Genomic DNA, 47731 nt, shown 5'->3' with positions numbered 1-47731 from the left:
ACCGCAGTGAAGCAGGAAGGAGAGAGCGGCACGGCCGAGCTGCAAAAGTCCCTGCAAGAGGAGCGCGAAAAGGCCGGCCGGCTGGAGCAGGATCTCGCGGCGGCGCGGCGGGAGGTTGAGACGCAGACCGTGTTGGTCGTGAAGGTGCGCGCCGAAGCAGCCGAAGCAAAGCAGGAACAGAGCGGCACGGCCGAGCTGCAAAAGTCCCTGCAGGAGGAGCGCGAAAAGGCCGGCCGGCTGGAGCAGGATCTCGCGGCGGCGCGGCGGGAGGTCGAGACGAAGGCCGCGTTGGCGGCGAAGGCGTACGCCCAAGCCACCGCAGTAAAGCAGGAAGGAGAGAGCGGCACCGCGGAATTGCAAAAATCGGTGCAGGAGGAGCGCGAAAAGGCCGGCCGGCTGGAGCAGGATCTTGCGACGGCGCGGCGGGAGGTTGAGACGCAGACCGCGTTGGTCGTGAAGGTGCGCGCCGAAGCAGCCGAAGTAAAGCAGGCGGGAGAGCGCGGCACGGCGGAACTGCAAAAATCCCTGCAGAAGGAGAGCGAGAGGGCCGGGCGGCTGGAGCAGGAACTCGCCCTCGCGCGGAGCACGAAGGACACGCCTGTCGCCGGTCAGGTTGCACAGGCCAGGCGGGTCGAGGCAGAGGCGGCAAAGCCGGTCGCGGCAGAAACGGTGGCAGTCGCCAACGCGCGCAGAGAATTTCCGGCAAATCCAGACGACGCCCAGGACCTGGCAAGGTTGGTGGCGCGCGCGAGGATATTGCTTGGGCAGGGTGATATCGGCTCGGCGCGGATCGTGCTCGAGCGCGCCGCTGAGACTGGCAATGCCCAGGCGAGTTTCATGCTCGCCGAAACCTACGATCCGCTGATTCTGCCCCAATGGGGGACTTATGGGACGCGCGGCGATGCAACGAAGGCGCGCGCGCTCTACGCGAAGGCCGAGGCCGGTGGAGTCAAGGAGGCGAAACAGCGATTCGACGCGCTGCGCCAATAGGCAAAGGAGCTGATCGATGAACAGGTGTCCTGGAATGCATCCGCTGCTCTTGCTTGCGGCATTGGCTTCGCTCCATTTCATTCAGCCGTCCTCGGTGGATGCGCAAACGAAGAACGTCCCGATACATGCCACGCGGGCGGTGCGGCAGGAGCCGCCGAACCCGAGAGCGGCGATCAACGCCTGGACGGTCGGTCTGGCCGGAGGTCTCATCGAGGGCGCGCCCATACGTCTTGCCGCAGAGATGGCCCGCGTGGTTGATGACGGTGACAACTTGCATGTTCTGCCGGTCGTGACGCGTGGCCCCACGGAGAACCTCAACGCGCTGCTCTATCTGCACGGCATCGACGTGGCGATTATCAATGCCGACGCGCTCGACGAGTACAAGAGCCAGGTCCCCGATATCCAGCGCAGGCTTGCCTACGTGCTCAACCTGTTCCCCTCCGAATTGCATGTGTTCGTTCGGCCGGAGATTGCCAGCCTGAAAGACCTCGTCGGCAAGAAGGTGAACTTCAATACCCTGGGCACCACCGCAGCCTATTCGGGGCCGCTCATCTTCAGTCGTCTCGGTCTCGACGTCGAAAAGACGTTCATCCCGCATCAGCTCGCGCTGGAGCAGATGCGCAAAGGCGACATCGCGGCGGTCGTGTTCGTGACCTCGAAGCCGGTCGATGCCTTCTTGCGGGGTCGCTGGGATGCTGGTTTCAAGTTTCTGCCGGTCCCTTATGAAAGCAAGCTGGAAGACTACTATCTTCCAGCGGCTCTGGATGCGAACGATTATCCAAACCTGATCAAGCAGGGTGAACGCGTGGCGACGATCGCCTTGCCGACAGCGCTAGTGGCCTTCAATTGGCGGGCCCGTTCGAACCGGTTTGATCGGGTCGCGCGCTTTGTCGATCATCTGTTCTCACGGATCGACCGGCTGCAGGCGCCCGGTTTCGATCCGAAATGGAAATCGATCAACCTCGCCGCGACCGTTCCCGGGCTTACGCGCTTCCCTGCCGCGCAGGCATGGCTCGATGGCCACGCCCGCGCCCAGGCAGCGCAATAACAGAGGAATGATCGTGATTGTCATTCCGATCCCAATCGCACTCACGGTCGCAAGTGGGATAGTGCTGGCACAGGGAACGAACGATCTGATGGAGCAGCTTCGTGCCTGCTCCGCTCTGGAGCGCGCGGACCGCCTGGAATGTCTCGATCGGCTGTCCCATGCCGTCGCGCCTCCGGCGAATTCTGCGCCGGCGGAGGGCGGCTGGATTGTCAGCCAGACGACGTCTCCCGTGGACTACACGCCGATTGCGACCGCCACGATTTCATCGCGCGAAGCTGCAGCCGGCTCGGCTATGCAGCTCTCGATCCGATGCCGCGGCGGACGGACCGAACTGGCGGTCGCGGGACATGCCCTGCCTGGCCGCGGCGACGGCTATGTCGTTTCTTACCGCGTGAACGGCGGCCATCCGGTGCAACTCGCAGGCAATGCGGCGGCATTCGGTGACGGCGTCGCGTTCGCCGGTGATGTGGTCGGGTTGTTGCGATCGCTTCCGGGTGAGGGAGAACTCGACATCCGCCTCCAGCCCCGGCTGGGAGCGGCCAGAGAGGCAACGTTCTCCCTGACCGGGCTGGAGAAAGTACGGGCGAAGATAGAGGCCGCGTGCAAATGGCCACATGCCCTAGCAAGGCCCAACGACCGCTAAAAAGGCGTACAGCAGGTCGAAGCCAAGGGTCGGGACCACGAACAGGTCCATGGCGGCAACATCTGGCACATGGTTACGCAAGAAGGCGCGCCATCCCTGGCTGGGCGGCCCGCGCCGCTTGACCATGTATTTGGCGACACTTGATTGCGCGACCTCAAACCCGAGCTTGAGTAGCTCGCCTTGAATGCGCGGCGCGCCCCATAGCGGATTTTCGAGGCTCATCCGCCGGATCAACACGCGCAGCTCCGCTTCGATTTGTGGCCGCCCTCCCATGCGGCGCGACTTCCAACGCCAATAGCGGTGAAAGCCCGCCCTGTGCCACCGCACCAGCAGCGTCTCGGGCCGGATGATTGTGAGAACCTGCAGGATTGAGGGAAACCAGCTAGAGCGTCTCCAGCAGGGCCGACCGCCTGGCGAGGCTCGCGCGCTTGAACAAGCTTACCGAGTTGTCGTCTGCAGCCCTGTGGGCAGTCTCCAGCAGCTGGCTGACATCGTCGACCGAGAAGATGGTAGGCAGCTTGACCCGCCGGCGCATCGTAGCCATCCGGTCTGTCGGATCGTCCTTTCTGATGCCCTCAAGGACCAGGAAGCGGTGCAAACCACGGATGACGGCTCGCCGGCCGACGATCCGAGCTTAGGTGGGCCAGGTAATCCAGAGCTCGCCCAATCGTCGGTTCCTGTCCATTGGCCCGCCCGAGAGATCCGATTGATGATCATAAGGCAATCTCTGAGGAAGCCAGCGTGAACAGGTCGGTCTAGACTCCGATGGAACAGGAGAGACTCAGGTCGAACGAGAAACGACACCTGACCTGCACACTCATATCTGTAATTCGCATAAGGTATATTATGGAATATATTTATCTGAAATTAGATCAGATATTTAGGCCGAACTTCTCCCACGGCGCCTTCGCTCAGGGTCCGTTCTCGGCTTGGCGCTTGACCATCGCCTCAGCTCTTGACGGCTACTGTGCATGGGGTTGTTTTTCAGTTTTTGAAACCGGTCCATGTGCCGAAAGCCGATATTGCCGTGACGTTGTCCGGCTGCAATAAGCGAAGCTCGCGAGATCGCCTTCTGACCCGACGTCCGTATAGGTTTGCATCTCACAACAAGAACAATCCTTCTGAGGAAGCAGACCCATGAGCTTTTCCCGACGCACGCTTCTCAAGGCCTCTGCCGCGACCGCTATCTTTGGCGGCGTCAGCGCGCCTTATGTGGCGCGTGCCCAGGCCGCCGAGTTCTCCTACAAGTTCGCCAACAACCTGCCGGAGTCGCATCCGTTCGTGGCCCGGGCCCGTGAGATGGCGGCTGCGATCAAGACCGAGACCAACGGCCGGTTCGACTTGCAAGTCTTCCCGAACAGCCAGCTCGGCTCCGACACCGACATGCTGAGCCAGGTGCGCTCCGGCGGCGTCGAGTTCTTCACGCTGTCCGGCCTGATCCTGGCCACCCTGGTACCGGCAGCCTCGATCAACGGCATCGGCTTTGCGTTCCCGGACTATCCCACGGTCTGGAAGGCCATGGACGGCGAGCTCGGCGCCTATGTCCGCGGCGAGATCAACAAGGCCGGCCTGGAGGTCATGGAGAAGATCTGGGACAACGGCTTCCGCCAGACCACGTCGTCGACCAAGCCGATCAACGGCCCGGACGACTTCAAGGGCTTCAAGATCCGCGTGCCGGTGTCGCCGCTGTGGACCTCGATGTTCAAGGCGTTCGATGCCTCGCCCGCCTCGATCAATTTCAGCGAGGTCTATTCGGCGCTCCAGACCAAGATCGTCGAGGGCCAGGAGAACCCGCTGGCGCTGATCTCGGCGGCGAAGCTCTACGAGGTCCAGAAGTACTGCTCGCTGACCAACCATATGTGGGACGGCTTCTGGTTCCTGATGAACCGCCGCGCCTGGCAGGCGCTGCCGGACGATATCAAGACGATCGTCGCCAAGAACGTCAACGCGGCCGCCGTCAAGGAGCGCGAGGACACCGAGAAGCTCAATGCGACCGTCAAACAGGAGCTGACCGGCAAGGGCCTGGTGTTCAATCAGCCCGAGGTCGGGCCGTTCCGCGACAAGCTGCGTGCGGCCGGATTCTACGCCGAGTGGAAGGGCAAGTACGGCGAGAAGGCCTGGGATCTGCTCGAAAAGTCCGTCGGCAAGCTGTCGTAACGCGTAAGCAATAGGGGCCTTGCCATGGCTCATGTCGACATGACGCCAGCCGTGGCCGGCGAGGTGGCCGAGCCCCCTCGCCGCCGGCCTGTGCTTGGTTCCATCGAGCTTGCTCTCAAATGGCTAGTCGAGATCCCGGCGGCGATCCTGGTCGTCGCCGAGGTCGTGATCCTGTTTGCCGGCGTGGTGTCGCGCTATGTGCTGCATGCCCCGCTGGTGTGGTCGGACGAGCTGGCCTCGATGCTGTTCCTGTGGCTGGCGATGCTGGGCTCGGCGGTCGCGTTTCGCCGCAACGAGCACATGCGGATGACGGCGCTGGTCGCCAGTGCCGGCCCGCGACTCTGGGCCTATCTCGACGTGGTCGCGACCTGTGCCGCGCTGGCCTTCCTGTTGCTGATCGTGCGCCCGGCCTATGAATACGCCTACGAGGAAAGCTTCATCACCACGCCGGCGCTGCAGATCTCCAACACCTGGCGCGCCGCGGCGCTGCCTGTGGGCATCTGTCTGATGGTGCTGTTCGCGCTGCTGCGGCTGCTCCGCGTCGGGGACCTCAAGACCTTGCTGGCGGCTGCGGCGACCGTCGTCGTCCTGATCGCCCTGTTCTGGTTCGCGCAGCCGCTGCTCAAGCCGCTCGGCAACATCAACCTGATCATCTTCTTCGTCGGCGTGGTCGGCTTCTGCGTGTTCGCGGGCGTGCCGATCGCGTTCGCGTTTGGACTTGCGATCTTCGGCTATCTCGCGCTGACCACCCGGACGCCGCTGATGGTGCTGGTCGGGCGCATGGACGAGGGCATGAGCCATCTGATCCTGCTCTCGGTGCCGCTGTTCGTGTTCCTCGGGCTGCTGATCGAGATGACCGGCATGGCGAAGGCCATGGTGGCGTTCCTGGCGAGCCTGCTCGGCCATGTCCGGGGCGGCCTGCATTACGTGCTGGTCGGCGCCATGTACCTGGTCTCCGGTATTTCCGGCGCCAAGGCGGCCGACATGGCGGCGGTCGCGCCGGTGCTGTTTCCGGAGATGAAGCAGCGCGGCGCCCGTCCCGGCGATCTCGTTGCGCTCCTGGCGGCCACCGGCGCCCAGACCGAGACCATACCGCCAAGCCTCGTGCTGATCACCATCGGCTCGGTGACCGGCGTTTCGATTTCGGCATTGTTCACCGGCGGTCTGCTGCCCGGCTTCGTGCTGGCGCTGACTCTGTCGGGGCTGGTGTGGTGGCGCTACCGCGGCGAGGACCTCAGCCACGTCCAGCGCGCGACCTCGCGCGAGATTGCGCGGACATTCCTGGTCGCAGTCCCTGCCCTGGCCCTGCCGTTCGTGATTCGCTACGCCGTCGTCGAAGGCATCGCCACGGCGACGGAAGTGTCGACCATCGGCATCGTCTATGCGCTCCTGATCGGGCTCCTGATCTACCGGCAGTTCGACTGGCGGCGGCTGCTGCCGATGCTGATCGAAACCGCCTGCCTGTCCGGCGCCATCCTGCTCATCATCGGCACGGCGACCGGCATGGCGTGGGGCCTGACCCAATCCGGCTTCTCTCGTGCGCTCGCGGCCTCCATGACCGGCCTGCCCGGCGGCTCGGCGACCTTCATCGCCGTCTCGATCCTGGCCTTCGTGATCCTCGGCAGCGTGCTGGAGGGCATTCCGGCAATCGTGCTGTTCGGGCCGCTGCTGTTTCCGATCGCGCGCCTTGTCGGGGTGCACGAGGTGCACTACGCCATGATCATCATTCTGGCGATGGGTATCGGGCTATTCGCCCCGCCGTTCGGCGTCGGCTATTATGCCGCCTGCGCCATCGGACGCGTCGATCCGGCCGAAGGCATCAGACCGATCTGGGGCTATCTGCTGGCGCTGCTTGTGGGATTAATCATCGTCGCGGGCTTCCCGTGGATTTCGATCGGATTCCTGTAAGCCTGCGCGTGAAGGAGGGTGTCCATGAGTGAGCTGCAGAACCAGTACAATATCGGTCTCGACAAGACGCCCGCCAACTACGTGCCGCTGAGCCCGCTGAGCTTCCTGGCGCGCAGCGCTGCGGTCTATCCCGATCACGTCAGTGCGGTCTATGAGGGGCGCCGTTTCACCTGGCGTCAGACGCATGAGCGCTGCAGGCGCTTTGCGTCCTGGCTTGCCGGCAAGGGCATCGGCACCGGCGACACCGTCGCGGCGATGCTGCCGAACATTCCGGCGATGAACGAAGCGCATTTCGCAGTGCCGATGACGGGTGCCGTGCTCAACGCGCTCAACATACGCCTTGACGCGCCGTCGATTGCGTTCCAGCTCGAGCATGGCGGGGCCAAGATCCTCCTGGTCGATCCGGAATTTTCGGCCGTCATCAGCGACGCGCTCGCACAAATGAATGGGCCGAAGCCGTTCGTGGTCGACGTCGATGACGCCTCCTTCAAGGGCGGCAAGCGCATCGGCGAGATCGAGTACGAGGCGGCCGTTGCGCAGGGTGACCCGAATTTCGTGGCGATCCCGCCGAAAGACGAATGGGACGCGATTGCGCTGAGCTACACCTCGGGCACGACAGGCAATCCCAAGGGCGTCGTCACGCATCACCGCGGCGCCTATCTCAACGCGGTCAGCAACATCCTCGCCGGCAATCTCGGCCAGCATCCGGTTTATCTCTGGACCCTGCCGATGTTTCACTGCAACGGCTGGTGCTTTCCCTGGACCATTGCGGCCGCCGCCGGCATCAATGTCTGCCTGCGCAAGGTCGAGCCGACGAAAATCTTCGAGCTGATCAAGACGCACGGCGTCACCCACATGTGCGGCGCGCCGATCGTCTACAACGTGCTGATCAACGCGCCCGATGCGCCGAAAGGCAATGCGGCGCACCGCGTCGTCGGGTTGATCGCAGGTGCTGCGCCACCGGTCGCGGTGCTGGAAGGCGCTGAAAGCATCGGCATCAAGCTGACGCATGTCTACGGTTTGACCGAGGTCTACGGCCCTGCCTCCGTCTGCGCCGAGCAGCCCGGCTGGGACGAGCTTCCCGCCGCCGATCGCGCGCGCATGAAGCGCCGGCAGGGCGTGCCCTACCCGCTCGAGGAAGGCGTCACCGTGATCAATCCGCAGACCATGCAGGAAGTGCCGCGCGACGGCGAGACCATCGGCGAGGTCATGTTCCGCGGCAACATCGTGATGAAGGGCTATCTCAAGAACGAGAAGGCCACGAAGGAAGCCTTCGAAGGCGGCTGGTTTCACACCGGCGATCTCGGCGTGCTCGACGCGCATGGCTACGTCATCATCAAGGACCGCTCCAAGGACATCATCATCTCCGGCGGCGAGAACATCTCCTCCGTCGAGGTCGAGGACATCCTCTACAAGCACCCGGCCGTGCTGTTCGCGGCCGTGGTCGCAAAGCCCGATCCGAAATGGGGCGAGGTGCCCTGCGCCTTCGTCGAACTGAAGGACGGCGCGAGTGCAACCGAGGCCGACATCATCGCGTTCTGCCGGTCGCATATGAGCGGCTTCAAGACGCCGAAGGCCGTCGTGTTCGGACCGATCCCGAAGACCTCGACCGGCAAGATCCAGAAATTCCTGCTGCGCAACGAGGTGGGATCCTCGAAGGCGATCTCGGCCTGAGCCCGTTCCGGCCTCAGACACACTAGCGAATTGTCGAGCCTGGTGCGCGCTCCTATACCGGCAAGGCCGTACTGCGCTGCGCTTGGCAGGCGTACTCAGTGCGTCTCCAGCCGCAGCCCGTCATAGGCCGGGATCACGCCAGATGGCAGCGATTGCCGGATCACCTCGTAATCGACATCGGCCGTCATGTTGGTGATGACGGCACGCTTCGGCTTGAAGCGCTCGATCCAGGACAGCGCGTCGTTGATGCTGAAATGGCTGGAGTGGCTGGCGTAGCGCAATCCATCGACGATCCAGAGATCGAGATTTTCCAATGCACCCCAGCTCTCGCGCGGGATGTCGTTGAGGTCGGGTGTGTAGGCGGCATTGCCGATGCGATAGCCGAGCGCGGGGATCTGGCCGTGCTGCACCAGGAAGGCCCGCAGCGTCACCGCGCCCCCCTTCCCCAAAATCGTCTGGCTCTCGCCCGCCTCGATTCCATGCCGGGTCAGGATCGGCGGATAGTCGCTGCCCTCGGGCGAAATGAAGCAATAGGAGAACCGCGCCATGATGTCTTTGGCGGTCGACTGGTTGAAATAGGTCGGAATCCGTCGGCGCATGTGCAGCACGACCGAGCGCAGATCGTCCATGCCGTGTGTCTGGTCGGCATGCTCGTGGGTGAGAAACACCGCGTCAATGTGATCGACATTGGCGTCGATGAGTTGTTCGCGCAGATCGGGCGAGGTGTCGATGACTATGCGCGTCGTGCCGTGCTCGGCGGTGTGCTCGACCAAGAGCGAGCAACGGCGGCGACGGTTCTTTGGATTGCTGGGATCGCAGGCGCCCCAGCCGAGTGCCGGGCGCGGCACGCCGGCGGAGGAGCCGCAGCCCAGGATCGTCAGCGTCAGCGTCATGCAGCTCTCAGTCCTAAGCTTTCACCTTGGAGAACAGGCGGAAGAAATTTTCGGTGGTCTGGCGGGAGATATCATCGAGCGACGCGCCGCGCGTTTCGGCGAGCACTTTTGCGACCTCGACCACATAGGCCGGCTCGTTGCGTTTGCCCCGGAACTTGCCCGGCGCAAGATAGGGTGAGTCTGTTTCAACCAGAATACGGTCAGACGGCAATTCGGCCGCCAGCGCACGCAAGGCATCCGACTTCTTGAAGGTCAGGATGCCCGTGAAGCCGATATAGAGCCCAAGCGATACCGCCTTCAGCGCCAGCTCGCGCCCGCCGGTGTAACAATGCAGCACGGCGCGAAACGATCCCTTTGCCGCCTCCTCTTCCAGGATGCGGGCGCAATCCTCATCCGCCTCACGGGTGTGGATCACCAACGGCAATCCGGTCGCCCGCGCGGCCGCGATGTGGGCGCGAAAGCCCCTCGCCTGCGCTTCCGGCGAGCCGTTGTCATAGAAATAATCGAGCCCGGTCTCGCCGAGTGCGACGACCTTCGGATGCTCCGTCAGTGCTATCAGCTCGTCCGGCGAAATGCCGTCCTCCTCATCCGCGTTGTGCGGATGAGTGCCTACCGAGCAATAGACGTCGTCGTAGCGCTCGGCAATCGCGAGCAGGTCTTTCAGACGCCGCACCCGCGTCGAGATCGTGACCATGCGGCCGATGCCGGCCGCACGTGCACGCGAGACGATCCCGTCGAGATCTTCTGCAAAGTCAGGAAAATCCAGGTGGCAGTGACTGTCGACCAGCATCGTGCGAACGCCTCAGGCCGCCGGCTCGATGTAGCGCGGGAACGCCGGCGTCGGCGCCGGCAGCGTCGAGCCGGGCGCGATCCGCCTGGCTCCGCCGAGCATGGCGAAGTCGCGTTCATCATCGGGAACGCCGAGGCTGTCGAGCAGCAATCCCGAGGCGGTCGGCATCGCCGGCTGGGCCAGGATCGCGATCTGGCGCACGACTTCAGCGGTGACATAGAGCACCGTCCTCTGCCGTGCAGGGTCGGTCTTGGCGAGCGCCCACGGCGCCTCGCCCGCGAAATAGCGGTTGGCTTCCGCGACCACAGCCCACACGGCATTGAGCCAGTGATGGATCTGCTGCGTCGCCATCGCTTCGCGGCTGGCCGCGACCATACCGTCGGCCATCGCCAAGATCGCCTTGTCGTTGTCGCTGAACTCGCCTGGCTCCGGCAGCACGCCGCCGAGCTGTTTTGCGATCATCGACAGCGAGCGCTGCGCGAGGTTGCCGAGATCATTGGCGAGATCGGCATTGATGCGCGCGACGATGGCTTCATGATTGTAGTTGCCGTCCTGTCCGAACGGCACCTCGCGCAGGAAGAAATAGCGCATCTGGTCGACGCCGTACTGATCGGCGAGATTGAAGGGGTCGACGACGTTGCCGACCGACTTCGACATCTTCTCGCCCCTGTTGAACAGGAAGCCGTGGGCATAGACCCGCTTCTGCACAGGGATTCCAGCCGACATCAGGAACGCGGGCCAATAGACCGCGTGGAAGCGGATGATGTCCTTGCCGATGATGTGCACATCAGCCGGCCAGTAGCGCCACTTCTCGTCGCTTTCATCGGGGAAGCCGACGCCGGTGATGTAGTTGGTGAGCGCATCGACCCACACATACATCACGTGCTCTTCGTCGCCGGGGACCTTGACGCCCCAGTCGAAGGTGGTGCGCGAGATCGAGAGATCGCGCAGGCCGCTCTTGACGAAGCTCACCACCTCGTTCTTGCGGGAGTCCGGACCGATGAAATCGGGATTGTCCGTGTAGAGCTTGAGCAACTTGTCCTGATAAGCCGACAGGCGGAAGAAATAGCTCTTCTCCTCGACCCATTCGACCGGCGTGCCCTGCGGACCAAGGCGCACGCCGTCATCGTTCAGGCGCGTCTCGTCCTCGGCGTAATAGGCTTCGTCGCGAACGGAGTACCAGCCGGAATAGGTGTCGGCATAGATATCGCCGTTCGCTTCCATGCGCCGCCAGATCTCCTGGCTGGAACGATGGTGCTGTTCTTCAGTGGTGCGGATGAAGCGGTCGAACGAGACATTCAGACGCTCATCCATCTCCTTGAAGCGGCCGGCGTTACGGGTCGCGAGCGCGGACGGGGTAAGGCCCTCGTTCTGCGCGGTCTGGATCATCTTCAGACCGTGCTCGTCGGTGCCGGTCAGGAAGAACACGTCCTTGCCGTCGAGCCGCGCAAAGCGCGCCAGCACGTCGGTCGCGATCGCCTCATAGGCGTGGCCGATATGCGGGCTGCCATTGGGATAGGCGATCGCGGTCGTGATGTAGAAAACGTTGTCGCGTGCGGGTGCTGCAACGGCCGCTGCAGCCTGCGGCGGAGCGACAGCCTTCGGGGCGCGCGGCGCCTTCGGCTTGGGAGCCTTCGGAGCGGCGGCAGCGGCCGGTACGACGGCGACGGGAGGAGCAGTCACCCTCGCCTTCTTGGCCACCTTCTTCGCTGGAGCCTTGCTCGCCGAAGTCTTGGCTGGCTTCGCGGTGGCTTTTTTCTTCGAGACTGTCTTGGCAACGGCCTGCTTCTTCGCGGTCTTCTTGCCGGCCTTCTTTGCCGTCTTCGCTGCGCTCTTCTTCACGCGCGTCTTGGCGGCAGCCTTCTTGCGCTTCTCGACCTTCTTGGCAACCTTGCGCGCGCGCGCCTTCGTCGCCTTCTTGGTGGCTTTTTTCGCAACCTTGTTCTTGCTGCTCTTGCCCTTAACGGTCTTCTTAGCTCGCGTTGCCACCACGAATTCCTTTACCGGCTTCTCGAAATTTGGAAACGAACCTGCGCCTAGCGCGTTGCGTCCGCCAGCCAGCCGAACACCGAGAAAACCAAGGGCTTTCGCTCCAGATTGTAGGTTTCGGTGTCGCGCGCGGCGCGGACGATCTTTTCCCATACCTCCGCAAGGCGCGCAAGGCGCGGCAGGTTCTGGTTGGCATTGGCTTCGTCGGAATGCAGGCGCTCCGCAATCCAGCGGTCGATGCCGTCGATGAAGGCTGCAAGCGCGACGCGGTCGCTGGTGCCGAGCGAATCGCCGAGCGTGTGCAATTCGCGCGGATCGACCTGCGGCAAACGTGCCAGGAGCGCGGCCGTGCGCTGCTGGAGTTTCAGCGCGTCACCGCCGAGCAGCGTCAGCGCCCGCGCGACACTGCCCTCCGAGGCCTCGGCCACCTCGCGCAGCGCCGGATCGTTCGGATCGAGATCGGCGGCGCTCGCCGCGGCGCCAATTACATCGTCGGTTGCGAGCGGACGCAGGCGCAGCTTGCGGCAGCGCGACTGGATCGTGGCGAGCACGCGTGCCGGTGCGTGGCTCACCAGCAGGAACAGCGATTGCTGCGGCGGCTCTTCGAGAATTTTCAGCAGCGCGTTGGCCGCATTCGGATTGAGTTCGTCGACGGTGTCGACGATGCAGACGCGCCAGCCTTCCGCCGTCGCCGTCGAGCCGAAGAAGCCGATCGTCTCACGCGTCTCGTCCACGGTGATGACGGTGCGCATCACGCCGCGGTCATTGGCCGTGCGCTCGAGTGTCAACAAGCCGCCGTGCGAGCTCGCCGCAACCTGCCGCGCCACGGAGTCGTCCGGATCGATCGCGAGGCTTTCGGCGCGTTGCACGGATGGCGCCAGCGGCTGGCCGTGGGCGAGCACGAAGCGCGCCATGCGATAGGCCAGCGTCGCCTTGCCGATCCCCTGCGGCCCGCCGATCAGCCAGGCATGCGGAATGCGTCCGCTGCGATAGGCCGTCAGCAGCGCCGTCTCGGCCTCGCGGTGGCCGAACAGAAGGCTTGTCTCGCGCGGATGCGAAATGGCGGTTTCGCGCTCGGCCTGACGCGGGCTCATGCTGAAACCACCGAGGCAGGCGTCGGAAGGAGGCGCTCGCGCAGCGCAGTCCAGACCCGCCCGGCGACCGTGTCGGGGTCCGAATCGGCGTCGATCAGCACGCAGCGCGCGGGATCTTCCGCGGCGATCTTGCGATAGGCTTCGCGCAGGGCCTGATGGAAGCTGAGCTTCTCGCTCTCGAACCTGTCAGGCGTGCCGCTGCCACGGCGCGCCGCGGCGCGCTGCAGGCCGATCTCAACCGGCAGGTCGAGAATGACGGTGAGGTCCGGCTTGAGATCGCCGATCGTGACCCGCTGCATCGCGTTGATGAGCCCGGCCGAAACCCTGCCGAGGCTGCCCTGATAGGCCCGTGTCGAGTCGGCGAAACGGTCGCACAGGACCCAGGTGCCCTGGGTAAGCGCGGGCTCGATCACGGTGCGGACATGGTCATCGCGGGCGGCGGCAAACAGCAGCGTCTCGGCTTCGGGGCCGAGCAGCTTGCCCATCCCGGACAGCACCAGATGCCGCATGATCTCGGCGCCCGGCGAGCCGCCCGGCTCGCGCGTGACGAGAGTACGGAGCCTGGCCGCATTGAGTCGGTCGGCGAGCTTCTTGATCTGGGTCGACTTGCCCGTCCCCTCGCCGCCTTCAAAGGTGATGAAGCGTCCGCGCCCGGACGGCCGCTGTGTCGCGCTTTCACTCATGATCAGAGCTTCTCGGCGCCTGCGCGGAACATGCCGATCACGAGCTCGCTGGCCCCGTCGATCGCACGCCGCACGGTCGAGCCGGTGCCGATCGCCTCGCCGGCATAGACCGGCGTCTCCACCGCGATGTTGCCGCCGCGCCAGACCCTGACCACGCCGACCTGCTGACCCTCCTGGATCGGCGCGCGCACCGGACCGGTATAGACCACGCGCGCGATCAACTTGTCGCCGCCACTCTTGTGCACCATCACCTTCACAGGCTCTTTGGCAACGAGCTTCACCGAGCGGCTCTCGCCGCCGAACACCTTGGCGTAGCCAACCGGCTGGTCAGCCGCGATCAGCGTGCGGGTCTCGAAATTGCGAAAGCCCCATTCCAGCATCTTCTTGGCTTCCGTGGCGCGATCCTCAGGGTCTTCCAGCCCGTTGACGACGACGATCAGCCGCGTGTCGTTCTGCACGGCCGAACCGACCATGCCGTACCCGCCCTCCTTGGTGTAGCCGGTCTTCAGGCCATCGGCGCCTTCCATCGAGTTGAGCAGCGGATTGCGGTTGGGCTGGCGGATCTTGTTCCAGGTGAACTCCTTCTCGCCGAACAGTTTGTAGAATTCGGGGAAGTCCAGGATGATGTGCCGGGCGAGGATGCCGAGCTCGCGCACCGTCATCTTGTTGCCGGGGTCGGGCAAACCGTTGGAGTTGCCGAAGGTCGACTTCATCATGCCGAGTTCGCGGGCGCGCTTGGTCATGAAGTCAGCGGCAAAGATCTTCTCGTTGCCGGCGATGCCTTCGGCCAGTGCAATGCAGGCGTCATTACCGCTCTGGATGATCGCGCCGTGCAGGAGATCGTCAACCGAGACCTTGCTGTTGATGGCGGCGAACATGGTCGAGCCGCCTGAGGGCGCCCCGCCTCTGCGCCAGGCGTTCTCGCTGATCCGGTACTCGTCGGTGAGCTTGATGTCGCCCTTCTTGACCGCATTGAAGACCACTTCCGCCGTCATCAGCTTCATCATGCTGGAGGGCGCGCGCATCTCATCGGCGTTCTTCTCGAACAGCACGCTGCCGCTGGAGGCCTCGATCAGGATCGCGGTCGGGGCGTCGCCGTCGAAGCCGGCATCCTCCGTCTTCTTGGCGCCTTGGACGCTCTGGTTGGCGGCATAGAGCGACCCGCCCCAGCCGATCCCCGCCACCAGGACCGCAGCGATCAGCCCGCGCGCCAGCGCTCCGGCGGTGAGCCGGCTGCAACGAAGCAAAGAAGGACGAAATGCCATGGCCAAGCCCTGAGAACGGCGTTCTAACAGTAGGAACCGGCGCAAACAACACGAGGCTGGCCGCCGGAACCCGAGATTGCACGATTCTCGTTGCGCCCCTATCGTGGCATCTCATATCTGTCGACCAAACCCCTGAAACAAGGCGGAAAAGCGATGTCGTCCACCCGCGTGATCAAGGCCAACGGCATCGATCTGTTCATCCGCGAAGCCGGTCGGGGTCCGCTGGTGGTGCTCTGCCACGGCTGGCCGGAACTTTCCTATTCGTGGCGCCACCAGATCCCGGCGCTGGCGGACGCAGGCTTCCGCGTCGTCGCCCCCGACATGCGCGGTTATGGGCAGAGCGCGGCGCCAGCGGACGTCGCCGCCTATTCGATCTTCGACACGGTCGGCGACGTCGTCGGCCTGGTGCAGGCGCTCGGCGAGACCAAAGCGATGGTGGTCGGCCACGACTGGGGCGCGCCGGTCGCCTGGCACGCTGCGCTGTTCCGGCCTGACATCTTCACGGCGGTCGCGGGCCTGAGCGTTCCACCGCCGTTCCGCGGCCGCGGCAAGCCGCTCGACCTGTTGCGCCAGAACGGCGTTACCAATTTCTACTGGCAATATTTCCAGACATCAGGCGTCGCCGAGGCCGAGCTCGAGCATGACGTCGCCCGCACCATGCGGATCGTGCTCGGCGGCCGCGGCCTCGCCGACCCCAGCGCCGCCATGTTCGTGCAGGACGGCAAGGGATTCCTCGGCCACGCGACCACCGAAGAACCGCTGCCGGCCTGGCTGAGTGAGGCTGACCTTGCCTATTTCACCGAGAGCTTCCGGAAGTCTGGCTTCCGCGGCGGGCTGAACTGGTATCGCAACCTCGACCGCAATTGGGAGCTGACGGCGCCCTGGCAGGATGCGCAGATCCACCAGCCCTCGCTGTTCATTGCCGGATCGAGAGACGCCGTCATCACCGGCCTGATCGGGGCCAAGCGCATCAACGAGCTCGAGCGCGTGCTGCCCAATCTCAAGCGCAAGCTCATGATCGAGGGCGCCGGCCATTGGGTGCAGCAAGAGCGGCCCGACGAGGTCAACGCTGCGCTCGTAGGCTTCTTGCGCGAGGCAGCGTCGCGCTAGGCGAAAGCCTTTCTCATCGCAACGTGCGCGTCGCCCGCTTGTCCGATCTCGGCAAATCCTCGCCGCAGGTAGAACCGGCGCGCGCCGAGATTGCTGGCGAGCACCGACAGCGTCAGCGCCCCAACACCCTGCCGCCGCGCGCTCGCTTGGAGAGCTTCCATGATCTTGGTCCCGGCACCGCGACCGCAAGCGGCCGGTAGCAGCGCGATGTCGATGATGTGCCAATGCTCGCTTGTGCAATGGAGCAGGAGCCGACCGATCGCGGTCTCGCCTTGTGTCACGATGAGCGAGATCGCACGCGGAAATTGCGCGGCATAGCCGGCCGCTTGGCTCTGGAACTGCTGCGCGACGATCTGGCTGACGACCGATCCCGACAAGCCCGTAGCAGTGAATTGCACTGTTCGCACCTCCTCGAAGAGGCGCCGAATGAACGGCTCGTCGATCGGCCCTGCAGGCCTAAGCCGCGGAGCCGGATCGTCCGGCACGATGTCGAGCGATAGGGCGTCAAACATGCTGTCGCGCGCGCGGCGCCAGATCGTTCAGGAGCTGCTGAAGGACGGAAAGATTCCCGCATAGGCGATACACCACACGATAGCCTGGGTGGGCTGCATGTTATCGTGGGGCTGGCCCTGCCCGGTGAACGTGACGGCGTTGGCCGCCAAGGTGAGATTGCCGGGCGGAGCGATGAAGCCGTTGAATTGGGGATTGATCGCCACCATGTTCGAGGCCGTCCCGGGACCCGGCGAGGCGTTCTCGGCGTTGCCAGCGCCGAGTTGCAGGGCGTGCGTGTGCCTGGCCATCTGGTCCGAAGTCAGGTTGACCGTCGGACTGCCGACGACATCGCCGATGACGCGGTTCTGTAATCCCGGACCCTGGCCCTGGCTGATCGCGACCGAACCGTTCAGGTTCGGCAACGCGAAATTGGTCGTGCCATTGCCGCCGTAATAGGTGCCGATCAGCGAAAATAACGGAGAGTAACGCTGAATCGGCAGGAGCTGGCCCAAGCAGGGCAGCCAGGCACTGTTGAAGCCGCCCGTCGCGAAGGGAAACGGAAAAGCCTGAATTTCTCCGACGTACGGATCCGACATGGTGGCGCTCCTTGAGACTGAATGGCAGACGCGCGGGCGAGCAGATTAGCCGGCTGTGGGAAAGATGCCGTCGTTGCAGATGCAGTAATTGGCAACGAGCGTGGGCATCATGTTGTTGTGCCCGACGCTGGTGCCCGCTGTGGTGACGCAGGCGGCCATCGTCGCATAGGTCCCGGCGTTAGCGGCCGGCGCATAGAGATTGCCCGCCGAGGCGGTGGCAAGATGGACGGTCTGTGCGGGCGTGGGCGTCGTTCCCGTTGCCGTCGAGGACATCAGCGCATGACTATGGGCCGGCATTTCGGCTTCGATCAACGTATGGGTTTCCTCTCCCCCATTCTGACCCAGCAAATAGTTCGGAAAGCCTGCCCCCTGTCCCTGTCCCACCGCAACGCGGCCGCGAAGATCAGGAAGGTTGAAGGTGTTGACGCCATCCCCACCATAGGTGGTGCCGATCAAGGCAAAAAGCGTTTGATATTGCGCAATCGCCAGCGACTGTCCGTTGCACGCGAACCAACCATCCGGCACGCGCGGAAAGCCAAACAACCGAATCTCGCCGACAAATGGATCTGCCATCGGAAATGATCCCTTGCTTATGCGCCCCGTTCCGATCCGATCGGTGAATGCGCAAATATTCGAAATTGATGTGGACGGATTTCGTTTGCGAACATGCCGCTACGCGGCCGATCAGTTTCTTGACGGATAAACCCCCTGCGTCGCGATCAGATAGCTGATCGCGAGGTAGGGCTGCATGTTGTTGTGTGCCTGCCCGCTGCCTTCGTTCACCAGATTGGTCCCGGACGCCAATGGCGTGTCGGCGCTTCCGGCTGTCCCAAATATCTTCGTCGGGTTATCGGTCGGCAGCGTGTTCGTGCCAAAAATATTGTTGGCAGGCGGAGCACCACGTCCGCTTCCGCTCGTCGCAACCGCCTGGATCAGATGATTGTGGCTCGGTAGCTGAGGCACGGTGAGAGTGACCGACATCGATCCGCTGGTCATGCCCACCGGATACTGGCCGCCGTTGCCAGTCGAGCCGAGGATGGCACGGCCGCGAAGATCCGGGAGCCCAAAGGTTCGGACACCGTCACCGCCGTAATAGGTACCGATCAACGAGAACAGCGCCTGATTGGTCTGGATCGCCAACAACGCGCCGTTGCAAGGCGCCCAGCCCCTGGGAATCACGGCGCCCGCAAAAGGCATGATTTGGCCGAGAATCGGCTGGTATGGCATAACCCCTTCCCCCAAAAATCAGACGACCTGTCGCGCGGTGATGTGAGAACGACAGCGATGCTTAAATCAAAAAATGAACTCTATATGGTCCGCTCGCTGAGATTGTTAAACAGCTCGCATTGACAGTCAAGCGGGTAACAACCACAAATGGTCTTGGCGTCATTTTGGCAATTGCTACTCAAGCATCCTTTTGTTGCCACAGTGCAACGGTTCGCCGGAAACTAGTTTCACAAGATGGGTTTTCGAGACGTTTGGGCCTGCGCCCGCTTGCATTTGTGTGCGGCGTCCGCTCCTAAATGCACGCGAAGATATACGTTAATAATTTCACAATCAGGAATTTCAGGACGGAAGCTCTGCTGTTGAGAGCTGCCGCGAGGGGGGTCGGTGAGTCACGCGATTGCTGCGGCCGTGCCAGCAGTAGCCGGGGAATTGGCGGACGCGGCGCGCAGAAGCCGAGCTGAACCTCGGCGGACATCGCGGACCTTTTGGCGTACGGCCCAACGCATCTGCATCACGGCCATCCTGATGCTCACCGCCATGGTGACGGCGAACGCGGCGTGCAATTTCACGACCGGCTCGACAGCTGGTGCAACCATCACAATCAACGGCACCGGCGCAGGCAACGCGGTCGGTCTTTGCGTGACCAATGCCACGGTTTCGTTTGGTCTTTACGGCTCCTCGAACGGCGCCAATCCGAACATCGACGCCTTCAACAACTATCCGATGACTGCCGGAGGTGTGACTTTAACAAACCTGAGCTACACGTCAGCCAAAGCCACTTATACGCTGGTTCCTGTCAACAACGGAGCCAACCAAACCCACACTGATGAATACGATATCAGGATAAACTCCCTCTCAGGAAGCGGCACCGACACGATCACGCTTTGGTACGCGAGCGGCTGCAATCCAGGCAACACGTGTAATTTCACACCTACGCTCACCGATACGTCCTTTACGATCACGGTCAACCTGCCCCCACCCTCGGTGTCATCGATTTCTCCGTCATCGGGTCCAACGGCGGGCGGCAACAGCGTCGTCATCACAGGAGCCAATTTCACCGGAACAACCGGCGCCGGCGGCGTGAAATTCGGCGCGACCAACGCGACGAGTTATACCGTCAATTCCGCCACACAGATCACTGCCGTCGCGCCGGCAGGATCCGCCGGCACCGTCGATGTGACCGTCACGAATGGATCGACTTCGGCAACATCGGCTGCGGATCAGTACACTTACGTCAACCCACCAACAGTCACTTCGATATCGCCGACAGCCGGTCCGGTGGGTGGCGGCACCTCGGTCACAATCACCGGTACGAACCTTTCCGGCGCGACCGCCGTGTCATTCGGGGGCCCGGCCGCAACCTTTATCATCAACTCGGCAACGCAAATCACCGCGACGTCACCGGCGCACGTGGCCGGGACCATCGATGTCACCGTCACGACGTCGGGCGGCACGTCTGCGATTTCGGCCGCCGATAATTTCACCTTCGTCTCTGCGCCGACCGTCACCAGCATTTCGCCAACCTCAGGACCAGGCGGCGGCGGCACCACCGTCACGATCACCGGCACCAACTTCGCGGGCGCAACCGCGGTCACGTTCGGTGCGACCGCTGCGGCGGGCTTCACCGTCGTGTCAGGGACAACGATCACCGCGACCTCACCCGCCGGCACTGGTGTCGTCGACGTCAGGGTCACGTCAACTGGCGGCACATCGGCAATTTCGGCGGCTGACCAGTTCACGTATATCCCCGCTCCCACCGTCACCTCGATCTCACCGACCGCCGGTCCCACGGCCGGCGGCACCACGGTGACAATCACCGGCACCAATTTCACGGGTGCGACTGCCGTGACGTTCGGCGGAACGCTGGCGACGGGCTTCACGTTCGTCTCGGCGACCTCGATCACCGCAACCTCGCCCGCAGGCAGCGGCACTGTCGATGTCCGGGTCACCACCCCCGGCGGGACATCGGCAACGTCTGCGGCTGACCAGTTCACCTATCTCGCGCCACCAACGGTGACCTCGATCTCGCCAACGGCTGGCCCGCAGACCGGCGGGACGACGGTGATTATCACCGGCACCAATTTGTCAGGTGCGACCGGTGTGATGTTCGGCGGAACGGCGGCGACTGGCTTCACCGTCAATTCGGCGACCCAGATCACGGCGACCTCGCCCGCGGCGACCGGCACCGTCGATGTCAGAGTCACATCTGCTGGTGGGACATCGGCAACTTCGGCAGCCGATCAGTTCACCTATGTTCCTGCGCCGACCGTCACCTCGATCTCGCCGACCTCAGGTCCGGGCGGTGGCGGCACCACGGTGACCATCACCGGCACCAACCTCTCGGGCGCGACGGCAGTGACGTTCGGCGCGACAGCCGCGGCGGGCTTCACCGTCGTGTCGGCGACGACGATCACTGCGACCTCGCCTGCCGGTACCGGCACTGTGGACATCAGGGTGACGACCACTGGCGGCACGTCGGCGACATCGGCGGCTGACCAGTACACCTACATCCCCGTGCCCACCGTCACGTCGATCTCGCCCACGGCTGGTCCGCAGGCCGGCGGCACCACGGTGACCATCACCGGCACCAACTTCACCGGTGTCACGGCGGTGACGTTCGGCGCAACCGCTGCGGCCAGCTTCACGTTCAATTCCGCGACGTCGATCACCGCGACCTCGCCGGCCGGCACCGGTGCAGTCGACATCAGGGTCACAACCCCGGGCGGGACCTCTGCGACGTCGGCGGCGGATCAGTTCACCTATATCGGCGCCCCCACAGTCACATCCCTCTCGCCGACATCGGGTCCGCTGGCCGGTGGCACCACGGTCATCATCACCGGTACTAATTTGTCAGGTGCGACGGCCGTTACCTTCGGCGGAACGGCCGCAACTGGCTTCACTGTCAATTCGGCAACCCAGATCACGGCAACCTCTCCGGCCGGCACCGGGACCGTCGATGTCAGGGTGACGACCACGGGCGGCACCTCGGCAACATCCGCCGCCGATCAATTCGCCTACATCGCCGCACCGACCGTCACCTCGATCTCGCCGACATCGGGCCCGACCACGGGAGGCACCACGGTCACGATCACCGGCACCGGGTTTACCGGCGCGACAGCGGTGACCTTCGGCGCAACCGCTGCATCGGGCTTCACGGTTGTTTCCGCGACCACGATCACGGCGACGTCGCCGGCCGGGGCGGCTGCTACCGTGGACGTCCGCGTGACGAACCCGGGCGGCACGTCGGCGACATCCGCCGCCGATCAATTCACCTACATCCTCACGCCAACGGTCAGCGCGATCTCGCCGACATCGGGGCCGGCAACCGGCGGCACCACGGTGACGATCACGGGCACCAATTTCACGGGCGCGACTACCGTGACCTTCGGCGCGACGGCCGCGACGGCCTTCACCGTCAACTCCGCGACCCAGATAACGGCGACCTCTCCGGCCGGCACCGGGACCGTCGACGTCAGGGTGACGACCACGGGCGGCACATCGGCACCAGCCGCGGCGGACCAGTTCACCTATTTCGCCACGCCGATGGTGACATCGATCTCGCCGACGGCCGGCCCGCTCGCTGGCGGAACGTCGGTGACGGTGACCGGCACCAATTTCACCGGCGCGACGGCGGTGAAATTCGGCGCAACCAACGCGACGAGCTTCACGGTCACCTCGTCAACCTCGATCACCGCGACCTCACCTGCAGGGACCGGCACGGTTGATGTCACGGTCACGACGCCTGGCGGAACGACGGCCACATCGGCTGCGGATCAATTCAGCTACACCGCAACGCCTGCGGTGACGGCGGTCGCGCCGAACGCCGGCCCGGCGACGGGCGGCACATCGGTCACGATCACCGGCTCGGCGTTCTCGGGCGCGACCGCGGTGAAGTTCGGTGCAGCCAATGCCACCAGCTTCACGGTCAATTCCGCAACCTCGATCACCGCAGTCTCGCCCGCCGGCGTCGGCACGGTCGATGTGACCGTAACGACACCGGGCGGAACCTCCGCCACATCGGCATCGGATCAGTTCAACTTCACGCCCGCGCCGTCCGTCACCTCGATCTCGCCAAACTCGGGCCCCGCGCTTGGCGGAACGTCGGTGGCAATCACGGGCACCGGCTTCACAGGCGCCACCGCGGTGAAGTTCGGCGCCAACAACGCGACGAGCTTCACGGTGAACTCGGCAACGTCGATCACCGCGACCGCCCCAGCCGGCGCCGGCACAGTCGACGTCACCGTGACGACGGCCGGGGGCACGTCGCCCGCCTCAGGCGCCGACAAGTTCAGCTACCTCTCCTCAACGACCACAACGTCGGTCGCCTCGTCGCAGAATCCGAGCAGCTACGGCCAGTCCGTCACATTCACTGCGACGGTGAGCGGCACTGGCGGAACGCCGACGGGAACGGTGACCTTCAATGACGGCGGCACGCCGATCGGCACGTCCAACCTGTCGGCCGGCGTTGCCACCTTCGCGACGACGACGCTCACGGTCGGCAATCACGCGATCACGGCAACCTATAACGGCAGCCCCGCCTTCAACGCCTCGACCTCGACCGCCCTGACCCAGTCGGTCAACATTCCCGCCGACAGCGCCAAGCTGCGCGCGCTCCAGATCAACGGGACCAAAGTCGTGGCGCAGAGCTCCGGCCAGGCGATCTCCGGCGCGATCGACACAGCGATCTCCGAAGGCTTCAGCGAGGGTGGACAATACATCACGCCAGGCGCGGGCGGGCTGCGCGTCAACTTTGCTGCCGCGCCCGACGGTGACGAAGACGAGAAGCCTCGGTCGGCTTCGCAAGGTCCCAATGCCTATGCCGGTGACGCAAGCTCCGGCCGGACCGGACGCGCCGCGCGCGGCTCCTCGCGGATCGACGATGCCTTCGCTGCGATCGATCGGGCTTCACCGACCAAGGCCCCGCCGATGGCGCGCTTCAAGCCGCAGAAGGACTGGCTGCTCTGGATCGACGTGCGCGGCTCCGGTATCGACCAGTGGGGCACGTCCGGCAACATCGGTCAGGGGGCAACCCAGGCCACGCTCTACGGCCAGCAGATCAACCTGCTCTCGGGCCTGACCTACCGGGCCGCGCCCAATCTGCTGGTCGGCGTGGTCGGCGGCTACGAGAATTTCAGCTACACCGAGACCGACATCAACGGAAAGCTCAAGGGCGACGGCTGGACCGTCGGCGCCTATGTCGGCTGGAAGATCATCCCGACGCTGCGCTACGACGCGACGGTGGCCTATTCCGGCATCGGCTATGACGGCACCTCGGGTACGGCCCAGGGCAATTTCAACGGCAACCGCTGGATGTTCGCGACCGGCTTCACCGGAAGCTACAGCTGGGCCAATTTCAATATCGAGCCATCCGCCAAGGTCTATGCGCTGTGGGAGCGAGAGAACGCCTATGTCGACTCGCTCGGCACCCAGCAGGCCGCCCGCACCTTCTCGAGCGGCCGTGCCTCGGCTGGCAACAGGGTTTCCTATCCGGTGCCGTGGCTCGATAGCGTACTGCTGGCGCCCTATGTCGGCGTTTATGCCGACTACTACTTCACCCAGGACGACGCAGCCGCGATCATCGCTGCGGGCGGCATCCCGCTGGCCTCGACACCGCTGCTCCAGGGGTGGTCTGCGCGGGTCACTGGCGGCGTCGGTGCAAGGCTGGCGGGCGGCGCCACGGTCGGCTTCGGCGCCGAACTTGGCGGCATCGGCAGCAATACGCAGATCTGGACGTTCACGGGGCGCGCGCGCATTCCGTTCTGATCCCCAAGCCTGATCCCCAGGTCTATCCTCAAGGCGGCAACGCTGCGCCGCCAGCCCGGGTTTACGTGCCTTAGTAGAGGCCGCGGCCGCTCAGGATACTGCGGGCCTCCGCAGCGCCGTCCGAGCCATAGGCGGCTGACGGCGCGCTCTCGGTCGCGTAGCGGCCGTCCTCGTCATAGGACACGGCCCGCGCGTTTTGGAGCGCCCGGCCCCGGCTGCGGCTCGACGCTGACATCTCCGAGGTCGCATTGAGCGAAGCCATGTCGGCGGAGGTATTGCCGAGATTATAGGGCCGCCCCTCCGGCATCGGAACCTCGCCGCGAACGGCACCACGGCTTGACGACGGCAGCTCGGGCACGAACGGCCTGGCCGAAGCGACCCGGACCATCGAGGGCGACGGCGCCGGAATCCCGGTGCGCAGGGTCGCGATCAGCTGGCGGTCGTCGGAGCCTTCGAGCGGTGCCCGGCCGACATATTCGACACGGACCTTGGCGACACCATTGCCTTTGAATTCAAGGAGTTCGGCGGCTTTGTTCGAGACATCGATGAGCCGGTTGCCGTGATATGGCCCGCGGTCGTTGACGCGGACGATCAGCGATTTGCCGTTCGACATGTTGGTCACACGCGCATAGGACGGCATCGGCAAGGTAGGATGCGCCGCCGTCAGCGAGCTCATGTCGAACACTTCGCCATTGGCGGTCAGGCGGCCGTGGAAATCGTCGCCATACCAGGACGCCATGCCCTCGGCGCGATAGTTGACGTCCTCCTCCGGCACGTAGGTCCGGCCCGCCACGACATAGGGCTTGCCGACGCGATAGGTGCCGCCGCCCTTCGGGACTGGATCACCCCAAGCCACCACCCGGGGGCTCGAGGACACGCCGTATTTCGGATCGACGCGGCTGGCGAACTTATTGGAGGACGCGCAATTGGCGAGCGCGAGGCAGGTCGCAGCCGCCGCAACACCGCGCGCGGCCCGCAAAACCGAATCTGACCGTCGGATCCCCATTCGCCCCAAATACCATTTCGCCGGAGGCGCGCACCCAACCCGCTTTGGCTACGGAGAGCGCCGTCCGGTCTCTTGCTCCGAGGCGGCCCACCACCGCGTCGGAAGTCGTGACGATATCGCAACCTGAACACGGCGGAAATGGGGAGCGCACAGCGATCGCGCCGGCATGGTAAACAGGATGTTCGCTTCTCCCCGTTGATCTACGGAGCGCGGGCCCCCTGTTCTGTGCCACTCCCGGACAGGCTGTTGCGCCGAATCCTCACTCCACCCCCATTGTCTCGGCGCTCACCGGAATTCTTTTGACTGTGCAAGGCCGCACGCGTTTTCTCGGCTGGCAGGGGCGGAATGGAATTGGACGATGATCGAGACGGTTTCGGCACTGATGGGTCTGGTAAGCGCGGGGATCTTCCTGGCCCATGCGTTTGAAGGTTACCGCACGCGGGCCTGAGGCCATTCGTGCGGGCGGCAAGCATCACCTCTTTCAAGACGGCGCGTTCGGATAATCTTAATTGATCCGACCGAGCATTGAAAACGAGAGCGGCAGGTGTCCCATGCGTAACCATGACCTCGTATCCGATGGCTTCCTGGCATTGACCGCCGGCGGGTTGGTTCTTCTCTGCTCGAGCCTCGTGGCATTGGCCTTCGGCTGAGCACCACCACCACTAATTTCCCTTTTTCTAACCACAACGACACCGCGACGCAGCATGCAGACCTTGTCTGCGTTGCCCCTGCTCCCGTTTAGTTGATTGAATTTCTGCGTTCGGCGCCTCGACTTATTTCAAGAGGCCATCACCAACGAGGGTGACGCAAATGCTTGCTGAGAAGTTTTTTCTGGTCCTGGAATCCCTGATCCGCGGCGACCGCACCTATCCTGACGGAAGTCCCCGTGTCATCAGCACCTCCCCGCACGTGCCGGCGAAGCTGCAGGGCCAGAAATAGTCGGCCCCGTCCGCGAATTCCGAATGACGCGCCCCTCAGCGCAGGCCCAACAGCGAGCGACGGTAGAAGCCGTCGCGGGCCTCGCTCCGGCAGACGAAGCTGCCATCAAACCCTTGGCCATAATGCTTCTGGCCCCTGCCGTAGTAAACGCCCTTCCTGAAATCCAGCCAGACCACCTGATCGTGCGGACAATGGCGTTGTGCCTGGGCTTCGTAGCGAAACGGCGTTAGCGGCGTTGCCGACGCCTCGACGGCACCGACGCCAAGCATCACCGCCGCAACCAGCGTGACCCTCCCGGACCCTTTGCCAAAGACGCTTCTCACTCTCCCCTCCCGATCGAAGCCGTCGCGCAGCGGCCATCCCGGACGATAGCACGTGGCTGCGTGATCTGCAGGTGACGGCGCGCGGCCTTGCGCCTGACGAGCGTGCTCGCGCTGATCGACGTCGTAATGATCTCGAACCTGCTCGTGATGGTCATCGTCAGCGGCTACGAAACGTTCGTCTCGCGGCTCGACCTGCGGGGCCATTCCGACGAGCCGGAATGGCTCGGCCACGTCAATGCGAGCGTCCTGAAGATCGAGCTCGCCATGGCCATCATCGGCATAATCCACCTTACCTTCGTCGCCTTGCGATCGGGATCGCATTCGTCGACAAGCTCAGCGATTAAGGCGTGCGTAAGCACGCCGAGTGAGGCGCAGCGGCCCGCCTCTTTCATCTGTCTGTTTCGAGCTGCTGCATGGCCTGGTGCAGGCACTCCTGAAGCTTCTGCGCGACCTGCTGGCGCGCTATCCCCGTGCCGGCGAGATCGCCTGATACCTTGTCGACGACATCGTCGATCGTCCGACTATGCAGATGGTCCGTTACCAGCACCGTCGCATAGCTCGCTGCGGCGTCGCCACTGAGCCCGAGCTGGGCTGCGGCCCAGAGCCCGAGCAGCTTGTTGGATCGGGCCGCGGCCTTGAACATGAGCTCCTCGTCATGGACGAATTTGGCCTCAAAGCCCTGCTCGCGCTTGTCGAACGTGGTCATGGTCAGCTCCATTGCGTTTCGCTGCTGGGGATCGGACTGGCTGGGAGCGAACGTCTCCGTGGTTCAGGTCGGTTGATGATCATTTGAATCTTCCGGCGGAAGGCAAACGCCGTCAAGCCTGCAGGCGCGCCGCGGGCTGGTGTGTTCGCAGCGCCACCAGCCTTGCGCCAGTTACGTCGGCTAGATGGGGTCGTTTACCATTCGTTAGGCAGACTCGGCGCCGCATGGCCCGGGGACATCGAGAGCTGACGCATGAACAAAGAACTGCGGGAGTTTCGACGGCTGGAACGGCTCTGCCTGGAGCAGGCCGCCCTCTCCACCATGGATCTCGCGCGAAGCGGGCTGCTCAAGGTCGCCGACGATTGTCGCATCGCAGCCGAAGCGATCGAGGCACAATCGCCCCGCGGTGCATTCGCAGGCGCTGTTCAGGCGCTCAAGCTGGCTCTGAGCCCAACCCGGGTGTCAAACCGACACTAGTCGCCGGTATAGGCTGGGGCACCTGCTTCAGGCGATCGATTCGGGAGTTTTTCGGCGCGACGGCCCGACCGGGTCAGCCCTTTGCCGCCGCCGCTTCACGCGCGAGACGTTCGGCTTTCAGCCGTTCCCGGTTGGCGTGAAACGCCTTCTGCGCCGCTTCATGATCGCGCATGGCCTTTTCGGCCTCGATGCGGCGTGCCGCATCGCGCGCCTGGCGCTGTTCGGGGGTCAAAGGTTTGCGTCGGAAGGACAGGTCTTCAGTCATGACGAGATAACGCAGACGCGACGAAAGGGTTCCGCGAATTGATCCAGGCGGACCAGCGCAGCCGATGAAAGCCTCAAGATATCAGATGGTTAAAGACACGCCGGACAGCCCGACGGACCTATTGATTCGACGCGGCGGGCTTTACGCCTGAAGACATTGCGGCGTTGATGCGATCGCACTGCGAACAGGCGGGTCCGGATAGTACTGGGTGTTTTGCTGCGCCTGGCGCGCCAGCTCCGTGCCTCCGAGCGGCGTGATCAACATCAGGGCCTCATCGAGACCGGCCGAAATTCCGCCTCCGGTCAGGCGATGGCGATCCCGCACGAAACGCGGGTGAAACAGCGCGGGGAAGCATTCCAGGAAGGCCCAATGCGTCGTCGCCCACTGGTCGTCGAAGACCCGAGGCCACGAGCAACATCGCTCCCTCGCAGACCGCGCACATGTACAGTGCGCCGGCGATGTCGGGCATGCCGACGCCGTCGTAGACGGGGATTCCGATCTTCATCGCCCGCAATTTCCCCGCTCCAGCGCGCTCAATGTTTGTGGGCGGAGCTGCATGCACTCAACAGGAAAGGCAAGTGCGCCCCTCGCCTTCGAGGCGGCCCCTTTCTGTTGCAAAACAATCTGAAACTCTCCCACTGGCTAACTGCGGCTCTGGTTGGAAATGGTCGCCTGAGAAGACCGCTTACCGCTTGCTAAAACAGCGTTTAGCGACCAAGGGCACACTTCGGCCGCGTCATCACCGGTCATGTGATCCTGAATATAAAATCGGCTGTCGTCGAATTCATACGGCAATGTCCTGAACTCGACGAACGGAACGGAAAACGTCTTGGCGACACCCTGTATGTAGTCGTCGAACTGCCCGTAGCGACTGTCCGCGATCAACCTCTCCGTTTCGGTACATTGCGCCGTCACAGGGGCTCGGAATAGATGAACCTGGGCCCCCTTGGCCAGCAGGTATTACCAGGCTGGAGCGGCTCTCGGCGAACGCGACATCTTTGTCGGCGACGCGGCCCTAAACCTGTCGTAGAGACATCAAATACATCCCTTAGCGATTGATGTTGGAATGCTTGCCTTATTGATACGTTTGGGACTGCGCTTCGAAGACGGTATTGAGGAGCGGCGGTTTGTTGACCGATACGTTCGAAGCAGCCTCGGGTGGACGCAGATCGCGATGCTGCTCGGCGCTGCCACTTATGCCGGCTACACCATCTGGGATTGGGTGCTCTACCCCGAAATCGTTTCGACCACGCTTGCAATCCGTGGTGGCACTGCCGTGCTCGTGCTGCTCCCGCTGACCGCTCTGCTTTCCAGGCGATCGATGAAGCCATGGGCGGAGACGATTTTCCTCGTCTATTGTGTCATTCCAGGCTGCATCCTGCCAAGCATTTATCTTGTCCTGCCGTCGGGCTTCACGTTTGCCGCTCCTGGCATGATGATGATCATCCTGTTCGTCTCGACCATGCTGCCATTGCGGATTGGCTCGCTGGCGATTTTCTGCTTGCTGTCGTGGGGGGCACTGATCGTCGCCGAGACATTCGCGCCAACGCTGCCGCCGGGCCTGAGATTCATCAATCATTCTCTTGTCGTGAATGCTTACGCTTTGTCGCTCTACGCGGTGGCTGCGCGCGAGTACCGGGCAAGAAAGCAATTCCGAACGTCCGAGGCGTTGCAGCGCGAAAAGGAGCGTTCGGAAACATCACTTCGCGATCTGCGCGCAACCCAGGCCCATCTCGTGCAAGCCGAAAAACTCGCTTCGCTTGGCCAGCTCGTGGCCGGCGTTGCGCACGAAGTCAGCACCCCGCTAGGCCTAGCCTTGACGACCTCCACAGCCATGCAGACTGACCTGCAGACAATGTCTGATGTATTGAGCGGAGTCTCGGTCCGGCGATCCGATCTAATGAAGGGAATTAGCAGGTTGAAGCAAGGGCTTCACTTGACCTTCGATAGTCTGCACCGGGCATCCGAAATGGTGCATAGCTTCAAGCAGGTTGCGGTCAATCAAGCCGATGAGGATCGCCGGACTTTTGAACTCAAGGACTGGCTGTCTGAATTGATGGTCAAGCTTGGACCGCTCCTGTCGCACCATGGTTTGGTGGTCGAGGTACAATGCCCGTCGGGAATCAAGTTGAACAGCTACCCCGGAGCGCTTGCTCAGGTGATCAGCAACCTGGCTCTCAATACTGCAGGACACGCTTACCCCAACAAGAGAGGCGGCAGGTTTGCGATAGCGGTCGATCAGCCGGAGCCGGAAACGGTTCGGCTTGTCTGCTCCGACGAAGGCGTCGGCATTCCCGCCGACTTGCAGACACACATCTTCGATCCTTTCGTCACCACAGGTCGCGAGAGTGGCAATACCGGTCTCGGGCTGCACATTGCGTTCAACCTGGTCGTCTCGTCGCTAAGAGGGCGTCTTCGACTGGAAAGCAAGCCTGGCCCAGGAACTCAGATAGCCATCGAGATTCCGCTCGCTGCGTAGCACTGCGGGGCTCGCGCCCGAAGCCATGATCGTGTCCGGTACATCCGGGGGTCTGCGCAACTGGCGGCTGCACATAAGGTCATGGCGCCCCGCTTGACGGATCGCAATCGGTCGCTAGTCCTAGCATGCGAATGATCTAATGGATGCCGCTCCTATGCTTGATCCAGACCTTCGTCGCACATGGCTTTTCGGCCCAGGCGCCGATCGCGCCGCCCATGAGAGCATGCTGGATAGCGGCACTGACGCACTGATCGTCGACCTGGAAGACTTCACGCCGCCGGAACGACGTGGCGACGCACGCGATCTACTGGCCCGCTTTGTTCAAGACTGCCGCGACCGCAGGTGCATTGCGGCAATTCGCATCAATGCTTTGGAGGCTGACGGCCCCCCCCCCGAGTGAGTAACCATGAAATTTAGCTTCGAGAGCAAAGCGGTTGTCGCTCGGCTAACCCTTCGCTGACCTCGCAAGACATCTGCTATTTGTTTGCTCCAGCGGACAAAGCGGACACACTCAGCCCTCCAAAAACTCGCGCATCCTCCCGAGTTTGACGCGCAGCCTGTTGCGGGCATCCGCCTACTGTGGGAGGGCGGAGAAAAAAGCGGGTGCGTCGCCACCGCGACAGGCGCGCCACGTCCGTCGTTCTGCTATAATGTCACTATGACGATCGGGATTTCCGGACCCGAACGGAAGGCACCAGGGCGAAGCGCTGTGGTGGGATTCATCATCGCGGCCATCATCGTCGCAATCGGCCTGATCCTACTCGCTCTCGTCGGCGACTTGCTGGTCGATTGGATGTGGTTCTCGTCGATCGGCTACAAGCAGGTTTTCTGGACCACAATCGGCGCGAAAGCCACCGTCTTCCTCGTTGTTTTCGCGGCGACCGCCGCCATCTTGTGGGCGAACGCGCGGCTTGCGCTTGGTCTTGCCGGGCGGCAGCCCCGATTGCCTGCGGCCTTTGTCCCAACACTTGCGGCCGCCGCGGCTCAGCCTGATCCGCTTGAATTCCTGCGCGAGCGACTGCCGTGGCGCGGCGTGATCGCCGCCAGCAGCGGCCTCTTCGCCTTGTTTGTCGCCTGGGGCGAGGTCGGCAACTGGGGCACGCTGCTCCGATTCATCTATCAGGTGCCCTACGGCAGCAGCGATCCCCTGTACGACAAGGATATCGGCTTCTACCTCTTCTCCCTGCCCGCGTTTGTCGCCGTCAAGAACTGGGCAATGCTGACGCTCTTCATGAGCGCACTGTTCGCTGGATTTGTCTACTGGGTGCATGGCGACATCGAGGACCGGGCGCAGCGAATTTCGCCGGCGGCGATCTGCCACGGTTCGGCGCTGCTTGGCTTTTTCTTCGGCGTGAAGGCGTGGTCCTACGGCCTCGACCGTTACCACCTGCTATTCGGCGACAACGGCGTGGTGGTCGGCGCAGGCTATACCGACGTCCACGTCGAATTGCCGGTCCTGTGGATCCTGATCGCGTTGTCGATCGTCGCCGCCTTGACCGCATGGGCGAACCTGTGGGTCCGCACCTACCGCCTCCCCACCGCCGCCATCGCGCTGCTGTTCGGCGCCGCTTTCCTGCTATCGGGCATCATCCCCACAGTTTTTCAGCGCTTCTACGTCAGGCCAAACGAGCTGGACTGGGAGCGTCCCTACATCGAACGCAACATCGCGCTGACCCGGGAGGCCTACAATCTCAATCGAATCTCACCGAAGCCGTTCCCTGCGGAGCAGACCCTGACCTTCGGCACGCTCGAGGCCAACAAGGCCACGATCGAGAACATAAGGCTGTGGGATTGGCAACCATTGGCCGACACTTACGCGCAATTGCAGGAGATCCGCACCTACTACAAGCTGCGCAACCTCGATGTCGACCGCTACTGGCTCGGCGGCACCTACCAGAGCGTGATGCTCTCGGCGCGCGAGCTGAATTCCGAGCTTCTGCCGCCCAACGCGCAGACCTGGGTCAACCGCCACATCCTGTTCACCCACGGCAATGGTGCGGTGCTGAGTCCGGTCACCCAGAAGAGCAGCGAAGGGCTTCCGCTCCTCTACCTGCACGATGTTCCTCCGGTTGCACAGGGAGGTCCCGACATTCGCGAGCCGCGCATCTACTACGGGCTGCAGACCGAGGACTACGTCATCGTCAAGGCAACCGTGCCGGAGTTCGATTATCCCAAAGGAAAGGACAACGTCTATGCGTCCTATGACGGCGCCGGCGGCGTCCCGTTGTCGAGCATGGTGCGGCGCCTGATCTTCGCCCACCACTTCAACGACGTAAACCTGCTTCTTTCAGACTACATCGGCGATGGCAGCCGGATCATGATCCGTCGCAACATCCGGAAGCGGGTCGACACGATCGCCTCATTTCTCACGCTGGATCGCGATCCCTATCTGGTGATCAGCGAGGGCCGCATGTTCTGGATCCAGGACGCCTACACGACCAGCGAATATTTTCCCTACGCGCAGCCCGTACCCGGCCCCAACCTTAACTACATAAGAAATTCGGTGAAGGCCGTGATCGACGCCTACAACGGCACTGTCGACTTCTACCTGATGGACCCATTCGATCCCATCGCCGCGACCTATCGCCGGATCTTCCCGGGCCTGTTCAAGCCGTTCGCGGCCATGCCGGCAGATCTTCAAAAGCACATTCGCTATCCCGAAGACCTGTTCCTCATCCAGGCGCGGCTGTTCCAGACCTACCACATGGAGGCAGCCGATGTTTTCTATAACCGCGAGGACCTCTGGCAATTCCCGCGTCAGCCGGCCGGCGACGGCGTCTCTTCAATGGACGGCACGACCGTGATGGCTCCCTACTACATCATCATGCGACTGCCTGGAGAAGCGCAAGCCGAGTTCTTTCTCATGATCCCGATGGTGCCGAGCCGTCGCGACAACATGATCGCCTGGCTTGCCGCGCGCTGCGATGAGCCTGGCTATGGCAAGCTGATCGTGTACGAATTTCCAAAGGAGAAGCTGGTCTACGGGCCGTTCCAGATCGAGGCGCGAATTCATCAGAACACGGAGATCTCCCAGCAGATATCACTGTGGAACCAGATGGGGTCGCGGGTGATCCGGGGAAACTTGCTCGTGATCCCAATCGAGAATTCGATCCTTTACGTGTCGCCACTGTATTTGCGAGCCGAGCAAGGACATTTGCCGGAGCTCAAGCGCGTGATTGCCGCCTATGGTGAACATGTCGTCATGAAGGAAACGCTTGGCGAGGCCCTGTCGGCACTCTTTGTGGACAGCGGCCCCTCCCCGGCAGCGTCGGGTGTGACCGCGCAAACACCGACCGAAGGCTCCGCGGCAGCACGCGCGCAGGAGGCGCTTGCGCACTACAACCAGGCCATGGAGCGGTTGAAATCCGGTGATTGGGCAGGCTTCGGCAAAGCGATGGATGCGATGCGCGGTATTTTGGAAGATACCCGCCGGCGATCGGGTAGCCGCTGAGGTGCACCGCCTCGCCAGTGCGACAAGCCGTAAAGATTAGAAAGCGCAGCATGGCAGCAGCTGTCCCGGGCGCACCGGCAAGCACCTTCATGAATGCCGGCGCCTCGGCATAGGGCATGGCCGGATGATGGCGAACGACCCGCTTGGGGCGTTTTGGTAGCTTCTCGCGGAGCTGCCTTGTAAGCTCAGCCGGATTTCGGAAATCCGGATCGTCGATATCGACGTTCTTCGCAATGATCGTTTCGATCCGGCCGGGGACGCGGTTCGCAGTCTCCCGCTTCTCCACCCAGACCAGCTTCAGCAGATCGTGGATGTGGCTCGGCTTGATCTCCGGAATCGTTAGCTTGCCGATCGTGGGATAGGCGTAGCGCTTGAGGGAGGATGGCCACTGATGGCGATGCTTCTCGCTCCAGGTCGACCAGTTCGCCCGGATGTAGGCTTCCGCGCACTCCTCGAACGTCGACAATACTACCTTTGACTCGATGGCTTTGGCTTCGCGCCGGGCGTTGCCGCAACGCATGCCGTTCCGTCGCAAGCAGACTAGGCAGGGCCGAGTTGATGCCGCCTCAGCTTTTTTGTCGTAGGCGTCCACGACATGCCTCGATGCGGCGGAGCGCCTGACCATCTCCCCATTATACCGTCGCTGATCGCCTAGCGGTTCTCACCCGTCAAAACTCCTGTTGGCAAGAGCCGACACCTCTCGCCGCCAAGTGAGACTTGACAGTCGCTATTCAGCGTCACTATATACCAGTAGTTAGTGTCGCATAGTAGTTATCTGAGGAGATACCCATGGGCAAGCAGATGACGGAGATGCTCAAGGGCACGCTGGAGGGCATCGTCCTCGCGATCCTGTCCAAGCGGCCCGCGTACGGCTACGAGATCACGGCATGGCTGCGGGATCAGGGCTTCTCCGATATCGCAGAGGGCACCGTCTACGCCCTGCTTGTCAGGATTGAGCAGCGCGGCCTCGTCGAGGTGAAGAAGATCCCGTCCGAGAAGGGGCCGCCGCGTAAGGTGTACTCCCTCAATGCTCAGGGACGGAAATTTCTCGAAGAGTTCTGGAGGACTTGGAGCTTCCTCACAGAACGACTGGAACAGCTCCATAAAGGAGACAGATAGACATGGCCGCAGGATGGATTGAGCTGGTCACCGGATCGCTCGAACAGAAAAGGCAGTACCGGCAGTGCAAGGCGAGGATCAAGCAGCTTCCCGCGAACTATCGCGCCGTGGCTGAGGCGTTGGAGCGGTATCTGATGTACGCCGGAGGGATCGTCAAGGGCGACGTTGCGGTGCGGATGCACGGCGACCTCGTGGACCTCTTCGAAGAGAGCGCGGCAAATGGCACTCCGATCCGCGACATCGTCGGAGACGACCCAGTTGAGTTCGTGGAGACGTTCGTCGCGAACTACTCGGATGGCCAGTGGATCAACGAGGAGCGCGACCGGCTGATCGAAGCCATCGATCGTGCGGCCGCAGGAGAGATCTCTGACGGGGGTGCGGACTGATGGCGACTACGCAAGCCCCGGCGATCCATGTGCAGGGCTTGGAGCAATCGTACAAGAAGCTCACGCGCCAGGGCGCCATGAGCGGTCGCCGCAGGCCCTACGCCTGCCGCGAAAGTCATCATCATGAAAGGGCGCAAGGCAATGAGTGACGTCAATGGCGTAGTCGAGAACGGCTGGGAGCAGGTTGCGGACACCTTCCGCGCCAACTTCAAGGAAGAAAAGGACCTGGGCGCTGCATGCTGCGTCTACGTCGACGGGCGCGCGGTGGTCGATCTATGGGGCGGTCTAGCCGACCGCGAGAAAAATCACCCGTGGGGTCGGGACACGATCGTGGCCGTCGCGTCGACCACGAAAGGTGCGACCGCAATGTGTGCGCACCTCCTTGTCGAGCGTGGCGAGCTTGATCTCGACGCGCCCGTCGCCCGGTACTGGCCGGAGTTCGGGGCGGCGGGCAAAGGAAAAATCCCCGTCCGATGGCTACTCTCCCATCAGGCCGGTTTGCCGGTTATCGACATACAACTGACGTTCGAGGAGTTGTGTGCTTGGGATCCGGTTGTTCATGCGTTGGAAGTCCAGGAGCCGCTCTGGAAGCCCGGGACCGAGCACCTCTACCACGCAATGACGTACGGCTTTCTCGTCGGCGAGGTCGTCAGACGCATCACGGGCAAGTCCTTGGGCACATTTTTTGCCGAGGAAATCGCCCGTCCTCTCGAGCTATCCGCTTGGATCGGTCTGCCCGAAGCGATCGAGCCGCGGGTCGCCCGGGTCGAACAGGCTCCGTATCCTTATGATTCTCCCGAGAAACTGATGGGTGACTTCGCAGTGATCTTGGGATTGGACCCCGCCGTAGCCGGGCGTTTGGTGCAGACCCTTTGGGGACCGGACTCGATCCTCACGAGGGCCGGGACAATGAACGGCGTCATCGTCGGGGAGAATGTGACTTCGCGGGCCTGGCGGGCGGCGGAGTTTCCGGGCGCGAACATGTTCGCCAACGCCCGCGCTATCGCTCGCATGTACGCCGCAATGGTGAGCGACGTCGACGGCATCCGTCTCTTCCAGCCCGGGACGGTGGCCGCGATGTCGGCGCCTCACACCGAAAGCACGCGCATGCACAGTGTCCCACCGGAGTTGGCGCCGGCCGCGAAGAACTTGTTCAACATGTCGCTCGGCTTTTGGCGTGCCACACCACCCGCCATGCCTTTGCTCGGCCCAGCGTCCTTCGGCCATCCGGGCAGTGGAGGGTCGCTGGGGGCTGCCGACCCCGAAGCTCGTGTCGCCTTCGGCTACGTTACGAATCTCTGGTCGGCCACCTTGATCGACACGCGCCACATCGAGTTGACCGCCGCGGTACGAAGGTGCCTCGGCTAGGCGTAGAGCGTGCAACCTGCGCTTAGGCGAAACTTGAATGCCGTCTACGGCGAGCCCTTCCTCCAAGGTTGTCCTGCAATACCTGCGCGACTCGGGATCAGGCCCAGGCTGATGCCCCACGGGCGCAGGCCATGCTTGAGGACGTAACCCGTCAGGCCGTCACGCCGCAGATGCTCCGCCAGTTCGCCAACACGGCACGGAAGCGGATGCGGGCCGATGGGGGCGGCTACCGCCGCGACCACCTCCGGCTGCTGGCCCAGCGGGTCTAGGTCGCGGACAAGGAAGTTCGCATCATGGGGTCCAAGAGCAACCTGCTCCGAACCTTGGTGGGGATCTCTAGCTCTGGCGCAAAATCGGATACCCTGGGCGTGCCCAGTTTTGTTCCGAAATGGCGGAAGGGGTGTCTTGTCAACCGCGTTGATTTAACTCGATTTTTCTTGCGCATCGCAAGAATAGCTACGGTGTTTGCAACGGTCGTCTCAGCACTATCCCAACCGTAGTTTTCCGCCCCTGAGCGAGGCATGCGACCTGCTGCCTTCCTTCAAACGCCCTCCGGGCGGATCTATTTTGTTAATCGGGCGAAGCTGAAATGCGCAGAGAGGTGCCGAGGCCATGACTTTTAATGACGGGGTCCTGGGTTCGAGCCCAGCGCGCTCACCAACAAAATCAAAGCCTTACCTGCAAAAAGCCAGACAACTAGAGCAAGCAAAAGTCCATTGTGCACACGCCATGCACACGAAGGGGCGCCAAGGTTTTTTCTATTCAACGCGTGTTAGAGCAGTCAGGTGCCATCCGCATCGGTTCGCAATTTTCTTGCTGTCGTATCGCTCGGGCGCTCGACACGACAGGTTGAAGAAGGATCGCCGCTCCCGCGACCTGCCCGCTGGCTTGATCGCCACATTCGATAGAGACGCAACCCGCACGCTAGGGGGACCTATGCTTTGTGGCTTTGGTCACCTATCGAAGTCATCAGTACGCGCCATTCCTTTGCCGTGCTACAAGCTACTCCCTCCTCCAAATCGCTTTGATCGCGTTCGCTCTTTTGCGGCTCAGCTTCATAACTACGGTTGCGCTCTACGATCTCGGGCGGCGAGCGCCCTTCCGCACTCAGCGAACGCAGGAATGTCAGCCTTCCAACCAGAAGCCGACCAAGGTCTGAGAACGCCAGGATGCCCGCTTGTCGCTATGCGTAACGGGGATCGAGGCGGTAGCGCCGAGCCTAATAAGATCTACCGGCGTTGTTTGGATCACCCGGGTGGAAGTGGCCGTTCCCCCCGGACTAGCGAGCGTGCAAGCAATTTCGCGGGCGAGGAATCACGAGCAAACGGCGCCACGTGTTGAAATGCAGCCAGGATGAACCGCTGATCGCGCGCGGCCAGCCATGCGGCAGTCGCCAGTTCGCGCAGCGGCTCCGGCAAGCCGTCTTGCTTCAGATCCGGCGAAATATCCGGCATGGAAGTGGCTGGCACGACCGTCACGAGTTGCCTCACGCGCGTCGCACCGATCTTCACCTCAATCACAAAATCTCCCGGCGCAAGGTCGAGCATCGGGCTGAACCAATATCCTGCGGTGCCCTGGCCCGAGGTGACATCCTTGCCGTCCGGTCCTTGCAGCCGGATCTCGGCGGGAGCTGTGCCGATCCAGCCGATCGACAGCGACTGGCGGCCGGCGGGCAGCGTCTGGGCCAACGCCAGCAGCGGCACTGCCCCGCCGCTGGCCGAACCCCGGATACTCGCGGCGACTTGCTCGCGATCGTCACGGTCGAGCTTACCGATCTGCGAAGCCGCCCACGCGATCGTCGGCGTCCAGAACGGATGCGCGGGAGGCGGGTCGGTCAGCGGCGTATCGAGATTTCCGCGCGAAACGGTCACCGGCGTTGCGCGATTGACGAGACGGAGCACGATCTTGGCTGTCGCATCCAGCACCTCGATCCGGTCACCCGTACGAACGGGCGTCAAGGCGTCGATCGGAAGCGTCTGGCCTCCGCGATGAAGGACAAAGACGTTGGCCTTCTTGTCGAAACTTTCAACATAACCGATCTCGCGCCCCGTTTCCTGGGCGCTCACGCGACACGTCGCGGCCACCACCGCGATCAACACCGGGGCCAACCACCTCATGTCGGCTCTCCCGCGCCCTCGCCCGAGGCCTCGAGCGTCGTCGGCTCCATGTCGATGCTGGCCGGTGGTTTCAGCACGAACTTCCATCCCAAGGACCGCAGCTGGTGATACTTCTCGACCAGCGTGGCGCCGAGATCATAGAACGCGGCGCCCACCGCCGGAACTGCCAAATTCACGACGACGCCCGACCGGAACAGCGGCAGCGAAATCAGCATGATGAGAAAGATGCCGCCGGCGGCAAGCGGAGCAGCGACGATTGGCCTGAAGAATGCCGCCAGAACGGAGGTCATCACGATGATGACGAAACTGATGGCGATGGCTTCGACCACGTTCGGTTCACGGGGCGTGCCGTTGATCGTCAGAGCTTCGATCGCGTTGATCAGCAGCATCGCGCCGGGCATCCTGCCGAGCGGCGTGCTGTACCAATCCCCGCTGTCGGCAAAGCTGCCGCCGATCACGGCGATACGGCCGTCGAGACCGGGAACGGGTGACGTCGAGTCTCCGCTGCTCACAAGGCCGGCGGGCCGAACGGCGACCAGGGGCGTCTGCCCGTCGGTGGAGACGATATCGCCGCCGAGCGCAATCCGGCTGGCGTTCCAGTCAGCCCTGTAAAGAACCCGGCTACTGACATCGAGGTGATCGACGGAAATTGCCGGGAGCTCTCCCCGCTTTGGCGCGATCTCGCCCGACCTTTCCGTCGGGCGCGCACAGCTGTCGGCGCCGAACGACGCCAGTTGCCGGGGGATGGACGCCGCCGCCTGCTCCCTGTCCTCCCCTTCAATCTGCGCTCGCGCGATGATCGCACCGACGAGATGAAGCGCCGGCAGGACCGCAGGGTGTTCCGCGGCGCAGACCTGCACGAACAGTCGCCACCGCCGCACTTGGCCATCCGCGTCGCGTTCGAACAGCGGAGATCCCCAGATGATATTGGGCTTGGCGGCGGTCTGATCGTCATAGCTTGTCGCCCGTATCCGAGGCAGCGCCGGCGGCGCGGCATCGTGATAAAGCGAACGGACCAGCAATAGCGGCGGAGCCGCGGCCGGATACTGGCCGAGAAAATCCCGTAACGATGCCTCGCCGGAGGCATCGCCTGAATCGGTGTAGGACAGGTCGACATCGAGAAGGATAGCCGTCGGATTGGATCGTGCCACGCGCTCGAGGATCGTCTTGATACGGCCCCTCGGTGCTATCTGATGAGCGCCCCAGGCAACGTAGGTCGCATCGTCGATGGAGAAAAACGTAAACTTCGGCGAGCCCTTGAGACTGCCGTTGGTCCGCTCCGACAACCGGATCATTTGATCCGCCGCATTGTCGGCCGCGCGCCGTACAAATCGCGACGACGAAGGCTGTGACGCCAGGAGCGCAATCTGGATCAAGGTGCAAGCCAGTATCGAAACCGCGATTTCAAAGAGCTTTGGGTTACGCTCTCGAAACGCGCGAATCTGTCCGGGCAATCGCAAGGCTGTTCCCTGATCTGAAAATCTCACCCTGCAGCATTCGCGAGCCCCCATCAAGAGCTTCGATCTCCGAGACTTCCTTGCCCATTTCATTCTTGATGGCAGCGCAAAGTCGCTCTAACCTCCCGCATGTTTTTGTAAATCTTTGAGAAATTTGGGATTGCGGTGCACCTTCGAGGCCTTCAACTCAAACGTTTCCCATTCATGCCCCGGCCCGGCGTTCTCAGGACGTCGCTCGCTGCCGTCGTTCTCATTGCCTGCTTCGCTTGCGCCGTTTCTGCGGAGGTAACACCAGTAACCCGGTGCGACGAACTCGCTGCCGCCCCAACCGACCCGGAAAAGACGACCGCGGGAATCAGCTATTCCGAGCTCGACGCGACCGCAGCGGTCCCCGCTTGCCAGGAGGCGGTGCGGCTATCTCCGGACACAGCCAGATTCAAATTTCAACTCGCCCGCGCGCTCGGCAAAGCCGGCCAGTTGATCGAAGCCTCCCAGATCTATCAGACGCTGGCCGATCAGGACCATCCGCTCGCGCTGTACAATTTGGCGATTCTGTATTTTGACGGACTTGGCGTCGAAAAGGACGAGAGCAAAGCCCTTCAGTTGCTCAAACGTGCCGCCGACAAGGACTACCCATTGGCGGAATACCAATTGGGCACGCTCTACGCCAACGGCCGCCACGTCGACAAGAATATCGCGATCGCGATCGATTGGTACGAGAAAGCGATTCATCATGACGAGCCCACTGCACAAAATGAACTCGGCTGGATGTTGCTGCATGGCGTCGGTGTGCCGGTCGACCTCCCCAGGGCCGAGCAATTGCTTCGCGCATCTGCCGCGCAAGGCAATCACGCGGCCGAGTTCAATCTTGCCAAGCTCTACGAGCCGCGGTCTGCAGACTCGCAATCGCTGGCTGAAATGGTTAAGTGGCTGACGCTGGCCGCCGATGCCGGCGTCCCCGCTGCCATCAATGATCTCGCCGTAGTTTATCAGAGCGGCCGCGGTGTCGATCGTGACGTCGCGAAGGCCGCGGACATGTTCAGGAACGCGGCTCAACGCGGGATGTCGCTGGCCAGTCGAAATCTCGGCATCTCCTATGCCAACGGCATCGGCGTGCCGCGCGACCCGACGGAAGCGGCGAACTGGTACGCCAAGGCGGCCGAACAGGGCGACGCCTGGGCGCAGAACGAATTGGGCAACTGCTACCGCAATGCCCGGGGCGTGGAGCGGGACGATCGCAAGGCGGTCGAGATGTATCGCAAGGCGGCGGCGCAGGGATTGGCCGTGGCGCAATTCAATCTGGGCTGGATGCTGGCCAATGGCGTCGGTGTCGAGCGCCATGCGGCCGATGCGGCGCGTTGGTACGCGGCTGCGAGCGCGCAAGGACATGACACCGCCAGCGACAACCTCGGAACCATGTTCCGCGACGGGACCGGCGTCGCCAAGGATGAAGCCAGGGCCGTCGAACTCTACAGAAGAGCCGCCGACCACGGCTTCGTGCAGGCCGAGCTGGATATCGCTTTCATGTACGTCAACGGCCGCGGCGTCGAGCGCGACATGGCGCAGGCGACGGCATGGTTCCTGAAGGCGGCGAAGGCCAACAATGGATTTGCCATGATGGAGCTCGGCTGGCTCAGCCGGTACGGCTCCGAACAACCTCGCGACGACATCAAGGCCTATGTCTGGTATCGGCTGGCGATCCAAGCCGGAAACAACGATGCCCATTACTGGCTGGGCGATCTGCTCGCGAACGCCGGGAATACGGCTGATTCCAAGCTGTGGACGGCGAGCAGCCAAGCACGAAACTTCTTTTACGCGGAAGGAAGGAAAAACTTCGCTCTCTATATCAATGAGCCGAACGGCTCGCTCCGCCATGCACTGGTCGCGGCAAAGAAACAGGTGGTGCCGCGAGACCCCGACGGCTCCAGCGACAAGCATGCGAGCCTGGATCGCCAGGCCAAGGATTACGCGACGCTGTCAATCGTCATGACCGACGAATTTCTGGCGCAGCACGCCGAGCTTGCCTTGCATGCCGTCCGGTTGGCCAAGGGCCCCGCCCTCACCGAAGCTACCGATGCCCTGCAACGCGCCATCGCAGGCGGATCGGTGCAAGCGATGCTGCTGCTGGCGGAACTGAATCTTCGCGAGGATCCCGTTGCAGCGGCGTCCCAATATCGCCAAAGCTCCTTCAGCAGCGACGACCAAGGCATCAAATTTGTCGGTTCAGCCGCCAGGGCCGCGGAACTCTACGCCATGGCCGTGGCCAAAGGCTCCAATGCCGCGCGGGTCAACCTGGGTGTATTGCACGAACTCGGTCATGGCGTCGGCAAGAACCTCGCAATGGCGGAGAAGCTGTATCGGGAGGCGATGGCCTGGAAGGACAACGGTCCGGCTCAAATCGGCTTGCTGCGCCTGTCGCTGCAGGATGTTTGGGAACGCGAAGCCTCGGCCGAATGGGCGACCAACGACCAACTGCTGCGCGATTCCACTCCGGGACCGGCCTCAGCAAACGATATCCTGGTCGAGCCTGTTCATGACATGAGCACCATCAACATCACCGATGCCCTTGGTCACCGAGTTTTTTCCGGATTCGTGAATTCCAACCGGCCCTATCGGGTCGCATCCGGCCGCGATGACCTCATTTTGTGGCCCGGATACATGAACGATGTGCAGGTCAGATTTGGCGGCAAGATCATCCATTCCAGCGACAGCGCAGCAGCGGGTATCAGACTGGACCGGAAGCTGCTCGCGGCAAATCGCGACCCGTTCATCATGAACAGGGACGAAGACAACGACCATTGGGAGCATCTTCCGGACGAAACGCTCCTCAAGAGCCGTATCAAGATTCACGCGAATACCGACAGCAACATCTTCGTCCATGACGATCAGAATCTCTTCGGGATCGAATTCAATTCGATGAACGCGGGCCGGGACGTCAGGCTGCCCGACATTCCCGGACTGACGCTCGTCGTACGACCGTTCGAGTCCTACAAGTCGGAAACGCGGCCATCGACCGTCTCGGTGATTGTCGATGGCAGCACGATCGCCCTGCCGGAGATCACCGCGCCTCCGAACTGCTGGGTTACGGTGCGGCTCGACCTCGACAGGCTGCGGCAGATCCACAAGGTCAATGCCGCGCGACTGGATTGCCAGGCGCTCGCGGAAAATAGCCCGGTCCCTTACCTCACGGACGAGGCGAACCAGGTCGTTTCCACGGCAGAACGACTACCGGACGAGCACGTCAACGGAGTCATCGCGGGGTTCCTGCGGCTAAACAAGGGAATTTCCCGGCTACAGATGACATTGGGCGGCCGTGCCGATGAGCGTTACCGCGCCGACCGGATTTTCCTGGCGCAGGACCTCAGACAGTATGGCCCCAACAGCTTCGAGACCATTCAGAGTGAGATGAACCTTGCCGACAGCGAAATCGCGCTTGGCCTCATCCAGCCCGCGCGTTCGCGTCTTGACGATGCTCTCAACCGGCTGGGATCGCTCGGCACGATCCCGCCGGACTTCGAGGCGTCGTTGTTCCGGACCTATGGAAGCGTATTGCTGAGTTCGGGCCGCTACCTCGAGGCGGAGCGATTTTTCGTGAGAAGCAACCTGTCGCAGCGCAAAAGCAACGAAGCCAACCGTGGGCCACCACAGAGCCTGGTCAATTACCACTTCCTGTCGACCATCGCTGAGCGGCTCGGCGATTTCGATCGAGCCCTGATGTACACGCTTCAGGCCCAGTTGTTGCTGCAAGCGGACCTTCCGGAACGGAGCGACGATTACAACAGGGAGTTTGCTCCCACCACGCTGGTGCGGATCATCGACCTGCTACATCGCCTCGATCGCAACGAGGAAGCGAACGACATCCTCGACTTCGCTCACGTCCAGGCCAAGCGAGACATCGTGCGCGACGTGCCGGAGCCGTTGCATTTTCCACTCGACCTCACGGTGTTCGAAAGAACCTTCGGCAAGGTCGAAAGATCCGACAACATCGCCAGTGTCCTCGGCTATCTCGGCACGGTCTATTCCTGGATGGGGCGTCACGAGGAGGCCTTGCCGCTGCTGCGGCAAGTCACCGAGACGCGCACCAACGTCTATGGCGAGGGAAATCCCTCCACCGCGATCGCTCTCGCCAAATATGCGGATGAGGAATTGGCCGTGGGCGATCGCGAAAAAGCCATCGACACGGCGCGAACCGCTTTCGATTCCCTCACCAAATTTCTGGCGCTTCGCGCCGGAGCTAGTCGCAATCCCCGCGGTGGCATGGAGGCGCTTGGTCCTGCGGCGTTTTCGCTGCTCGGAGCGCTGTACGGAGGCAACGACCCCGGCAGCCAGCTCGCGCATCAGGATGAGGCGTTCGAGGTGGTCCAGCGCCTGCAAAATTCATCGGCGGCCATCGCGCTGCGAGAGTTCGGCGTACGGCTCCAGGAACGCGAGTCCTCCAAGCGCGACCAGCTCCGCAGGATCCAGGACCTCGGCGACGAGCTGTCGCGACTGGATGCGAGCCTGATCGGAGCGGTCTCGGCGAGCGAACGGCTCAACGAGGAACGGATCGCGCGGATCAAGGACACGATCCGCAAGACCGAAGCCGAGCTGGAGGTATTGACGTCGCAGAACAAGGGGAAGCTGGACAAAACCCAAGACGAGGTCGCTTCGTATCAGCAGATCAAGCGACTGCTTCAGCCCAACGAGGCGCTCGTTACCATCGCCAACGGCATCGACGCGAGTTTCGTGTTCGTCGCGACGCGGGATCGGCTGAAGTGGTTTCGATCGTCATTGAACATGCATGACCTGAAGCAGAAGGTCGCGACATTGCGGTGCGGCGTCGATGCCCAGCAATGGATCGGTGAAAGCCGCTTGCGCTGCATGAAGGCCACCAATGCGACGGCCGCAGGCAGCGCTCTGCCGTTCAGCCTGACGGCGGCGCACGATCTGTATCAAGACCTTCTGGAACCGGTCGAGGACGTGATCGCCGGCAAGGACCTGATCTTCGCCTTGTCAGGCCCGTTAAGCGGACTTCCGCTCGAAATCCTGGTCACGCGCCGTCCTTCTCGCGACATAGCCACCAGCCCGGCTGACTTTGCCAACGTGGATTGGCTAATCAACGGGCATGCCATTTCGATCCTACCGTCGGTCGCAAGCCTGACGACGCTGCGGTTGCATCAGGACGCGCGCGCGACGATTGGTGTGGATCGACGCCTGGCCTATATTGGCTTGGGCGATCCTTCGCTGACCGGGGACGGGGATTGCCCGAAAATCAAGGTGCCGCGGCAATGCGCGCAGCTTGTTCGAAGCGCGTCAGCGCAATCGGGCGCAATTCTTCGCCGGGCCGCGATCCGCCCGACCGGTAGCTATTTCCGGGGCGATCTGGCCGATGTGCAATCGCTGCGGCAAATTTGTCCGCTGCCGGAAACAGCAACCGAACTGCGCTGCGTCTCGAAAAGCGTCGGCGGCGCCAATGATCGGCTGGTTCTGGGCGAACAGCTGACGGAGACTGAGATCAAGCGGCTCCCGCTTGACCGCTACCGCATCATTCACTTTGCCACCCACGGGCTGTTGGCCGACCAGACGCGGACATTCGGCGATTCCGTCGGCGAGCCTGCCTTGGTTCTGACACCGCCCAAGACCGCAACACCGCTCGACGACGGACTATTGACGGCCTCCGAGATCGCGCAGCTCAAGCTGAATGCGGATTGGGCCATCCTGTCAGCCTGCAACACGGCCGCCTCGAGATCGCTCGAAACCGATGCGCTGTCCGGATTGGCGCGGGCTTTCTTTTTCGCCGGCGCGCGATTGCTACTGGTGTCGCATTGGAGCGTCGATTCGAGCGCCACCGTGATTTTGATCAGTCGCGCGTTCCGCGCGATGGCGCTCGACCGGAGCATCAAGCCGGCGCAAGCGTTACGCGAGTCCCTCGTCAGCATGATAGCCGATCCGCCGTTCGCCCATCCGGCCAGGTGGGCGCCGTTTGTATTGATCGGCGACAGCAACAGCTTCTCTCGATGATGACGAATGGTCCAGGGCGCCCGGGCAGCAGCGCTCACGCACCCCGGCGAGGATGCCGCCTCGAACAATTCGCGGTAAGATGTAAAGGTGACTAGCGGACATTGGATCGCTTCATCGAGTCTGTAGCCGCTACGCCGCGACTGGCTCAACTCGAAGGCTCTATCCTGTCCTCCGATCGTCCAATGAAACTACCTTGGTCCCAGTCAGAAATGCGGCCCAATCGTTCATCAGTGCTCGTCGCTTTTCCAGCTTCTGGCCGCGTTGATAGGCCGCAGTCGTCTCGTTCTTGTACTTATGGGCGAGCGCAGCCTCGCGGACTCCATCAGGATAGTCGGTGCATTCCTCGGCCCAGGTAGCAAAGGTAGACCGGAAACCATGCACCGTAACGTGTCCGAAGCCGAGACGATCAAGTACCGCCAGCATCGCATTTTCGGAGAATGCTCCGCCATCGGGATTAATAAAGATCAGCTCACCTTGGCTGCCATTGCGCATCTCGTCGAGCACCGCCAGCGCGGGATCCGTCAACGGAACGTGATGGTCTTGATCCATCTTCATCCGCTCGCCAGGGATTTTCCAGGTGGCGGCCGGACTATCGATTTCACACCAATGCCCTTCGACGGCCTCGTTCGTGCGGCAAGCTGTAAAGATCAGGAAGCGCAACATGGCGGCGGCGCTACCGGACGCGCTCGCAAGGACCTTCATGAACGCCGGAGCCTCGCTGTATGGCAAGGCCGGATGATGGCGGACCACCCGCTTCGGGCGCTTTGGCAGCTTCTCACGCAATTGCCTCGTCAATTCGGCCGGGTTACGAAAGTCTGGATCGTCGATATCGACGTTCTTCGCGATGATCGTTTCGATCCGGCCACGGACCCGGTTCGCGGTCTCCCGCTTTTCCACCCAGATCGGCTTCAGTAGATCGTGGATGTGGCTTGGCTTGATCTCGGGGATCGTCAGCTTGCCGATGGTGGGATAGGCGTAGCGCTTCAGGGAGGATGGCCACTGATCGCGATGCTTCTCGCTCCAGGTCGACCAGTTCGTCCGGATGTAGGATTCCGCGCATTCCTCGAACGTCGACAACACCACCTTGGCCTCGACGGCTTTCGCCTCTTCGCGTCCCTTTCGCCTCTCCTCGACGATGTCCACGCCAGCGGTGCTGCGATCGCCTTTCACCCGCAGCCGGGCTGCATCACGGGCGAGCCGCGCCCCCTTTAGAGCGTGCTGTGTTTATACGGAAACATAGCCTGAGTTTTTGAGATAGTTGGCGCACTCTTCCTTGGAGAAGACGTCGAGGAGTTCACCGACCTTGCGCCAAGTTG

Annotated in this window: 37 protein-coding genes and 3 pseudogenes; 19 read left to right on the top strand and 21 right to left on the bottom strand. The window is 62.8% G+C overall.

Annotation, left to right across the window (positions count from 1 at the left end; all coding sequences use genetic code 11):
- The 3 genes and pseudogenes from AC630_RS45505 to AC630_RS18940 form a co-directional block, all read left to right on the top strand.
- Positions 1-990 (top strand): annotated as a pseudogene (locus AC630_RS45505) (hypothetical protein); the annotation flags it as partial.
- A gap of 16 nt (positions 991-1006) precedes the next feature.
- On the top strand, positions 1007-2038 hold the full coding sequence (locus AC630_RS18945) for a TAXI family TRAP transporter solute-binding subunit (protein WP_143198147.1): 1032 nt from the start codon (positions 1007-1009) through the stop codon (positions 2036-2038).
- Between the two features lie 7 nt (positions 2039-2045).
- Positions 2046-2681 carry a hypothetical protein gene (locus AC630_RS18940; protein WP_074120002.1) on the top strand — a complete coding sequence of 212 codons (636 nt, stop codon included), beginning with the start codon at positions 2046-2048 and terminating at the stop codon, positions 2679-2681.
- Here the strand turns inward: AC630_RS18940 and AC630_RS18935 are convergent.
- Both AC630_RS18935 and AC630_RS45500 read right to left on the bottom strand, forming a co-directional pair.
- Entirely contained in the window at positions 2658-2918 is a 261-nt protein-coding gene (locus AC630_RS18935; protein ID WP_143198146.1) for a hypothetical protein, read from the bottom strand. The two genes, AC630_RS18940 and AC630_RS18935, sit on opposite strands and share 24 nt — an antisense overlap.
- A gap of 145 nt (positions 2919-3063) precedes the next feature.
- Complete coding sequence (locus tag AC630_RS45500) at positions 3064-3225, bottom strand: hypothetical protein (RefSeq protein WP_167561241.1); 162 nt, start codon at positions 3223-3225, stop codon at positions 3064-3066.
- Positions 3226-3818: 593 nt separating this feature from the next.
- On the opposite strand from AC630_RS45500, the gene AC630_RS18925 reads away from it, so the two are divergent.
- Genes AC630_RS18925 through AC630_RS18915 form a run of 3 tightly spaced genes read left to right on the top strand, consistent with a single transcriptional unit; the run spans position 3819 to position 8420 of the window.
- Entirely contained in the window at positions 3819-4838 is a 1020-nt protein-coding gene (locus tag AC630_RS18925) for a TRAP transporter substrate-binding protein (RefSeq protein ID WP_074119999.1), read from the top strand.
- A 24-nt stretch (positions 4839-4862) separates the two neighbouring features.
- Positions 4863-6746, top strand: a complete 1884-nt coding sequence (locus AC630_RS18920) for a TRAP transporter large permease (RefSeq protein ID WP_074119998.1) — start codon at positions 4863-4865, stop codon at positions 6744-6746.
- Positions 6747-6770: 24 nt separating this feature from the next.
- Complete coding sequence (locus tag AC630_RS18915) at positions 6771-8420, top strand: acyl-CoA synthetase (protein WP_074119997.1); 1650 nt, start codon at positions 6771-6773, stop codon at positions 8418-8420.
- Positions 8421-8515: 95 nt separating this feature from the next.
- Here AC630_RS18915 and AC630_RS18910 read toward each other — a convergent pair whose 3' ends face one another.
- The 6 genes from AC630_RS18910 to AC630_RS18885 are packed head-to-tail and all read right to left on the bottom strand — an operon-like array spanning position 8516 to position 15134.
- Positions 8516-9313, bottom strand: a complete 798-nt coding sequence (locus AC630_RS18910; protein ID WP_074119996.1) for an MBL fold metallo-hydrolase — start codon at positions 9311-9313, stop codon at positions 8516-8518.
- Between the two features lie 13 nt (positions 9314-9326).
- On the bottom strand, positions 9327-10103 hold the full coding sequence (locus AC630_RS18905) for a TatD family hydrolase (protein ID WP_074119995.1): 777 nt from the start codon (positions 10101-10103) through the stop codon (positions 9327-9329).
- Between the two features lie 12 nt (positions 10104-10115).
- Complete coding sequence (metG, locus tag AC630_RS18900; RefSeq protein WP_074119994.1) at positions 10116-12092, bottom strand: methionine--tRNA ligase; 1977 nt, start codon at positions 12090-12092, stop codon at positions 10116-10118.
- Positions 12093-12139: 47 nt separating this feature from the next.
- On the bottom strand, positions 12140-13186 hold the full coding sequence (locus AC630_RS18895) for a DNA polymerase III subunit delta' (protein ID WP_074119993.1): 1047 nt from the start codon (positions 13184-13186) through the stop codon (positions 12140-12142).
- Positions 13183-13869 carry a dTMP kinase gene (gene tmk / locus AC630_RS18890; RefSeq protein WP_074119992.1) on the bottom strand — a complete coding sequence of 229 codons (687 nt, stop codon included), beginning with the start codon at positions 13867-13869 and terminating at the stop codon, positions 13183-13185. The genes AC630_RS18895 and tmk overlap by 4 nt, the downstream gene beginning before the upstream one ends.
- A gap of 2 nt (positions 13870-13871) precedes the next feature.
- A complete protein-coding gene (locus AC630_RS18885; protein ID WP_074119991.1) occupies positions 13872-15134 on the bottom strand; it encodes a D-alanyl-D-alanine carboxypeptidase family protein in 1263 nt (420 codons plus the stop codon).
- A 153-nt stretch (positions 15135-15287) separates the two neighbouring features.
- Here AC630_RS18885 and AC630_RS18880 point away from each other — a divergent pair, with 153 nt between their 5' ends.
- Entirely contained in the window at positions 15288-16244 is a 957-nt protein-coding gene (locus tag AC630_RS18880; RefSeq protein WP_074120006.1) for an alpha/beta fold hydrolase, read from the top strand.
- Here AC630_RS18880 and AC630_RS18875 read toward each other — a convergent pair.
- The 4 genes from AC630_RS18875 to AC630_RS18860 all read right to left on the bottom strand — a co-directional run bounded on the left by AC630_RS18875 (position 16241) and on the right by AC630_RS18860 (position 18559).
- Positions 16241-16756, bottom strand: a complete 516-nt coding sequence (locus tag AC630_RS18875; RefSeq protein ID WP_074119990.1) for a GNAT family N-acetyltransferase — start codon at positions 16754-16756, stop codon at positions 16241-16243. The two genes, AC630_RS18880 and AC630_RS18875, sit on opposite strands and share 4 nt — an antisense overlap.
- A 27-nt stretch (positions 16757-16783) precedes the next feature.
- On the bottom strand, positions 16784-17332 hold the full coding sequence (locus tag AC630_RS18870) for a phage tail protein (RefSeq protein ID WP_074119989.1): 549 nt from the start codon (positions 17330-17332) through the stop codon (positions 16784-16786).
- Positions 17333-17377: 45 nt separating this feature from the next.
- Positions 17378-17905: a phage tail protein gene (locus AC630_RS18865; protein WP_074119988.1), complete on the bottom strand. Its 528-nt coding sequence runs from the start codon at positions 17903-17905 to the stop codon at positions 17378-17380.
- Between the two features lie 111 nt (positions 17906-18016).
- Positions 18017-18559, bottom strand: coding sequence for a phage tail protein (locus tag AC630_RS18860; RefSeq protein WP_074119987.1), 543 nt, complete (start codon positions 18557-18559; stop codon positions 18017-18019).
- Positions 18560-19084: 525 nt separating this feature from the next.
- On the opposite strand from AC630_RS18860, the gene AC630_RS18855 reads away from it, so the two are divergent.
- A complete protein-coding gene (locus AC630_RS18855; protein ID WP_074119986.1) occupies positions 19085-24322 on the top strand; it encodes an IPT/TIG domain-containing protein in 5238 nt (1745 codons plus the stop codon).
- 70 nt (positions 24323-24392) lie between these two features.
- On the opposite strand, the gene AC630_RS18850 is transcribed toward AC630_RS18855, so the two are convergent.
- Positions 24393-25328, bottom strand: coding sequence for a septal ring lytic transglycosylase RlpA family protein (locus AC630_RS18850; protein ID WP_074119985.1), 936 nt, complete (start codon positions 25326-25328; stop codon positions 24393-24395).
- Between the two features lie 810 nt (positions 25329-26138).
- On the opposite strand from AC630_RS18850, the gene AC630_RS47820 reads away from it, so the two are divergent.
- On the top strand, positions 26139-26267 hold the full coding sequence (locus tag AC630_RS47820) for a hypothetical protein (protein WP_283808436.1): 129 nt from the start codon (positions 26139-26141) through the stop codon (positions 26265-26267).
- A 35-nt stretch (positions 26268-26302) separates the two neighbouring features.
- On the opposite strand, the gene AC630_RS18845 is transcribed toward AC630_RS47820, so the two are convergent.
- Positions 26303-26536, bottom strand: coding sequence for a hypothetical protein (locus tag AC630_RS18845; RefSeq protein ID WP_245330451.1), 234 nt, complete (start codon positions 26534-26536; stop codon positions 26303-26305).
- Positions 26537-26683: 147 nt separating this feature from the next.
- On the opposite strand from AC630_RS18845, the pseudogene AC630_RS18840 reads away from it, so the two are divergent.
- Positions 26684-26934, top strand: a pseudogene (locus AC630_RS18840) (YqhA family protein); the annotation flags it as partial.
- 44 nt (positions 26935-26978) lie between these two features.
- Here AC630_RS18840 and AC630_RS18835 read toward each other — a convergent pair.
- Positions 26979-27296 (bottom strand): DUF1476 domain-containing protein, encoded by a 318-nt coding sequence (locus tag AC630_RS18835; RefSeq protein ID WP_074120004.1) that lies wholly within the window; start codon positions 27294-27296, stop codon positions 26979-26981.
- A 252-nt stretch (positions 27297-27548) separates the two neighbouring features.
- Between AC630_RS18835 and AC630_RS18830 the strand changes: the two genes are divergently transcribed.
- A complete protein-coding gene (locus AC630_RS18830; protein ID WP_074119984.1) occupies positions 27549-27773 on the top strand; it encodes a hypothetical protein in 225 nt (74 codons plus the stop codon).
- A 73-nt stretch (positions 27774-27846) separates the two neighbouring features.
- Here AC630_RS18830 and AC630_RS18825 read toward each other — a convergent pair whose 3' ends face one another.
- Together AC630_RS18825 and AC630_RS18815 are read right to left on the bottom strand one after the other, a co-directional pair.
- Positions 27847-28038, bottom strand: coding sequence for a hypothetical protein (locus tag AC630_RS18825; protein ID WP_074119983.1), 192 nt, complete (start codon positions 28036-28038; stop codon positions 27847-27849).
- Between the two features lie 642 nt (positions 28039-28680).
- A complete protein-coding gene (locus AC630_RS18815; protein WP_143198143.1) occupies positions 28681-28923 on the bottom strand; it encodes a hypothetical protein in 243 nt (80 codons plus the stop codon).
- A 181-nt stretch (positions 28924-29104) separates the two neighbouring features.
- Between AC630_RS18815 and AC630_RS18810 the strand changes: the two genes are divergently transcribed.
- The 3 genes from AC630_RS18810 to AC630_RS18800 all read left to right on the top strand — a co-directional run bounded on the left by AC630_RS18810 (position 29105) and on the right by AC630_RS18800 (position 33968).
- Positions 29105-30517: a sensor histidine kinase gene (locus tag AC630_RS18810; protein ID WP_074119981.1), complete on the top strand. Its 1413-nt coding sequence runs from the start codon at positions 29105-29107 to the stop codon at positions 30515-30517.
- A gap of 154 nt (positions 30518-30671) precedes the next feature.
- Positions 30672-30917 (top strand): aldolase/citrate lyase family protein, encoded by a 246-nt coding sequence (locus AC630_RS18805; RefSeq protein WP_167561240.1) that lies wholly within the window; start codon positions 30672-30674, stop codon positions 30915-30917.
- Positions 30918-31175: 258 nt separating this feature from the next.
- Positions 31176-33968 carry a UPF0182 family membrane protein gene (locus AC630_RS18800; protein WP_083636317.1) on the top strand — a complete coding sequence of 931 codons (2793 nt, stop codon included), beginning with the start codon at positions 31176-31178 and terminating at the stop codon, positions 33966-33968.
- A gap of 289 nt (positions 33969-34257) precedes the next feature.
- Here the strand turns inward: AC630_RS18800 and AC630_RS48365 are convergent.
- Positions 34258-34488, bottom strand: a pseudogene (locus tag AC630_RS48365) (phage integrase central domain-containing protein); the annotation flags it as partial.
- Between the two features lie 269 nt (positions 34489-34757).
- Between AC630_RS48365 and AC630_RS18790 the strand changes: the two are divergent.
- The 4 genes from AC630_RS18790 to AC630_RS46280 all read left to right on the top strand — a co-directional run bounded on the left by AC630_RS18790 (position 34758) and on the right by AC630_RS46280 (position 37110).
- The gene (locus tag AC630_RS18790) at positions 34758-35087 is read left to right on the top strand and encodes a PadR family transcriptional regulator (RefSeq protein WP_074119978.1); all 330 of its coding nucleotides are present in this window, start codon (positions 34758-34760) and stop codon (positions 35085-35087) included.
- Between the two features lie 2 nt (positions 35088-35089).
- Positions 35090-35473, top strand: coding sequence for a DUF1048 domain-containing protein (locus AC630_RS18785; protein WP_074119977.1), 384 nt, complete (start codon positions 35090-35092; stop codon positions 35471-35473).
- Between the two features lie 123 nt (positions 35474-35596).
- Entirely contained in the window at positions 35597-36841 is a 1245-nt protein-coding gene (locus AC630_RS18780; protein WP_208867030.1) for a serine hydrolase domain-containing protein, read from the top strand.
- A 131-nt stretch (positions 36842-36972) separates the two neighbouring features.
- Entirely contained in the window at positions 36973-37110 is a 138-nt protein-coding gene (locus AC630_RS46280) for a hypothetical protein (protein WP_208867029.1), read from the top strand.
- A 978-nt stretch (positions 37111-38088) separates the two neighbouring features.
- Here the strand turns inward: AC630_RS46280 and AC630_RS18770 are convergent.
- Both AC630_RS18770 and AC630_RS18765 read right to left on the bottom strand, forming a co-directional pair.
- Positions 38089-38940 carry a hypothetical protein gene (locus AC630_RS18770; protein ID WP_143198142.1) on the bottom strand — a complete coding sequence of 284 codons (852 nt, stop codon included), beginning with the start codon at positions 38938-38940 and terminating at the stop codon, positions 38089-38091.
- A gap of 14 nt (positions 38941-38954) precedes the next feature.
- Complete coding sequence (locus AC630_RS18765; RefSeq protein ID WP_283808438.1) at positions 38955-40469, bottom strand: CHASE2 domain-containing protein; 1515 nt, start codon at positions 40467-40469, stop codon at positions 38955-38957.
- A 150-nt stretch (positions 40470-40619) separates the two neighbouring features.
- Here AC630_RS18765 and AC630_RS18760 point away from each other — a divergent pair, with 150 nt between their 5' ends.
- Entirely contained in the window at positions 40620-46415 is a 5796-nt protein-coding gene (locus AC630_RS18760; RefSeq protein ID WP_074119972.1) for a CHAT domain-containing protein, read from the top strand.
- 159 nt (positions 46416-46574) lie between these two features.
- Here the strand turns inward: AC630_RS18760 and AC630_RS47080 are convergent, their stop codons facing one another.
- Positions 46575-47558 carry a tyrosine-type recombinase/integrase gene (locus tag AC630_RS47080; protein WP_245330447.1) on the bottom strand — a complete coding sequence of 328 codons (984 nt, stop codon included), beginning with the start codon at positions 47556-47558 and terminating at the stop codon, positions 46575-46577.
- Between the last annotated feature and the right edge of the window lie 173 nt (positions 47559-47731).

The sequence above is a fragment of the Bradyrhizobium sp. AS23.2 genome, assembly GCF_001908185.1.
Classification (GTDB): Bacteria; Pseudomonadota; Alphaproteobacteria; order Rhizobiales; family Xanthobacteraceae; genus Bradyrhizobium.
This window is presented reverse-complemented; position numbering and strand designations above follow the sequence as displayed.

Excerpts from the sequence above, each read along its gene's own strand:
- AC630_RS18945 (WP_143198147.1), top strand. The coding sequence starts at position 1,007 with ATGAACAGGTGTCCTGGAATGCATCCGCTGCTCTTGCTTGCGGCATTG.
- AC630_RS18940 (WP_074120002.1), top strand. The coding sequence starts at position 2,046 with ATGATCGTGATTGTCATTCCGATCCCAATCGCACTCACGGTCGCAAGT.
- AC630_RS45500 (WP_167561241.1), bottom strand. The coding sequence starts at position 3,225 with ATGGCTACGATGCGCCGGCGGGTCAAGCTGCCTACCATCTTCTCGGTC.
- AC630_RS18925 (WP_074119999.1), top strand. The coding sequence starts at position 3,819 with ATGAGCTTTTCCCGACGCACGCTTCTCAAGGCCTCTGCCGCGACCGCT.
- AC630_RS18920 (WP_074119998.1), top strand. The coding sequence starts at position 4,863 with ATGGCTCATGTCGACATGACGCCAGCCGTGGCCGGCGAGGTGGCCGAG.
- AC630_RS18915 (WP_074119997.1), top strand. The coding sequence starts at position 6,771 with ATGAGTGAGCTGCAGAACCAGTACAATATCGGTCTCGACAAGACGCCC.
- AC630_RS18910 (WP_074119996.1), bottom strand. The coding sequence starts at position 9,313 with ATGACGCTGACGCTGACGATCCTGGGCTGCGGCTCCTCCGCCGGCGTG.
- AC630_RS18905 (WP_074119995.1), bottom strand. The coding sequence starts at position 10,103 with ATGCTGGTCGACAGTCACTGCCACCTGGATTTTCCTGACTTTGCAGAA.
- AC630_RS18895 (WP_074119993.1), bottom strand. The coding sequence starts at position 13,186 with ATGAGCCCGCGTCAGGCCGAGCGCGAAACCGCCATTTCGCATCCGCGC.
- tmk (WP_074119992.1), bottom strand. The coding sequence starts at position 13,869 with ATGAGTGAAAGCGCGACACAGCGGCCGTCCGGGCGCGGACGCTTCATC.
- AC630_RS18885 (WP_074119991.1), bottom strand. The coding sequence starts at position 15,134 with ATGGCATTTCGTCCTTCTTTGCTTCGTTGCAGCCGGCTCACCGCCGGA.
- AC630_RS18880 (WP_074120006.1), top strand. The coding sequence starts at position 15,288 with ATGTCGTCCACCCGCGTGATCAAGGCCAACGGCATCGATCTGTTCATC.
- AC630_RS18875 (WP_074119990.1), bottom strand. The coding sequence starts at position 16,756 with ATGTTTGACGCCCTATCGCTCGACATCGTGCCGGACGATCCGGCTCCG.
- AC630_RS18870 (WP_074119989.1), bottom strand. The coding sequence starts at position 17,332 with ATGTCGGATCCGTACGTCGGAGAAATTCAGGCTTTTCCGTTTCCCTTC.
- AC630_RS18865 (WP_074119988.1), bottom strand. The coding sequence starts at position 17,905 with ATGGCAGATCCATTTGTCGGCGAGATTCGGTTGTTTGGCTTTCCGCGC.
- AC630_RS18860 (WP_074119987.1), bottom strand. The coding sequence starts at position 18,559 with ATGCCATACCAGCCGATTCTCGGCCAAATCATGCCTTTTGCGGGCGCC.
- AC630_RS18855 (WP_074119986.1), top strand. The coding sequence starts at position 19,085 with ATGCTCACCGCCATGGTGACGGCGAACGCGGCGTGCAATTTCACGACC.
- AC630_RS18850 (WP_074119985.1), bottom strand. The coding sequence starts at position 25,328 with ATGGGGATCCGACGGTCAGATTCGGTTTTGCGGGCCGCGCGCGGTGTT.
- AC630_RS47820 (WP_283808436.1), top strand. The coding sequence starts at position 26,139 with ATGCTTGCTGAGAAGTTTTTTCTGGTCCTGGAATCCCTGATCCGCGGC.
- AC630_RS18845 (WP_245330451.1), bottom strand. The coding sequence starts at position 26,536 with ATGCTTGGCGTCGGTGCCGTCGAGGCGTCGGCAACGCCGCTAACGCCG.
- AC630_RS18835 (WP_074120004.1), bottom strand. The coding sequence starts at position 27,296 with ATGACCACGTTCGACAAGCGCGAGCAGGGCTTTGAGGCCAAATTCGTC.
- AC630_RS18830 (WP_074119984.1), top strand. The coding sequence starts at position 27,549 with ATGAACAAAGAACTGCGGGAGTTTCGACGGCTGGAACGGCTCTGCCTG.
- AC630_RS18825 (WP_074119983.1), bottom strand. The coding sequence starts at position 28,038 with ATGACTGAAGACCTGTCCTTCCGACGCAAACCTTTGACCCCCGAACAG.
- AC630_RS18810 (WP_074119981.1), top strand. The coding sequence starts at position 29,105 with ATGCTTGCCTTATTGATACGTTTGGGACTGCGCTTCGAAGACGGTATT.
- AC630_RS18805 (WP_167561240.1), top strand. The coding sequence starts at position 30,672 with ATGCTTGATCCAGACCTTCGTCGCACATGGCTTTTCGGCCCAGGCGCC.
- AC630_RS18800 (WP_083636317.1), top strand. The coding sequence starts at position 31,176 with ATGACGATCGGGATTTCCGGACCCGAACGGAAGGCACCAGGGCGAAGC.
- AC630_RS18790 (WP_074119978.1), top strand. The coding sequence starts at position 34,758 with ATGGGCAAGCAGATGACGGAGATGCTCAAGGGCACGCTGGAGGGCATC.
- AC630_RS18785 (WP_074119977.1), top strand. The coding sequence starts at position 35,090 with ATGGCCGCAGGATGGATTGAGCTGGTCACCGGATCGCTCGAACAGAAA.
- AC630_RS18780 (WP_208867030.1), top strand. The coding sequence starts at position 35,597 with ATGAAAGGGCGCAAGGCAATGAGTGACGTCAATGGCGTAGTCGAGAAC.
- AC630_RS46280 (WP_208867029.1), top strand. The coding sequence starts at position 36,973 with ATGCTTGAGGACGTAACCCGTCAGGCCGTCACGCCGCAGATGCTCCGC.
- AC630_RS18765 (WP_283808438.1), bottom strand. The coding sequence starts at position 40,469 with ATGGGGGCTCGCGAATGCTGCAGGGTGAGATTTTCAGATCAGGGAACA.
- AC630_RS18760 (WP_074119972.1), top strand. The coding sequence starts at position 40,620 with ATGCCCCGGCCCGGCGTTCTCAGGACGTCGCTCGCTGCCGTCGTTCTC.